The following is a 56,722-nucleotide window of genomic DNA, read 5'->3' as shown; positions in this document are numbered from 1 at the left end:
GGGCGCGATCACGAAGGCCAGCACACCGGCGATCAGCACCGAGCCGTAGATCACCGACAGCGGATTTCCCTGGCCCTGCTGCGCGACGATGGCCAGCATCGGCGCGACGGAGCCGAACGTGACGCCGTTGACGAAGGGCAGCCGGGCGCCGATCTTCCACACGCCCAGCGACTGCAACATGGTGGCCAGACCCGCGGTGAACAGGCTCGCGCCGATCAGCAGGGTCATGTCCAGCGGCGCCAGGCCCATGGCCTCGCCGATGATCAGCGGCGGCGCCACCACGCCGGCGTACATCGCGGCGATGTGCTGGATGCCGTACGCCAGCATGCGCGCTGGCGGCATTACCTCGTCCACCGGGTGGACATCGGTGGGTTTTCCGTTTCTGGTGCCGCGGTTGCGACGGGTCTTGAAGAGGGCCATAGGGGACTCCTGGGCCGCAGGGGCTGGTCAGATCAAGTCACTATCAGCGCCGGGTTTGTTCGCTGTTTCTCTTCATTGCCGGGAAATCAACCTTCGATCCACAAAGGACCGATGGTTTTTCGGGCGACTGCCGGGCGCCCGAAGCTCGGGTAGCAGAAGGGGCCACCAGGGAATCTCCGGTGGCCCCAACTGCAGGATCAACGGTGATCCTCGATTGCCGGTTCTCCTCGCGCGTGGGGGAGGTCCGGCGGTCGAAAACTGCGAGAACTGCTGTGCAGGATCAGAACTGCGGCAGGCTGAACCAGGCCTGCGGTGCTTCCTCGACGTCGTCGCGGGTGACGACGCCCTCGATCAGGCCGTACGGCCGGTCCGCGGCGAAGAACACCTCGTTGTTGTTCTCCAGCCCGCAGTAGTCGAGGTCGACCAGGAAGTGGTGCTTGTTCGGCAGCGACAGCCGGACCTCGGCCACCTCCGGGTGCTTCTCCATTGCGGCCTTGCCCATCTCGTACAGGCTCTGCTGCAGCGCCAGGCTGTGCGTGGTGGCGAAGGCCTCCAGCATCGTCGCCCGGATCGACTCGAAGCTCTTGCCCCAGTCCACGTCGGTGTGGAGGTAGCGCCAGCGGGCGGTCACCGCGGTGGCCAGGATCCGGTCGTTGGTCTCGGCCAGCGTCGTGTACTTGTCCTTGGGGTAGCCCCAGAACTCGGAGCCGGTGGACTTGAGGACGATCAGGTCCTTCAGCCCGGACACCACGTGCGCCTGGTCGCCGTCGATGGTGACCGCGGTGGTGCGCTTCTCGTCGGTGGAGCGGTTGAAGGAGTGGTCGTGGCCGGCGCCGCCGACCGGGATCCGCTCCCAGCTGTACTCGTCGATGAGGATGCGCGCGCCGGTGATGCCGTCGGCCGTGCCGACGAAGTGCCGGCCGAGCCGCAGCGCGAAGTCCTCGATCTCGCCGATCGGCGCTTCCTTGGCGAAGGCGTAGACCGTGTTCTTCTGCGTGTCGGTCGGCAGCACGTTGCCGTTGTCGCCCGTGAGGTGGGCGGAGTCGAGGTCGCCGCGCAGCGAGGAGCTGACGTTGAGGTCCTTGATGGTGTGCCGCGCGTTGTCCCGGTTCACCGAGACGATGCGGACCTCGGCCTTGCCGTACTGGTTGGGGCCCATGACGATGCCCATGCGGTGATCAGCTCCCTCGGTAGGTGGAATAGGCGAACGGGCTCAGCAGCAGTGGAACGTGGTAGTGCTGCGCGGGGTCGGTGATCCGGAAGGCGATCTGCACCTGCGGGTAGAACGTCGCGACGCCCTGGCTGTCGAAGTACTCGCCGGTCTCGAAGGTGAGCCGGTAGTCCCCGGCGTCCAGCCGGTCCGGGCCCAGGTCCTTGATCCGGCCGTCGTCGTCGGTGCGGCCGGAGGCAATCGAAGCCCACGCAGTGTCGATGCTCGACCCCGCAAGCGGGTCTTCGCCGCCCTTGGCGGCCTCCAGCCGGATCGCGACCCCGGCGGCGGGGGCGCCCCGCGCGGCGTCGAGCACGTGGGTGGTGACGGCACTCATCCTTCGATCACCTTTGCCAATCTCAGACGTGCGATCTTGCGGAGTTCGTCGGCGACGATCCGCAGCTCTGCTCCCGGCTCGTTGTCCAGCCGCGAGTGCAGGATCTCCAGCAGCTCCGCGCCGCTGCGACCGCTGGCGCAGACCAGGTACACGCGCCCGAACCGCTGTTCGTAGGCCTCGTTGCCCTCGCGCAGCGCGCGGGCCAGCTCGGCGTCGCCGCCGTCGACCCCAGACTGCTCGTTGCGGGAGAACTTGGCCGAGGTGTTCTCGCCGGTGGCGCGCTCGCCGATTCGGGGGTGTGCGGCGAGCGCGCCGTCGATCTCCTCGGGGGTCAGCTCCGGCGCGGCGGCGTCGGCGGCCTGGTAGGCGGCGTCCACGTCGGCGAACGGGCGCCGGTCGGCGATGTCGGCGGCCCAGCGGGGGACGTCCAGGCAGGCGAGGAGCTGCTGGACGAGTTCCGCTCGGGGGAGGCCGTTGAGCCGGTCCGTTTCGGTGGTTCTTGACATCGCAAACTCTCACAGGATGTGCGGCCCCGAAGAGGTTTTCGGGATTGGCGGAGGCGGCGGACGAGAGTCCGAGCATGCCTGGGCTGTGCTGCGGTTGCCGGTCACGAGCTCCGGTGCGGCAAAAGCTACGACTGTGCTCCGCCAAGTGTCAACACTTTGTTGAAAAATCCTGGTCGCGCGTTGTGCGGTTGGCACAAACCCGGGCGAAACGCCCGGTGCCCGCGGGGGTGCGCCGACGCCTCGGCGGAGGGGGTGGTTCGGGAGCCGCTGTGGCCCGTGTGCACTTCGTGTCGCTATGGCAGCAAGAAGTGTGCACGGGTGTGACCAGCGGGAACGGAGCGCTGCGAGGTGCGGCCCGGGTCAGTGCCGGTTGGCCTGCTCGCGGTTCAGGTAGTTGTAGACCGTGAAGCGGCTGACGCCGAGCGCCTTGGCCACCGTCTCGACGGATTTGCGCAGGGTGAACGCGCCGCGCTCCTCCAGCAGCCGGACGGCGCGCTGCTTGTCCGGGCGCGGCAGGTCCGGCAGGCGGCCGCCGAGCTCGCCCTCGACCTCCCGGATCATCCGGTCGAGGGCGCTGGTCAGCTCCTGGCCGGGCAGTCGGACGGCGATCGCCGGCGCGTCCTCCCAGTACAGGACGATGTCGCCGGGCTCGCGCTCGTCCGCGGGCACGGCGGTACCGCCGATGTGCTCCAGTAGCGGAGCGATCGCGTTGGCGAGCGGATGCACGCCGACCAGCCTAAACCTGCTCGTCGTCGGCATCGCCGACGGTCACCTGCAGGGTGATCCGGTTCGCACCGGTGCTCAGCACGGTGTCCATCACGGCGGCGAGCGCGGGCAGCAGCTGCTCGCGTTCGCCGCTGATCGAGGTGCCCAGCGGGCCGAATTCGGGCTCCAGCCCGGCGGCGAGCAGGCAGTCTCGGGCGGCCACGGCGTGGGCCGGCGGCTCGCCCTCCCCTTCGAAGGGTTCGGTCGTGAACTCAGCTCGCAAGATCATTGGTGTGACCTCCCGACTGAACCGTATCCGCCCAGGTGGGGCCGCCGCGCGCGACTGGCTCTCCGTGGCTTCTCCGCTGGTGGGGCGGCCGTGGGTGACCGGTGGGTAACCGGGGGTGGGGCGTTGACCGCCGACTCCCTAGTCGCTAATCTATCGTTGTACGAAATAAGACTTCCGCATAACGAAACTTCTCCCGAGGGGGTGCCGATGAATCCGAACCGCTACGACGTCAACCTCTCGATCCTGTTCACCGAGCTGGACGTGCTGGACCGTCCCGCCGCGGCGAAGGCCGCCGGATTCGACAAGGTGGAGTTCTGGTGGCCGTTCCCGGTCGCGGTACCCACCGACCGCGAGGTGGACCGGTTCGTCCAGGCGATCTCCGACGCCGGGGTTTCGCTGGTGGGCCTGAACTTCTTCGCCGGTGACATGCCCGCGGGAGATCGCGGCGTGCTGTCGAACCCGGACCGCGCCGGCGAATTCGCCGACAACGTCGACGTCGCGGTCGGCATCGGCGAGCGGCTGGGCTGCCGGGCCTTCAACGCCCTGTACGGCAACCGGATCGACGGGGTCGAGGCGGCGGCGCAGGACAACGTGGCCGTCGAGAGCCTGGTCCGCGCGGCGAAGGGCACCGAGCGCATCGGCGGTGTGGTGCTGATCGAGCCGGTCAGCGGCACGCCCGCGTACCCGTTGAAGACCGCCGCCGACGCGCTCGCGGTGATCGACCGGGTGCACGCCGACGGTGGCGTCGACAACCTGCGGCTGCTGTTCGACCTCTACCACCTGACGGTCAACGGCGACGACCCGAACGCGGTGATCGACCAGCACGCGAACGCCATCGGGCACGTGCAGATCGCCGACGCCCTGGGCCGCAACGAGCCGGGCACCGGCGAGATCGACTTCGAGCACTACTTCGACAAGCTCGACGCGGCGGGCTACACCGGCCACATCGGACTGGAGTACAAGCCGAGCGGCGCCAGCGCCGACAGCTTCGGTTGGATCAAGCGCTGACCGCTCGTGAGTGAGTTTTCCGGTGCATACCAGAAGATTCGCTCGCGATCGGCGACAACCACGGAGGTACCACAACCATGAGCAAGGTCGGATTCATCGGGCTGGGCATCATGGGCGGCCCGATGGCGGCCAACCTGGTCAAGGCCGGCCACGAGGTCACCGGCTACAACCGCAGCCAGGCCAAGGTCGACCAGCTGGTCGCCGACGGCGGCAAGGCCGCGGCGAGCGTGGCCGAGGCCGTCCGCGACGCCGAGATCATCTTCATCATGCTGCCGGACTCGCCGGACGTCGAGGTCGTCGTGCTCGGCGAGGACGGCGTGCTGGCCAACGCCAAGCAGGGCGCGCTGCTCATCGACTGCAGCACCATCCGCCCCGACGTGTCGCGCCGCGTCGCCGAAGCCGCTGCTGAGAAGGGCGTGCAGGCGATCGACGCGCCGGTCAGCGGCGGCGAGCCGAAGGCGATCGACGGCACGCTGTCGATCATGGTCGGCGGCGAGGCGGACGCGTTCGCCGCGGCCGAAGGCGCGCTGGGCGCGGTCGGCACCACGATCGTCCACGTTGGACCCGCCGGAGCCGGGCAGACCGTCAAGGCGGCCAATCAGCTCATCGTCGCGGGCAACATCGGGCTGGTAGCCGAGGCCCTGGTGTTCCTGGAGGCGCACGGCGTGGACACCGAGGCGGGGCTGAAGGTGCTCGGCGGCGGACTCGCCGGCAGCACCGTGCTCGACGCCAAGGGCGGCAAGATGCGCAACCGCGAGTTCGCTCCGGGATTCCGGCTCGAGCTGCACCACAAGGACATGGGCATCGTGCAGGCCGCCGCGCGCGACGCGGGCCTGTCGATCCCGATCGGTTCGCTGGTGAGCCAGCTCGTCGCCGCGGCCGTCGCGCAGGGCGACGGCAAGCTCGACCACTCCGGTCTGCTCAAGCAGATCACGCAGCTCAACGGTCGGGACTGAGACCGCGGTGTCGCGCGGGGAGTTCCTCGTCTCCTGCGGCCACGGCCCCGCGTGACACCGCCACCCACCTCGCGGGTTCGCAACTTCAATGAGGTTTTTCCATCGTCGTTCTGCGTGGTGGTGCGGGTGGCGGAACCTCAGCGTCCGCCTGGACTGTGGGTGCCCAACCTGATGTATGTCCGATGCACGGCGGTTGGGCCGTCCTCGCCAGGCGAACGCTGAGAACCCGCGGCGGTGCGAGCTGCGTGGGTGGGCTATGCGCCTGCGGCGCATGCGACCGCTTCCGGGATTCGATCCGTTAGCTGTCGCGGCTACGGTCACCAGCCAGGACGAAAAACGCTCAATGGAAATCAGAGCTTCGACTTCCGTTGAAATTGCGGAAGATCGCGCCACAACTCGCCTCACCGGGCGATCTCGAAGCAACACGGTCACGGGTCAGCGGTTCCAGCGCCGCCAAGCAACCAAAACCACTGACCCGTTCCCAACAAGGTGCGCGTCGAAAGCGCGGCACCCGAGAGGAAGTCTTACACCATGCCCAAAGTTCCTGTCATGCAGGCCGTCGTCGACGTGCTGAAGTCCGAGGGCGTCGACGTCACCTTCGGCTGCCCCGGTGCGGCGATCCTCCCGCTGTACGCGGCGATGGAGGACAGCGGAATCAAGCACCTGATCGTCCGCCACGAAGAGGGCGCGACCCACATGGCCGACGGCTGGGCGCGCACCAACGGCAACGTGGGTGTCGCCATCGGCACCTCCGGCCCCGCGGGCACCAACATGATCACCGGTCTCTACACCGCGCAGGCGGACTCGATCCCGATCCTGTGCATCACCGGCCAGGCGGTGTCCACCAAGCTGCACCAGGAGGCGTTCCAGGCGGTCGACATCGTCGACATCGCCAAGCCCGTGACGAAGTGGGCGGTGCAGGTCAAGGAGGCCGCGCAGGCGCCGTGGATCTTCCGCGAGGCGTTCCGCATCGCGCGCTCCGGCCGTCCCGGCCCGGTGCTGATCGACCTGCCGCTGGACGTGCAGAAGCAGGAGATCGAGTGGGACCCGACGCTGGACGCCCCGCTGCCGATCCCGGCCGTCGAGCCGCACCTGCCGCGGGTCGAGCGCGCGCTGGACTTGCTGCTGGAGGCCGACCGGCCGCTGATCCTCGCCGGTGGCGGTGTCATCCTCGGTGACGCCCACGAGCAGGTCCGCGAACTGGCCGAGCTGCTCGGCGTCCCGGTGCAGATCACGCTGATGGGCAAGGGTTCCTTCCCGGAGGACCACGAGCTGTTCGCCGGCATGACCGGTATCCAGACCAGCCAGCGCTACGGCAACCAGTCGTTCCTGGAGGCCGACCTGGTGCTGGCGCTGGGCGCCCGCTTCGGCGACCGGCACACCGGTGCCCTGGACACCTACCGCGGTGAGCGCAAGTTCATCCACGTCGACATCGAGCCCACCCAGATCGGCAAGGTCTTCGGGCCGGACCTGGGCATCGTCTCGGACACCCGACTGTTCCTGGACGCGCTGATCGACGCCGCGCGCAAGCGCAACGCCAAGAAGGACTACTCCGAGTGGGTCTCCCGGGTCGGCGTGCTCAAGCAGACCCTTACCCGGCCGGACGACTACGACACCGTGCCGATCAAGGCGCCGCGCGTGTACCGGGAGATCAACCAGATCTTCCCGCCGGAGGCGTACTTCGTCACCGCGATCGGCCTGTACCAGATCTGGGGCGGGCAGTTCCAGACCGCGCACCTGCCGCGGCACTACCAGGTGTGCGGCCAGGCCGGTCCGCTCGGCTGGGAGATCCCGGCGGCGATCGGCGTGAAGTCCGCCGAGCCGGACGCAGAGGTCGTCGCGGTCGTCGGTGACTACGGCTTCCAGTTCCTGGTCGAGGAGCTGGCGGTGGCCGCCCAGTACAACGTCCCGTTCGTGATCATCATGCTGAACAACGAGTACCTGGGCCTGATCCGCCAGGCCGAGGGCGACGCGTTCGGCATGAAGACCGAGGTGGACATCCACTACGACGAGTACGGCACGGACAACGTCAAGATCATGGAGGCCTACGGCTGCTCGGGCCGCCGGGTGTTCGAGCCCGGCGACCTGGCCGAGACCATCGAATGGGCCCGCAAGGAGGCTGTCGCCACCAGCCGCCCGGTCCTGGTCGAGGTGATGATCGAGCGCGAGGCCAACACGGCCCGGGGCATCCGGATCGACGCCATGATCGAGCCGGAGCCGGTGCCCAACGCGTAATGGTCCTCGGGGTGCGGAGGCTGGCCGACGCGTACGGGAACCGCGTCGGTTGGTCCTGTCACACACTCCCGCACCCCAGGCGGGGCTTCAGGGCAGCCCTGCGCGAGGTGCGCTCGCCGGCGACGCGCGGTGGCGTGGTCGGCGAGCGTGCCCCGCATTTCCCACAGACGGGGTCCTCGGGTGGAATATCCGTAAGACCCCTTGGTGTCCTCCGCCGGGCTCGTGCCGGGCGTCCCGGCGGAGGATGCCGCCCTAGCGATCGGAGTTGGTTGTGCCTGGACCCGTCCTCATCGCGCCGGACAAGTTCAAGGGTTCGCTGACGGCGCCGGAAGTCGCCGAGGCGGTGGCCGCCGGATTGCGCCGAGCCCGCCCCGACGCGCAGGTGCGGCTGGCGCCGGTGGCCGACGGCGGGGACGGCACCGTGCAGGCCGCGCTGGCCAGCGGATACATGTCGATCCCGGTGCGGGTCGCGGGCCCGGTCGGCGAGCCGGTGGACACCGAGATCGCGATCAGCGGCGACACCGCCGTGGTCGAGCTGGCCTCGGCCTCCGGGCTGGCGCTGCTCGATCCCGAAGAACTCGCCCCGCTGGCGGCCTCCAGCGAGGGCACCGGCGAGGCGATCCTGATGGCTTTGGACGCGGGAGCGCGAACCGTGGTGCTGGGCGTCGGTGGCAGTGCGTGCACCGACGGCGGCGCCGGAATGCTCACCGTCCTGGGGGCGCGGGTCTTGGACGCTGCGGATAACCCGTTGCCCCCAGGCGGTGGACCACTGGTGCGAGTGACCACAGTGGACCTATCTGGCCTGGATCCCCGGCTGGCCGAAACCGAATTCATCCTCGCATCCGATGTGGACAACCCGTTGCTCGGCGAGCGCGGTGCGGCGCACGTGTACGGGCCGCAGAAGGGTGCGGACCCGGAGCAGGTCCGCCTCCTGGACGAGGCGCTGGGCAACTGGTCGCGCGCGGTGCTCGCCGCGGGCGGCCGCGACGTCGCCGAACAGCCGGGCGCCGGGGCGGCCGGCGGCGTCGGCTACGGGGCGCTCGCGGTGCTGGGTGCGCGGATGCGGCCGGGCGTGGACGTGATCCTGGAGCTGATCGACTTCGATCGGCAGCTGGAAGGCGCGGGCCTGGTGATCATCGGCGAGGGCGCCATCGACGAGCAGACCCTGCACGGCAAGGGCCCGGCCGGAGTCGCCGCCCGCGCCCGCGAAGCGGGCGTGCCGGTGGTGGCGATCGCGGGACGCTGCGACCTGACGCCGGAGCGCCTCCGCGAAGCGGGCGTCGAAGCGGCGTACGCGCTGACCGACATCGAGCCGGACCCGCAGCGCAGCATCCGCGAAGCGGCGACGCTCCTGGTCGACCTCGGCGAGCGCGTCGCCCAGGACCACCTGTAGGAACGCCCCGATTTCAGGCAGAAGCGGAAACCCCACCGGGCACCACGCCAGGTGGGGTTTCCGCTTTCACGGGTGGATGCAGAACGGCCCCACCCGGCTCATCCCGAAGGCGCCCGGCGCCCGACGCCGGTGGCGATTTCGCGCGAAATCGCCGCGCAGCCCTCACGCGGAGCGCCGTTTTCGCGCGAAATCGACGGAGACGGCCACGTCCCACGCGGGCCGGCGCGCCATGCTGAAACGACCCCAAGGCAAGAGCGGGACCACCGCCGACGCGACGAGAGCCTCCCGATTTCAGGTGAAATCGAGGCTCTCGGCAGCGCGGCCTTGCGGCGTCAGGCGCCGAAGAGGAGGCGGAGGGCCGTGTCCCTGTTGTGGTGGATGTGGCGGATCGCTTCGTCGGCCGCTCGGTCCGGGTCGCCGGAGGCGATCGCCTCGTAGAGGTTCGTGTGCTCCAGGCAGAGCTCTTCGGGGTCGTCGACCTGCCGGAACAGCCAGTGCAGGCGGCCCTGCAGCGGGTCCAGCATGCCCGCCAGCAGGTGGTGGTCCGCCAGCCGCACGATCTCGTCGTGGAAGTCCCCGTTCGCCTTGCCGACCGCATGCAGGTCCTCGCCCTGCAACGCCTTGTCCGCCCGGGCGAGGTGCCGCTGCAGGGCGCGCAGGCTGCGCGCGTCGGCCTTGCTCGCCGCCAGCCGGCACGCCAGGCTCTCCAGCGCTTCACGCACGTCGAAGAGCTCCTCGACGTCGCGGCGCTCCAGGCGTCGCACGATGACGCCGCGCCGCGCGACGTCTTCGACGAACCCCTCGACCCGCAGCGTGCGCAGCGCTTCGCGCACCGGCACCCGCGAGACCGCCAGCTCCGCGGCGAGCTCGCGCTCGACGATCCGGTCGCCCGGCGCGAACCGGCCGTCGATGATGCGATTGCGGATCTCCTCGCAGACCTGGTCGCGCAGCGGCCGGTCGCGGGAACCCAACGGGACCGGCTGGGCCACGTCCGCTCCTTTCCCCTCAGCACTCGCTCAAAGAGTAGTCACTCGCCCCCCTTGGGGTGATCCGCAGTTTCAATTGAAACTGCCACCCCGGGTGGGCGGGGGCGCAGTTTCAATGAGCGTTTTTCATCCTGGTCAACCCGCAGTCGCGGGTCGCAAAGGTGCACGTCGATGGGGTGTCGTATGCGCCGCAGGCGCATAGCCCACCTACGACACTTGCACCGCCGCGGGTTCACGGTGCTCACCCCTTCGGGGTTCCCTCGGCGAGGACGGCCCCTCCGCCGTGTATCGGACATACATCAGGAGGGGCACCCACAGACCAGGGAGCCTCTGAGGTTCCGCTACCCGCACCGCCACGCAAACTGAGGTTGGAAAAACCTCAATTGAAACTGCGCCCCCACCCGTCACGGACCGGTGGGGGACGGCCGGCCGGGTTCGGCGAACGGGTAGCGGGTGCGGAAGTCGGCCGCGGCCTCTTCGAAGGTGACGAAGCGGACCCCGTCCAGGGAACGCCAGTAGTCGATGAGCCGCTCCAGCATCAGCAGCACCTGCGGCCGCCCGGAGACGTCCGGGTGCAGGGTGACCGGGAAGACGCCGTAGTCGAACTCGCGGTACACCCACTCGAACTGGTCCCGCCACAGCTGCTCGACGTCGCGCGGGCTGACGAAGCCGTGCGAGTTGGCCGCGTGCTTGTTGAACATCATCGGGGGCAGGTCGTCGACGTACCAGTTGCCGCAGAACTCCACGAGGTCCACCTCGTGGCCGTGCTGCAGCGGCTTCATCCACGATTCGGCGGGACCGTCGAAGTCGATCTTCGTCCAGGAGTCGCCGACCCGCGCGTAGAACGGGTGGAAGTCGTTGTAGTTCTGGCTGTGGTCGTAGCTGAAGCCGTTCTCCATCAGCAGCGCGGCGGTGTGCTCGGACATCTCCCACCACGGCGCGACGTAGCCGCGCGGGCGGCGGCCGCTGGCCTTCTCCACCAGCTCGATGCACCTCAGCAGCACGTCGCGTTCCTGCTGCTCGGTCATCTGCACGGGGTTCTCGTGCGAGTAGCCGTGCGCGCCGATCTCGTGCCCGGCGTCGACCACCGCCCGCACCTGGTCCGGGAAGGTCTCGATGGAGTGACCGGGGATGAACCAGGTCGTGGGGATCTCGTAGCGCTCGAAGAGCTTCAGCATCCGGGGCGTGCCGACCTCGCCGGCGAACACGCCGCGCTGGATGTCGTTGGGCGAGTCCTCGCCGCCGTAGGAGCCGAGCCACCCGGCGACGGCGTCGACGTCCACCCCGAGGCAGATCTGGATGTCCTTGCTCATTTACCTCTCCTCGCAATCGTTCGGTTCGAGTCGTGAGCGGCCGTTGCCACTCACGACGTCAGCAGGTCCCTGACCTCGGCTGACGCGGTCTCGATGGCCTCGATGTCCGTCGGGCGCCAGTCGCGCTCGGCGAGGCTGTGCACCGACAGCCAGCCCGCCATGGCGCCGTCGACCTCGACGGGGGCGAGCATCTGGGCCTGCACGCCGTAGGTCTCGATCAGCGCCTGCGGCGGCTGCGGGTCCGCCCGGAAGTGCGGCTGCACCAGCGTGCGGCGGTGTTCTTCCAGCCACTGCACGGTGTTCAGCTTCCGCTGGTCCAGACCGGGGTCGTGCTGGATCGCGCGCACCCCGGGCCCGGTGTCCTCCGCCGCGGCGAGGTCGACGCCGAGCCGCTGGGACGGCAGGTCGAGCCGCATCGTCGTCCGGTCGGCGCCGGTCGCCTCCCGCAGCGAGGCGCAGATCCGCTTCAGCGCAGCGCGCGTCGAGCCCGAGAGCAGCACGCTGCCGCGGTCGATCGGGACGCCGGCGCCGAGCACGTCCAGCGCCTTCCACAGCGTCGCGGAAACGCTGTCCAGCACCGGGACTCCGACCTTCGCCTCCAGGTCGGCCGCGACGAAGGCGCCGCGCAGGTTCGTGCACACCAGCGACACGGCGTGCACATCGACGGCGGCCGCTTCGATCATCGAGGCCAACCGCTGTTCGGGCACGGAGCCGAAGCTGAAGTTGTCGGTGATGTCCAGCCGCTCGTCGTTGACGACCTCGATGCCTTCCGCGGCGTAGGTCTCGGCGATCTTCGCGGTCACGTCGCCGGTGTACGGCGTGACCAGGCCGAGCCGCGTGACGCCGAAGGCGCGGAAGGCGTCCAGCAGCGCCAGCGTCGACGTGGTGGCCGGCACCCCGCACGCCGCCGAGATCGCCGCGCTGACCTGCCGGTCGTAGTCGAACCCGAGCCACGAACCCGCGGTCCCGTTCCACACCACCACGTCCACGGCGGCGTCCCGGAGCAGCTCGGCGGCGGCCGACATCCGCTCCAGCGAGAACTGGCTGTTCTCCTTGTCGGACAGGGAGATCGCGGTGACCGGCAACCTGCTGAAGTGGACGCTCACGTCCTCGACGCCGGACAGCAGCCGGTAGGTGACGGGTTCCAGCACGGTGTTGGACGACGGCGTCAGCATTCCGATGCGTGGCATGTCATTCCTTTCAGCACTGTTTTGGTCTTGTCTTCAAGCGGCGCAGCCGCTTGGCCCACCTGCTCGACTCGCACCGCCGCGGGTTCTCAGGAGGCTTCTCGCAAGGACAGCCCCAGGCCATACGCAAGTCGGGGATCCCGGAGTGAGAAGGCTTCTGAGGTTCCGCTACCCGCGCCGCTGCGCAAACCGAGTCCGGAGACCGTAGTCACGCGGGGAGGCGCTTGGTGTAGTCGAGGGTGAGCACCGCGGCCGTCATGATCAATCCGGCGCCGACGAAGTAGAGCAGCGCCCAGGTGTAGCTGCCGGTCGCGCCGACGATGAAGCCCACCAGCATCGGGGTGAGGATGCCCGCGATGTTGCCGCTGAGGTTCATCGCGCCGCCGAGCGCACCGGCGTTCTCCCGGCCGCCGAGCAGCGACGGCACGCTCCACATGAGGCCCACCCAGCGCAGGAAGAACAGCACGATGGACAGCAGCGTCACGGCCGCGATCGGGCCGGGCACCAGCGTCACGCCGAGCAGCCCGAGCACGACCGCCACGCCGGCGATGCCGAGCAGCGTGCGCATCACGACGTTGCCGTTGCGGCCGCGGGCCCGCCAGCCGTCGGCGAGCCAGCCGCCGATCAGCTCGCCCACGAAACCGGCGCCGAAGATGACGAAGGTGGACCAGCCGATCGTCTTGATGTCGAAGCCCTTGGACTCCGACAGGTACAGCGGGCCCCAGGTCAGCAGCCCGTAGAACACGCCGTTGAAGCCCAGCCACGCGGCGCACATCGCCCAGAACGACCGGAACTTCAGGTAGCGGCGCAGGGGTCGCCGACCGCTGGCGGCGCCCGCGGCGCGGTCCTCGGCGGCGTGCGAGGTCTCGATGTCGGTCGCCTCGGCGTCGTTCACGCGCGGGTGGCTACGCGGGTTGTCCCGGAGGTACCACCAGGCCCACACGCCCATCAGCACGGTGACCGCGCCGGCGACGATGAACGCGGGCCGCCAGCCGCCGGTCGTCGCGATCAGCCAGGAGATCGCGATGCCGCCGACGCCCGCGCCCAGCGGCGCACCGGCGTCGAGGATGACCGCGCCGCGGCCGCGTTCCCGCAGCGGCATCCAGATGGCGTTGAGCTTGCCACCGGCCGGCATCACCGGCGCTTCGGTGGCGCCGAGCAGCGCCCGCATCCCGAGCAGCGCGCCCGGGCCGGGGGCGGTCGCGGTGAGCGCGGTGGCCGCGCCCCAGGCGATGCACGAGCTGCCGACCATCCGGCGCGGGCCGAAGCGGTCGATCAGCCAGCCGCTGGGCAGCTGCATCAGGGCGTAGGTCCAGAAGAAGGCGGCCAGCAGGATGCCGGTGAGCTCATCGGAGAGCCCGAATTCCTTCTTGATCAGCGGCAGTGCCACCGAGATGGAGCCGCGGTCGACGTAGTTGATGGTCACGATCGCCAGGAGCAGCAGGAAGATCTTCCATCGGACCCGGGTCGGTCTGGTTCCGGTGTCCGCGAGGGTTCCCGATGTCTGTGTCACGTCTGGTCTCCAAGGGAGAGGGAGGAGCCGGGCGATTTGGGATGCGGTATACCAAACATCGTGCCGGGACCTGTGTCAATACCTGGGAAAACATGAATCGATGACCTGTGCGAAGAAAGATTTTCAGGTCCGTCCGGAACGGTCGCGCTGAATCGATGCTCCGTCGCCGCCCCTTGACGGCCGCGCGGCGCGTGCCGTTAACTTTCCAGAAAACGATAAGTATACTTCGCGATACGGAAAGACATGGTTCAGTGCGGCGAACGCTCGCGCCCAGCGGGCACCGCGCCGTTCTCCTGGCCGATCGGCGTGCTTCTCGCGCACGGTGCCGCCGAACCGCTCGGCGCGCTGCGTCGGCCCGGTGCTCGCACCATGGGAACCGCGAGCGGCTCACCGCGGGTCAGGTCCGGAGTCAACGGTCCGTTCGCTCCGATTGAAGTGGCGAACGGTCTGTTCGCTCCAGCCCCTTGACCGGAACCGCACCATGGTTCAACACTTTGTTGAATCACTGTCAGGAGGAGGTAACCGCGTTGCCCGAACCAGCCAACGGAGCGTTCGACGTCGTGTTCCGCGCGCGACGGCTCATCGGCCCGAACGGTGAGACGTCCGGCAGCGTCGGCGTCCGCGACGGCCGCATCGTCGCCGTCGAGCCGCTGGACGCCCCGCTCGAAGCCGCCCGCACCATCGAGCTCGCCGCCGACGAGGTCCTGCTGCCCGGGCTGGTCGACACCCACGTGCACGTCAACGACCCGGGCCGCACCGAGTGGGAGGGCTTCGACACCGCCACCCGCGCCGCGGCGGCCGGCGGCGTCACGACCATCCTCGACATGCCGCTGAACAGCCTGCCGCCGACGATCGACACCGGCGCGCTGGAGGTCAAGCGCAAGACCGCGCGCGAGAAGGCCTACATCGACGTGGGCTTCTGGGGCGGCGCCGTGCACGGCAACCTCGCCGAGCTGCGCGGGCTGCACGAGGCCGGGGTGTTCGGCTTCAAGTGCTTCCTGCTGCACTCCGGGGTCGACGAGTTCCCGCCGCTGAACCCGACCGAGCTCGACGAGGCGCTGCGCGAGCTGACCCGCTACGACGGTCTGATGATCGTGCACGCCGAGGACTCCGACGCCATCGAGCACGCCCCCACGGCGCACGGCGAGACCTACGGCGACTTCCTGAACTCCCGCCCGCGCGGCGCCGAGAACGTCGCGATCGCGCAGGTCATCGAGCTGGCGCGGCGCATCGGCGCGCGGGTGCACATCCTGCACCTGTCGTCGTCGGATGCGCTGCCGATGATCGCCTCCGCGCGCGCCGACGGCGTCAAGGTCACGGTCGAGACCTGCCCGCACTACCTGAGCTTCAGCGCCGAAGAGGTCCCCGACGGCGCCACCCAGTTCAAGTGCTGCCCGCCGATCCGCGAGGCCCGCAACCGGGAACTGCTGTGGCAGGGGCTGGCCGACGGGATCATCGACTGCGTGGTCAGCGACCACTCGCCGTGCACGCCGGAGCTCAAGCGCTTCGACATCGGCGACTTCGGCGTGGCCTGGGGCGGGGTTTCCAGCCTCCAGCTGGGCCTTTCGGCGGTGTGGACGCAGGCGCGGGTGCGCGGCCACAGCCTCGCCGACGTCGTGCAGTGGATGTCCCGGAAGCCCGCCGAGCTCGCCGCGGTGCGCGGCAAGGGATCCATCGCGGTCGGCAACGACGCGGACTTCTGCGTGTTCGCGCCGGACGACGCGTTCGTCGTGGACGTGGGCAAGCTGCACCACCGCAACCCGGTCTCGCCGTACCACGGGCGCCCGCTGTCGGGCGTGGTGCGCGAAACCTGGCTGCGCGGCACGCAGATCGTCGGCCCGGGCGTGGAAATGACCGCGCCGCAGGGCAATCTGCTCACCCGCCAGGGCTCGTAGCGAGTTCCGCTCCGGGGGCCGTGAATCCGCTGCGGGTTCACGGCCCCCGGAGCGCGTTCAGCCCTTGAGCCGGCGGACCAGGTCGGCGGCGCTGGCCAGGGACAGGCCCGGCAGCTTCCGGCGGACTTCCCGGACCGCCGCGATCTCGTGGGTGCGCGGGTCGACGCCCGCGTCGGTCAGCACCTGGCGGGTCCAGCGGAGCTCTTGCGGCTCGCCGTCGCCGGCCTCGTCCAGGATCTGCAGCGCGCGCTGCAGGCCGGGCAGCTCTTCGGGGCTCGCGTCGTGGACGGCGCGCCGCACCGCCTCCCGGGCCTCGTCGAGGTCGTTGAGCACCAACAGGTGCGCTTCGCGTTTGCCGAACATCTCAACCTTCCTGCAGGGGACTCCGGGCGGGTATCCGAATCATTCTCCAGCGCCGTGTCGGTGATCATCACTACCCTTCGCCGCCATGAGCGACGAGGCGCACTCTTTCACCTACCGGCGGCCCTCGGTGCTCGACGGCGATCGGCTCGGGCTGGAGACGGCGGGCGGGACCGCGTTGGCCGGTCCGGTGGGAAATCCCCGGTTCTTCACCGGTTTCCTCACCGATGCCGCGCCCGCCGCGGGCGGGCTCCAGGCGGTCGCTCGGGTCGCGCGATCCCGGTACCCGGAGCTCACCGGCCGGCCGGCGTTCCGCGATCCGGTCGTCACGTGCAACGGCGACCGGCTGCGCTTCGAGTCCTTCTCCCGCTGCTGCGGCGTCTACGCGCGGCTGGACGTCCTCTCCGACGGCCTCGACGGCGAGGTGCACGACCGCGGAACGACCAATGTGGACATCAACGAGCCGCTGCGCCGCATGCTGGCGCGCGTCGGCGGCCGCGATCCGCTGCACCTGTCGGTCGGCCCGGACGACCTGACCGCCACCACCCCGGACGGCTCGGTGGTGGAGAAGAAGGTGCCGCTGCCGCGGCGGTGGCTCCGCGGGTTCGCCGAGGTCCAGGTGATCACCGCCGGATTCGAGCCGCGCGCCGAGCTGTCCGCCGTCGAAGCCGCGCGCCTGCTCCGCTCGCTGCCGTCCCGTTCGAGCGGCGCGCTCTGGGCCGTGCCCGCCGGACGTTCGCTGCGCCTGACCGGCTCGCCGACGCCCGGCGCGGTCTGGGTGACGAGCCCCGACCGGCTCGAATCGCTCGTCCTGCTCCTGCGCTTCGCCCGGGCGCTGCGCGTCTACGGCCCGCCGGTCCGTGCCGGAAGCCATCCCGTCGCGAGCGCCTGGGAGCTGGACCTGCCGGGAATGCGGCTGGTCCTGGCGCTGTCGCCGGGCCGCAACCGCGGGTTCTCCGGCGAAGGAGCGGTGCTCGACGCGCTGGCCTCGGACGACACCGAAACCGATGCCGAGTTGATCGGCGCGCTGCTCTCCTTCGAGCCGCGGGTGGAGGTCGATCTACTCGCGGAGCGGTCCGGCCTGCCGCAACCGAGGGTCCGCGACGCCCTCACCCAGCTCGGGACCGCGGGGGCCGGGTCGGCTACGACCTCGCCGAGGCGGCCTACTTCCACCGCGAACTGCCCTACGACGCGACGGCCGCGGCGGCGATGAACCCCCGCCTCCGCAACGCGAGAGCGCTCGTCGAAGCGGGCGCGGTGCACCTCGACGGCGACACCGCGACGGTGATCGTCGGAGACCACACGCACCGGGTGCGGGCCGACGGCTGCACCTGCCGGTGGTGGACGGAATTCGGTGGCACCAGGGGGAAGTGCAAGCACGCGCTCGCCGTGGACGTGATGCGCAACGGAGCACGCGGATGAACTGGGACGACCTGAAGGAACTCATCGACAAGGGCGACCCGGACGTCCTCGCGGCGGCGGTCGGCGATATCGGTCCGGCGGACGGCGGCGCCCTCACCAAGCCGCTGACGGACTTCGAACGCTCGGCGCGGCGGGCGGACTTCTACACGGCACAGCAGTACTCGTCCATGCTCTCGATCGCAGGCGCTGCCGTGCTGCCGATGTCGACGCTCGCGCCGTGGCTGGCGCGCAACAGCCTCGACCGGCCGATGCGGCCGGACCACCACGGCGTGCTGAGGCCTTACGGCACTCCGGTGTTCGACCACGTCCTGGCCGTCCTGCGCCGGCGGGACGTGCCGTGGCTGCCGCAGCTCGCCGAGAAGCTCGCGCAACGGCTCCGTCCGAGAGGACGGATATCGAGACATTACTGGCGGCTCATCGTTGCCATCGCCGGGGACGTCCTGCCCGACAGCGACGGATTCGTGTACCACTGGCCGGAGATGACCGGGCGCGGCGCCGCGACGATCGTCGGGGAAGTACGTGGAGATCGACGTTTCCTGGCCCTGGTTCCCCGACTGTTCGAAGTGGACGGTGTGGCGCGGCGACTCGCGGACTCCTGGGCGCAGGATGGCTGGCCGAGCGCGCTGGCGGACCTCGCCGCCGCCCGTGAGGTCGATCGGCTGGTGCTGCTGGACGGGCTGTTGGCGCGCCTGCAGCGCGGCGGCAAGCAAGCGGACGTCGTGGCGCTGATCGCTTTGCACGACAAGCTCTCCCCGTCCCTCGACGAGCTCGCGCCGCGCGGCGGCGACTACGCGGCTCTGGTGCCCGACAGTCACTCGACGGTCGTCGGGATGGCGCAACGGGAACTCCGGCGCTTGGACGAGGCGGACCGGCTGGCAGCCGACGTCCTGCTCGACGTCAGCCGGGCGATGTTCCTCCGTCCGGAGAAGAAGCTGGTCCGGGCCCAGATCTCGTGGCTGGACAAGGCGATCCGGCACGGCCGGGCTGAGGCGCTGGCGGTGCTCGGCGGCGCGTTCGGCCACGAATCGGCCGACGTGCAGGAACGCGCGCTCAAGCTGGTGCTCAAGCACGTCGGCAAGCTCGACGCGGACGTGCGCGATGAGCTCGCCGAAGCCGCGGCGGCGCTGCCGCAGGATCTCCGGGCGCGTGCGGCCGATGTGCTCGGCATGTCCGAGGAGGCCGAGCCGGAACCGGCGCCGGTTCCGGTGGCCGCACCACGTCCGGAGATGCCGCCGCCCATCACATCGGTGGACGAACTGGTCGCGGTCTTCGCCGAGCAGGTGCAGCGGGGAGATCTGCTCGTCCGGGAGCGGATCCTTGCCGCGATGGTCGAGTTCGCGTTCACCGACCGGGAGGCCCTGCACAGCGCTTTCGCCCCGCTGCGGGAGCAGAGCCCGTGGTACGCACCGGGGCTGCCGGATTGGAGCCAGCAGCGGAATTGGAGCGCTTCGCCGTCGGAACCCGGTGAGTTCGTCGCCGTCCTGCGCGCCGCGACGGGTGACTGCCGCGGCGACGTCACCAGCCCGATCCCGCGCATCGACGAGATCCCGGGCGAGGCGGACTGGGCGGAACTCGTGACGCGCGGCGTGGATTACGGCACCGTGCAGACGCGCCGCCTGCACGAGATCGGGATCGGGCTCGCCTACGCACCCCGCCCGTTCCTGATGTCCACCCCTACCGGTGCGTCCGGGCTCATCGCCCCCGAAGCGCTGGCGGAACGCCTGGAGCGCGCGGCGGCGCAGGGATTCGAGCCGTGGCAGCACGACCTGGTCGTGGCCATGCTCCGGCTGCCCCGGGACGCCGCGATCGCAGACCGGGTGCGGGGGCTCGGCGACGCGGGCGCGCAGGTCGCGCGGTGGATCGACGGCGGCGGGCTCGGCACCCCGGAGATCCGGCGCGAGGTGGTGCCGGTCAAGAAGTACGACTGGCGTGGCATGCACTACGAAGACCGCACCCGCGTCACCGTCACGTTCCCGGACTCGGCGGATCCGGTCCGCAAGTCCTTCGACAGCACGGCGACCGGCCGGTACTCGGCGTCCTACCGCGAGCAGAACGCCACCCCGGATCTCGTGCCCGCCTACCGGGATCTCAGCGCAGCGCACCAAGTGGCGGTGTTCGCGGACCGGGCGCGGGGGAACGCGACGCTGCTGGGTCGCCTGGTCGACGCCCACGGCCCGATCGGCGACGGGATGCACACAGTGCTGGCCTTCGCGCTCGGCGCCCGAGAACCGGCGGACCGCGTCGGCGTGGTGGACGCGCTGATCACCCTGACCGCCCGGGACGGGCTGCGCGGCGCGAGCGTCGCACATGCCGTGGTGGAGCTGGTGCAGCGCGACGAGGTGGTGCTGGGACGCGTGGTGCAGACGGTGCACGATGCGGCGCGGGCCGGTCTCGTCGGGTTGGCGTGGGAGGTCGTCGCGGTGCTGGTCGAGGGCTTGCTGCCGGCCGAAGGGGAACGCCCCCGAGCGGCGCTCGCGGACCTGCTCGCCCTTGGCGTGGAGCTGGCCGCCCAGGTCCGCCCCGCAGACCCGCTGCCAGGCGTGGCGGCGGCCGCGGCCCGGGGCGGTTCGAGCCGCTTCGCCAAGGAGGCCCGCAGGCTGCACCAGGCGCTGAGCGCCACCTGATGTCCCTGTTTCCCCTGGCCAATGCTCGTGCGCGTTTTGGAGCGCAATAGCACTCCAAAACGCGCACGACCTATGAGCAGCCGAAACGGCCCGCCCGGCGAGCTCGGCCGGTGCTCCCCGCGTAACCCCGATGACCAGGGCTGACGTACGCTGAGTAACCGTGCTCGTCATTGCGCTGGACACCTCGACCCCCGCGGTCACGGCGGGGCTGGTCGCCCTGGACGACGGTCCGCCGCGCGCCCTCGCCGAGCGCGTCACGGTCAACCCGCGTGCGCACGGCGAACTCCTCATGCCGCAGCTGCTGGACGTCATGACCGAGGCCGGACGCGAACTCGCCGAGGCCGACGCGATCGTCGTAGGCGCGGGCCCGGGCCCGTTCACCGGCCTCCGCGTCGGCATGGTCACCGCCGCGGCGCTCGGCCAGGCCTGCGGCCGCCCCGTGCACCCGGTCTGCAGCCTCGACGCGATCGCCGCGCAGGCCACCGCCGAAGGCCCCCTGCTGGTCGCCACCGACGCGCGCCGCAAGGAGGTCTACTGGGCCGCCTACGACGCCGCCCGGACCCGGATCGACGGGCCCCACGTCCAGCGCCCGGCGGAGGTCCCGACCGACGGTTTCGCCGCGGCGGCCGGGGAAATGGCCGAGGCGCTGGGCATCGCCGCCGTCGAGCCGCGCTACCCGACGCCGGTTGGGCTGGTCACGGCGGCGCGCGCCGCGCTGCAGGGCGAACCGGCGCCGCTGGTGCCGCTCTACCTGCGGCGGCCGGACGCCGCAGAGCCGGGCAAGCGGAAGTCCGTGTTGACCAGGGGTGCGAAGTGACCGACCGCGCCACCACCGCGCTGCAGGTGCTGAAGCTGCGCCGCAGCGACCTGAAGCGCTGCGCGGAGCTGGAGCAGGTGCTCTTCCCCGGCGACGACCCGTGGTCCTGGTCCGCCTTCGCCGCGGAGCTCGACCAGGGCCACTTCTACGTCGGCGCCTACCTCGACGAACGCCTGATCGGCTACGCCGGGCTCGCCGTCGTCGGCCGCGCCCCGCACGCCGAAGCCGAGGTGCACACCATCGGCGTCGACCCGGCGCACCAGGGCCGCGGCGTGGGCAAGGCGCTGCTGGGCGCGCTGCTGGGCAGGGCGGACGAGCAGCAGGCGACGACGTTCCTGGAAGTGCGCACCGACAACGACGCCGCGGTCGCGATGTACGAGAAGCACGGCTTCGAGATCGTCGGGCTGCGCAAGCGCTACTACCAGCCGTCCGGGGCGGACGCGCACACCATGCGGCGGCCCCCGGCGGAAACTGCGGAGGCTGGGTAATGACTGCGGATCGAGTGGTGCTCGGCATCGAGAGCTCCTGCGACGAGACCGGCGTGGGCCTGGTCCGGCTGGCGGCCGACGGCACGGTCGAGCTGCTCGCCGACGCGGTGGCGTCCAGCGTCGACGAGCACGCCCGCTTCGGCGGCGTGGTGCCGGAGATCGCCAGCCGCGCGCACCTGGCGGCGATGGCCCCGACGATGCGCCGCGCGCTCGACGAATCCGGCCTCGAACTGTCCGATGTGGACGCGATCGCGGTGACGGCCGGGCCGGGCCTGGCGGGCGCGCTGATGGTCGGCGTCGCGGCGGCCAAGGCCTACGCGGCCGCGCTGGACGTGCCGCTGTTCGGCGTCAACCACCTCGGCGGGCACGTCGCCGTCGACACCCTCGAACACGGGCCGCTGCCGGAGCGCTGCCTGGCGCTGCTCGTCTCCGGCGGGCACACGCAGCTGCTGCTGGTGGAGGGCATCGGGGAGCAGATCACCGAGATCGGCTCCACGATCGACGACGCCGCGGGCGAGGCCTACGACAAGGTGGCGCGCATCCTCGACCTGCCGTACCCGGGCGGCCCGCCCATCGACAAGCAGGCCAAGCTGGGCGACCCGAAGGCCATCGCGTTCCCGCGCGGGCTGACCGGGCCGCGCGACGCCAAGTACGACTTCTCCTTCTCCGGGCTGAAGACGGCGGTCGCGCGCTGGGTCGAGACCGAGCAGCGCGAGGGCCGGGAGATCCCGGTGGCGGACGTGTGCGCGTCGTTCCAGGAGGCCGTGGCGGACGTGCTGACGGCGAAGGCCGTGCGCGCGGCGCGGGACCTGGACGTGGACACGCTGGTGATCTCCGGAGGCGTGGCGGCGAACTCCCGCCTGTCGGAGCTGGCGGCGCAGCGCTGCGCGGAAGCGGGCATCACGCTCCGGGTGCCGCGCCCCCGCCTGTGCACCGACAACGGCGCGATGATCGCGGCCCTCGGCGCCCACGTCCTCGCGGCGGGCGCCAAGCCGTCGCCCCTGGACATGCCGGCCAACCCGGGCCTCCCGGTCGGCACCATCGTCGTCCAGTAACCCGACGGTGTAGTTTTCCCGCAATTTCAATGGAAATCAGAGCTCTGATTTCCATTGAAATTGCGGACTCCACGATCCGGACTCCACGATCCGGACCCCGGTGCCCGGTCGGCATCGTCGTCGTCCAGGGGGTCACAGTTTCAATTGAAACTGTGACCCCCTGAGGCGGCGCGCATCGTCCGGTCTGGCCGCAGTTTCAGTGAGCGTTTTTCATCCTGGTCGGCCCGCAGCCGCGGGTCGCAAAGCTGCACGTCGATGGGGTTCCGCATGCGCCGCAGGCGCATAACCCACCTACGACACTTGCACCGCCGCGGGTTCACGGTGCCCACCCCTTCGGGGTTCCCTCGGCGAGGACGGCCCTGACGCCGTGTATTGGACATACATAAGTCAGGGCACCCACAGACCAGGGAGCCTCTGAGGTTCCGCTACCCGCACCGTCACGCAAACTGAGGTTGGAAAAACCTCAATGGAAACTGCGGCCAGACCGACGGTTCAGTACCTCCGGTCGATCGTCGTGTCGGTGGCCGCTCGCCACTCGACGTAGCCGTGCTCGAAGTCGTTGCGGCGACCGCCGGAGACCGCGAACTCCCCGGTCTTCGGGTAGCCCAGGTACGAGCGCTCCCAACCGAGCGCGGACCAGCGTTCGCGGATCCGGCCGTACACCTCGTGCGCTCCGGTGCCCGACGTCCAGTAGATCGACGCCGCCTTGGAGAAGTGGTTGTACCGCCCCACTCCGTCCGGCGTGGTGAGCTCGTCGGTCGTCGGGTAGCCGAGCGGCCCGAGCTCCCAGCCCAGCTGCGACCAGGTCACCCGGATCGCGCCCCAGATCGCATGCGCCCCGGAGCCCGGCGACCAGTAGACCGAGCCCGCCTTCGAGAAGTGATTGTACCGCCCCACTCCGTCCGGCGTGGTCACCTCGTCGGTCGTCGGGTAGCCGAGCGGGCCCTGCTCCCAGCCGTTCGCCGCCCAGCTCTGCCGGATCGCGCCCCACACCGCGTGCGATCCGGTGTCCGGGCTCCAGTAGATCGAGGCCGGGAAGCCCGCGGTCGCCCCGACGAAGTGGTTGTACCGACCGATTCCGTCCGGTGTGGACAGTTCATCCGTGGTCGGCGGGCCGAACATGCCGTGCCCGCCGAGTTGCAGGTACTTCGCGAGGTTCCCGCCGTAGACGTAGTGCACGCCGGTCTGCGCGGTCCAGTACAGCCGCCCGCGCTCGTAGCTGCGGTAGCGGATGCCGCCCTCGGCGATCTCCGGCCCGGTGGGCTGCCCGAGCAGGTTCCGCAGCTGCGGTTCGGCTTCGTAGCGCCGGTCGATCGGCGTGGCGTACCGCGCCGAGAGCGTCAGGTCGCCGGCGCCCATGGTCAGCACCCGCGACCGGTCGCCGACCCCGTCGGTCCAGCCGGCGAAGGTCGCCACGCCGTCGGTCGCGGTGGCCGCCGCGATCACGTCGAAGGTGGCGCCTTCGGTGACCATCGCCGAGCTCCGCCCACCCTCTGCGGGGATCTGCAGCACGGCGGGCACGTTGCTGGTCAGCGTGAGCAGGTGTTCGCGCGGCATGGCCGCGTAGGTCTCGCTGCTGCGCACGCCGGCACTGTCGGTCGTGGTGGCGGTGATCTCCATCCGCGAGTCCGGGTGATCGGTGAACGCGACCTGGAAGGACTCGCCGGTGCCGCCGGCCCCCGGGTGCCGGTGGCAGGTCGCCTCCTCCGGGCAGTGCACCTCGGCGCTGGTCCAGGAGATCGGCGTCGTGCCGTCCTCGGCGTCGGTGGCCCGCGCGGTGAGGGACACGGTCTCGCCGACGGCGAAGGTCTGCGCGCCGGGCGTCGTCAGCGCCAGCTGGGGTGAGTGGTTCGCCGGCGCGATCAGCAGGTCGACGCTGCCGGACGCGCCGAGCGGATCGGTCACGGTCAGCCGCGCGGTGAACCGGTCGCCGTCCGGGTAGGTGTGGCTGGTGCGCGCGCCGGAGCCGGTCGCGCCGTCGCCGAAGTCCCAGGCGTAGGTCAGCGGATCGCCGTCGAAGTCCTGCGATCTCGACCCGTCGAAGGTGACGGTCCGGGTCGCCGGATCGGTGCTGATCTCGGCCTCGGCCACCGGCGCGGAGTTGCCCTGCGGGTAGCTGAGCCGCCGCAGCGTGCCGGAGTAGATGTCGGCGAAGACGACGTCGCCGTTGGGCGCGGCCGCGAACTTCACCGGCCCGCCGATGTCACCGGCGAACGGCGGGCTCTCCGGCGCCCGCACCAGCTTTCCCTGCGCGTCGAAGCGCAGCATCCACAGCTTCTTCGTGGTGTAGTCGCCGAAGAAGTACGCGCCGCGGTAGGCCTCCGGGTAGCTCTCGCCCCGGTAGATGATGCCGCCGGTGACGCTGTTGCCCTGGTCGACGCCGCCGCCGTGGCGGTATCCCACAGCGGCGGGGTGTTCACCTCGGACGCGCATTCGGGCAGGTCGGCGTAGCCCGGGGTCCGGTGGTTCCCCTCCCAGCAGGGCCACTTGTAGTTCTGGCCGGGCCGGACGAGGTCGATCTCCTCCCAGGTGTTGTAGCCGACGTCGCCGACGATCGGCGTGCCGGTGCCGGGGTCCAGCGACAGCCGGAACGGGCTGCGGAACCCGCTGGCGTACACCCGGCTGCGCCACGACGAGGGGTTCGACGCCTGGTAGTACGGGTTGCCGGGCACGCCGTCGCCGGTGGCGGTGACGTGCAGGACCTTGCCGTTGGGCGTGTCGAGGCCCATGGTGCGCAACGCGTTCCGGTCGGTGCGGGTGAAGTCGGAGAGGTCGCCGATGGACACCCACAGGGTGCCGTCGTCGGCCGCGACGATCCCGGTCATGCCGTGCACCGCGTAGGGGCTTCGGAACTCGAAGAGCACCTGCTCGTCGGCCAGGCCGGTCGGTTCCGGCGCGCCGGTGACGGTCCAGCGCGCGAGCCGCAACAGGTAGCCGCCGGTGCCGCCGGGGACCGAGCGGGCCAGGTAGACGTGCCGCGAGGTGGCGTAGTCGGCGGCCACCGCGAGCCCGGTCAGTCCCAGGTCCTGGGCCGGTTCGACGGGCAGGGCGGCGATGGTCCTGGTGCGGCCGTCGGCGGCCGCCCACGCCACGGTGCCCTTCTTCCCGGTGGTCAGGATGCCGCCGTCGGGCAGCTACGCGAAGTCGGTCAGGTCGAAGGCGGCCTGCCCGCTGGGTTGGCTGCGGAGGACGAAACCGGTCGGCACGGCGGCATTCGCGGTGCCGACCGGTAACGCCACCAGCAACCCGATGGACAACAGTGCCACGCAGCACGCGCTCAACCAGCTGCGGAGTCTTCGAGCGAACACGGTGATCACACCCCTATTCGGCAAGGATGTGCTGATATCGCCCGAAGTTTCGCCCAGGTTGCCCGCCGCCCGGAATCTTGCCCACCGTCACGGACGATCACCGATTGTGATCAGCGGCGCCACCAGAACGCCTTGGCGGTGGCGAGGAACTCGCGGCGGGCGCCGCGGGCGGAGACCCGGCGCAGGCCGTCGGCCGCCGCGTCGTGGCCGACGCCGTGGGCGTCGATGCCCGCCCGGCGGCACAGCGCGACCGCGCGGCGCAGGTGGAACCGGGTGGTCACCACGGTGACCTCGCGCAGCCCGAAGTCCTCGGCCGCCCGCCGGCAGGACGCCCAGGTGTCCACACCGGACTCGTCCAGCACCACCGCGGCGGCGGGAATCCCGTGCGACACGAGGTGGTGCCGCATCACGACGGGTTCGCTGTGCCCGCGGGATTCCGGGCTGCCGCTGACGATGATGCGCCGGACCCGGCCCGCCTCGAACAGCTCCCGCGCCACGTTCAGCCGCCCCTGCAGGATGCGGCTCGGCAGGCCGTCCCAGCGCACTCCCGCACCGAGCACCAGCGCGTACTCGGTCGCGGGCGCGTCCTGGACCGTGCTGATGCGGCGGGCGCTGCGCGCCAGCGCCCATGCCGAGGGCAGCGCCGCCGCGATCCCGAGTCCGGCCAGCGCGGCGAGTCCCTTCCGAAGTCCACGCACCGGACAAGTGTGCCATCGAGTGCACCAGGCGATCGTCCTCGTGAGTGTTTTGGAGTGTCACAGCGCTCCAAAACACTCACGAGCGATCGACCGCCTGACGGCATTCGCCCAGTTATCCACAGTGGACGATCAAGTGTCAGGCCGGGTTGAGCACTGGGTTGCCGTCCTCGACGACGAACGACTTCGCGGTCTCCGCCGGAGCGTCCTTCTTCGACGCGTACGGCAGTCGATGATCCACTTCTCCTGCTCGGCGCCGGTGATCGACCGGTCCGGGTCCTGCGGGAGTCGTCCGGGGCTCGACTGTGGCGCGATCGAGCGCACGAAAGTACCGACACCAGAAGAGAGTTTGGTGAATTCCCGACGAAATGGGACAGCCGAAGCAAGTCGTGAAACCCGTTCGGCCCAGCCGCTGCCGGATCGATCGGCTCAGCGTCAACCGGCGTCGAGGGCGCGCCGGGTCGCCGCGATCACCTTGCTCAGCGCGCCGTGGAGCTGCTCCAGCTCGACGACCTCCATGCCGAGGAGCTCGACCACGCGGTACGGGATCTTCTCGGCCTCCGCGCGGAGTTCCCGGCCCTTCCCGGTCAGCTCGACGGCGAGCAACCGCTCGTCCTCGGTGCTGCGGCGCCGTTCCAGGTAGCCGATCGATTCGAGGCGCTTGAGCAGCGGCGACAACGTCGCGGGGTCGGCGTGGAGGGCGCCGCAGAGGTCCTTCACCGATCTCGGCGACTGCTCCCACAGCGCGAGCATCACGAGGTACTGCGGGTGCGTCAGGCCGAGCGGCGCGAGCAGCGGCCGGTAGACGGAGATGACGTTGCGCGAGGCGACGGACAGCGCGAAGCACACCTGGCGATCGAGGGCGAGCGGGTCCTCGCCGAGGTCGATCTGGTTCATCGAGGTCTCCTTCTGGCCGGGGTGCCCGCAATCACGCTAATCATTAGCGTGCTAATGATTAGCATATAGGTTGTTCTCGGGAGCTTCGGCGAAGGAGGGGACGTGGCCGCTGACGGACGAATCCGGCCCAACCCGGTGCAGTGGATCTGGTACGCCTTCGGCGGCCGGCTGCCGGCCAAGTGCCGGGAGTGGGTCCTGTACGACATCACGTGCCGGACCTGGGTGCTGCGGCACATCGCCCGCAGCCTGGTCCAGATCTCCCCGGGACTGCTCTTCCTGCTGCTGCCCGGGCCGTTCTGGATCCGGGCGATGTCGGTGCTCGGCGGGGTCATCCTGGCGCTCTGGTACTCGCTGTCGTACATGGAGCACACCAGCGAGTACCGGCTCACGAAGCACGGTTACCCGATGGGCACGGGAAGAGCAGTGCGCGAGGAGGGGCAGGCCGCGATCCGCGCCCAGCGGGCGGATCGGTACGCCGAGCTCTACCGCAACCAGCCGGAGCGGTGAGCTCGCGACGTCATTTCGGCCGCCACCCGGCTCGGGTCGGCGGGCCGGGCGGGCCGGGCGGGCGCGCGGGCCGGGGGCGGCGCTCCCAGGGGCGGTTCGCGGGCTTGGAGAGGGCGGGCATGCCTGGCAACCTAGGGCACCGAACCGCCTTGGTGTGAACCACCTCGTGGCATTGGTGACATTTCCCGCATGGCGATCTACCAGCGAAGATCACGCACAGCTGATCGTCCGTGACAACTTCCCAGGTGGCGGCCCCGCAGGTCCGGTTCGCTACGGTCCGAACCGAATCGAATCCGTCGGGTAGCCGGAGCGCGCCGATGATCGACCTGCCATTCGTCCCCAGCCTGCCGGCCGTCGATGACTACATCGCGCTCGGTGAGGCCTCGGGGCGCCGTCGACTCTGCTTGACTGTCATCTGACGGAGACTTCCGGCTGTCAGGACGGCGGCTGCATCGCTGGTCGATTCGTTGCGGCTGAGCCCTTCCCGGTCTCGCTCCGGCTCGACGATCTGGGGCGGTCGACACGCCGGGAGGTCGGAGAAGAGGGTTGTTGTTGAGCGTTGGCACTCTCATGGGTAGAGTGCTAGCAGAACGGCGCCGCAGCGCCCCGGCACCCGCGACGACGGGGAGCCACGGAGCCGTCTTAACCCAGACAACGCTTCGAAGGCCCCAGAAGGTGGAGGTCACACCGTGGCGAGCATTAAGCCGCTTGAGGACAAGATCGTGGTCCAGGCGAGCGAGGCCGAGACGACGACTGCGTCCGGCATCGTGATCCCGGACACCGCCAAGGAAAAGCCCCAGGAGGGCAAGGTTCTGGCCGTCGGCCCGGGTCGCGTCGACGACAAGGGCAACCGCATCCCGGTGGATGTCAAGGAAGGCGACGTCGTCATCTACTCCAAGTACGGCGGCACCGAGGTCAAGTACAACGGCGAGGAGTACCTGATCCTCTCCGCCCGCGACGTGCTGGCCGTCGTCAACTGACGCTGCACTACGCGAGCAATGCCGCCCCGGCGGTCCCGACCGGGACCCCGGGGCGGTCGCATATCCGGGGCAAGAGTCTTTCGCTGGGCTCGTTCTGCGTGGCGGCGGTGCCGGTTGCGCAGGTGGGCTGAGCGGCTTCGCCGCTTCAAGGACAAGAGCGAAGACCCCAAAGGCATCCATGAAGGGCTGTTGTAACCATGGCTAAGCAGATCGCCTTCGACGAGCAGGCCCGGCGCGCGCTGGAGCGCGGCGTCAACCAGCTCGCCGACGCGGTGAAGGTCACCCTCGGGCCGCGTGGTCGGCACGTCGTGCTGGACAAGCAGTTCGGCGGACCGCAGATCACCAACGACGGCGTGACCATCGCCCGCGAGATCGAGCTGAGCGACCCGTTCGAGAACCTGGGCGCCCAGCTCGCCAAGAACGTCGCGACGAAGACCAACGACGTCGCCGGCGACGGCACCACCACCGCCACCGTGCTCGCCCAGTCGCTGGTTCGCGAGGGCCTGCGCAACCTGGCCGCGGGCGCCAACCCGGCGTCGCTGAACAAGGGCGTCCAGGCGGCCACCGACGCCGTCGTCGAGGCGCTCAAGGCCAAGGCCACGCCGGTCAAGGGCCGCGACAACATCGCCCAGATCGCGACCGTGTCCTCCCGGGACGAGTCCATCGGCGCGCTGATCGGCGAGGCGATGGAGAAGGTCGGCGAGGACGGTGTGATCAGCATCGAGGAGTCCTCGACGCTGGCCACCGAGCTGGAGATCACCGAGGGCCTCCAGTTCGACAAGGGCTTCATCTCCCCGCACTTCGTCACCGACGCCGAGCGTCAGGAAGCGGTGCTGGAAGACACGCAGATCCTGCTGCACCGCGACAAGATCGCCGGCCTGCAGGACCTGCTGCCGCTGCTGGAGAAGATCGCGCAGGGCGGCAAGCCGCTGCTGATCATCGCCGAGGACGTCGAGGGCGAGGCGCTGTCCACCCTGGCCGTCAACGCGATCCGCAAGACCCTGAAGGTCGTCGCGGTCAAGGCCCCGTTCTTCGGCGACCGCCGCAAGGCGTTCCTGGACGACCTGGCGGTCGCCACCGGCGCCCAGGTCATCGCGCCGGAGGTCGGGCTGAAGCTGTCCGAGTCCGGTCCGGAGGTGCTCGGCTCGGCCCGCCGGGTCACCGTGACCAAGGACACCACGACCATTGTGGACGGCCGCGGCAGCGCCGAGGGCGTCCAGGACCGCGTGGACCAGATCCGCAAGGAGATCGAGGCCACCGACTCCGACTGGGACCGCGAGAAGCTGCAGGAGCGGCTGGCCAAGCTGTCCGGCGGCGTCGCGGTGATCAAGGTCGGCGCGGCCACCGAGACGGAGCTCAAGGAGCGCAAGTCCCGCATCGAGGACGCCGTCGCCGCCGCCAAGGCCGCGGCCGAGGAGGGCAGCGTCCCCGGCGGTGGGTCGAGCCTGATCCACGCCGCCAAGGCGCTGGCCGACAACCTCGGCCTCACCGGTGACGAGGCCACCGGCGTGCAGCTGGTGCGCCGCGCGCTGGACGCCCCGCTGTACTGGATCGCCGCCAACGCCGGTCAGGAAGGCGCCGTCGTGGTGTCCAAGGTCCGCGACCTGGACTGGGGCGCCGGCTACAACGCGGCGACCGATGAGTACGGCGACCTGGTGCAGGCCGGCATCGTCGACCCGCTGAAGGTGACCCGCTCCGCGGTCGCCAACGCGGCCTCCATCGCCCGCATGGTGATCACCACCGAGAGTGCGGTCGTGGAGAAGCCGGAGGAGCAGCCGGAGGCCGCCGGGCACGGCCACGGCCACGGGCACGGCCACTGAGCCGGCGCACGTGAGCCGGGCGCGGCCCGGCTGAACGCCATGAAGATCGGGGCGGTACCCACGGCGTGGGTACCGCCCCGATCTCTTCGTCCTACCCGGAGCCGAATGACGCCCCTCGTAGCCATCCGACTCCGGCGGCCGCCCGCGATCCGCGACGCGGCGGCCGGCACAAGCGCGTCAGCTGGCCGCGACCGCCAGCTGCTGGCGCTTGCGCGCCTTGATGATCACTTCCCGCTCCGATTCCGACAGCCCGCCCCAGATGCCGTACGGCTCCTGAACGGCTAGCGCGTGCGTCCGGCACTGCGCGATCACCGGACAGTGCTGGCATACCTCTTTCGCCTTCGCCTCGCGCCGGGCTCGCGCCGGGCCGCGCTCGCCGTCGGGATGAAAGAAGTACGCGCTGTCCATGCCTCGACAGGATCCCCGTATCTGCCAATCCCAGATATCGGCGTTCGGTCCTGGAAGACGTCGAGTGTCTGCCATTGCGCAAACCACCTCCTAAGCGGTGGGTCCCCTCCCCGCTACGGCCGGCGGCCGCAGCCTCGCATGATCCGACCGTAGAACCGCGCCAAAACTTGTTCAACCCTTATCGAGCCAAAAGCTGTTCATCGTTGGAGTGATCTTTGGCCGACCAAGATCGACGCCCAACGGCTTGCCCTCCACGGGCCGGAACCGGAACATGTCCCGCGTGACGACGCGGCCGGAACCTGTGCAGGGGCAGGACGCCCCCATCCCGAGCGACGATCCGGAGCTGGTCGAAGGTCCGGATGGCGCCGCGTCGGCCGATCAGCCGCGCCTGAGCGTCGCCGCGGTGGCCCGCCGGCTCGGTGTGGCACCCGCCACGCTGCGCACCTGGGACCGCCGGTACGGACTCGGGCCCAGCGATCACACCAGCGGTCGGCACCGCCGCTACGGCCCGGACGACATCGCTCGCCTGGAGCAGATGCAACGCGCGCTGCTGCGCGGTGCCTCGCCGATGGAGGCCGCCCGCTACGCCCGCACCGTCGCCGCGCCGCTGCCGCAGCGATACCCCGACGCGACCGAGCGGCAAACGCAGCCGGACGGATCCGGCGACGGGCCGATGATGCTGTCCGGCGTGCTCGGCGGCGCGGGCGACATCGAATTGGCCGGCGGCTCGAACACCGGCGGGCGCGGGCTCAAGCTCACCGGGGCCGGGCCGAGTGCCCGCGGCCTGGGGCGCGCGGCGCTCGCGCTGGACTCCTGGTCCGTGCAGCGGCTGCTGATCGAGTCGATGGGCAGCGACGGCGTCGTGGAGACCTGGCGGGGCATGCTGCAGCCGGTGCTGCGCGCGGTCAGCGAGCGGCGGCAGCGGTCCGGCTCCGGCATCGAGGTCCTGCAGCTGCTGGTCGACTGCGCGTCCACCGCGCTGCGCTCGGTGATCGCGACCGCGCCGGCCCCGGTCAACCCGCGCCCGGTGGTGCTCGCCCCGGTGCCCGGCGAAGTGCAGGAGCTCGAACTCGTGGCGCTGGCCGCGGCGCTCGCGGCCAACCGCGTCGGTCACCGGCTGTTCGGCGCCGCGCTGCCGCGCGAAGGGCTCGCCGCCGCGGTGCGCCGCTCCGCTCCGGCCGCCGTGGTGCTCTGGGCCGACCAGTCGCACTACGCCTCTTCGCGGGTGCTCGACGACATCCCGATCACCCGTCAGCGCGCCCGTGCGTTCGTGGCGGGCGCCGGGTGGGCGCAGCAGACGCTGCCCGCACACGTGGAGCTCCTCGATTCGCTGGAGACGGCTGTTGCGCGTGTTTCCGAGACCGTGCTGGGCTGAGTTAAGCTCTCTGTGTCATAAATCACACACTCGGTGTGCGGGTGGGGTTACGGTGTTCGTGCGGACGGGCGAAACTGCGGTCACGACTGGGTGCGATCGGGTGAATACTGCAGGTACGGCGCGTGGCCGGCGGCTTCCCGGAGTAGTGGGTGGGCTGGTCCCGACGGCCTGCTCCGTTCCAGTGAACCGACCCCAGATCGGGGCGATACAAAATTTCTTAACGGATTAAGCACCGGATCGTGTCAAGGTTTTGGCCCCTGCGTCCGATAGGGGAGTTGGAACGTCACTCGCCTGCAGGAAGGAGTTCCCGTGACGACGGTCCTGATCTGCGATGACCGACGTAGCGTCCGGGAAGGGCTCACTCGTGTGATGTCTGCTGTCCCCGGAGTGAGTCGAATTGATTGCGTAGCGCACGGTGACGAGCTGCTGGCCCGCTTCTCGAGGCAGGCCGTCGACGTCGTCCTGGTAGGCACCCAGCGCGCGGTGCCGAACGGCGTCGAGGCCACCCGCAGGCTCGTCTCTGCCCATCCGCAAGCAAACGTGATCGTGTTCGGTGCTCCGGACGACGCGGCCAGCATCGCCGCCGCGATCGCCGGTGGTGCCCGCGGCTACCTCCGCTGGGATGCGTCCCGGCCGGAGTTGGTGGCGGCACTGGCGCACACGTTGGCGAGCACCTCGGTGCCCGCACCCCGGCAACCGTCCGACCCGGGCGTGCAGCTGACGGAGCGCGAGCTCCAGGTGCTGCGCGGCATGAGCCAGGGCAAGAGTAACGGCCAGATCGGCCGGGAGCTCTACCTCTCGGAGGACACGGTCAAGACCCATGCTCGCCGGCTTTTCCGGAAGCTCGGCGTGCGCGACCGCGCGCAGGCAGTTGCGCACGGTTTCCGCCGCGGCCTCGTCGCCTGATCGTCGCGCGCGGTGATCACCGCGCGCCTGCCGATCGGAGCGCACCGGCAGATCCAGTCCGAGCTGCCGGTGCTCGGCGAGGACGTTGGCTTGGAGCGAGCTGACGTTACGAGTGCGCCTGTGGCTCGCGTCACTTCGGATGAGACCCCGTTTCGGGGTGCGACACCCGAAGTGACGCGAGCCACAGTCATTTCGATCGGGACATTTCGGGACGAAACCGGCTTTCGCGGCAATCGGTGCAGATACTCCGAAAGTGGCGCGATCACCCGGTCGTGCGACCCCTGTGAAGATCCTCTCGAATCTTCTTCGGCGGTCCACCATGATCCCGATGGCCTGGGCAAACGCCGCCGGGTGTGCCGTCTGGTATCTCTGAATGTGTGACGACGACGGCCCCCTCCATCCACTCCCTGTTCAACGATCGCCCCTTGGCCGGTACGGTGAGCTCGGCGCGGCGTGCGGCGCACGCGATCTCCGCCGGACAAATCCGAATCGCTTGAACGCGTAACACCAGGGCTGCTGTCTGCGATGACCAACGTGGGGGACGGGCTGGACGCTCTTGTAGGCGCCGCCGTCGACGGCGATCGTCAGTCGATCGAGCGCTTGCTGGCCGAAATCCGTCCTTTGGTGGTGCGGTACTGCCGCGCCAGAGTCGGACGAAACGAGAGGTCGTTCGCTTCGGCGGACGACGTGGCCCAGGAAGTGTGCCTCGCGGTGCTGACCGCGCTGCCCACTTACAAGGACCAGGGTCGTCCGTTCCTGGCGTTCGTGTACGGCATCGCCGCGCACAAGGTTGCTGATGCGCACCGCGCGTTGGCCCGCAACCGCTCCGAACCGGTGGCCGATGTTCCGGACACCCCGGAATCCGAGGCCGGACCGGAGCAGCGGGCCATGCAGGGTGAGCTTTCGGGCAGGATGGCGCAGCTACTTCGCGTCCTCCCGGCCAAGCAGCGGGAAATCCTGCTGCTCCGGGTGGTCGTCGGGTTGTCGGCGGAGGAAACCGCCGAAGCGGTCGGTTCGACGCCGGGCGCGGTACGCGTGGCTCAACACCGCGCGTTGGCCCGGCTGCGAAAGACGCTGTCCGCGGAGGAGGTGGTCTGAATGGCGGAGCGGAAGGGACCCGAGGGGGAGCAGGCGGGACACGACCCTGTCGAGTCCGGCCGGCACGAGGACCGTTCGCGCGGGGCAGACGAGCGGGACCAGATTCCCGCAGAGGGGTCCGCAGACGAGGGAACGGAACTGAGCGACAACCAGCGGGATTCCGGCTCGGCCGAGTCTGAAACCACCGAACCCGACGCCGTGCCGGGCGACGCCGACGTGCTCTCCTTCCGGCCGCGACCGGCCGAGGAGTCCGACGAGCTGGTCGACTTCGACGACTTCGGCGAAGAACCGATCGACCTGGGCGCGCTGCAGGCCGACGACGCATTGCTCGACGCGCTCGGCGGGACCAACCCCGACGTGGTCGCGTCGACCGACGACGAGCGCCCCAGCTTGGAAGCGCTGCTGGTCGCGTGGCGGCAGGACATCGACGCCGCGCCGATCGGCGATCTCGTGGACGTGGAGACCGCGACCGCGGCCATCGCGGCGGGCAGCCGTCCGCGCCGCAGGCTCAAGCGCCGGCACCTGGTGCCGGTCGCCACCGCCGCCGCGGTCCTGATGATCACGTTCACCGGGGTGGGTGTGGCCGCCCGCGACGCGCAGCCCGGCGACATGCTGTGGGGCGTCGCACAGGTCCTCTACTCCGACCGCACGCGCGCGATCGTCGCGGCGAGCTCGGCCCGCGAGGACCTGAACACCGCCGAGGGCGCGATCGAGCGGGGCAACCGCACCGCCGCCGAGGCCGCGCTGCGCTCCGCGCAGGAGCAGATGCGGGGCGTCGACGACGAGCACGGGCTGTCCGACCTGAAGGCCGCGCACGCTTCGCTGACCGCGCGGATGGGCCAGGGCGAGAATCAGCAGACCCCGCAGCCCTCGACGCCGACCACGCCGTCGACGCCGACCACGTCGCCGTCGCAGCCGTTGCCACCGGTGCCGCCGACGGACAGCTCGTCGGTGCCGCCGACGTCGTCCACGTCGCCATCGGAGTCGTCCACGTCGCCGAGCGAGACCAGCGGCAGCTCAGCGCACCCGTCCAGCGGCTGGGGATCGGACCTGTTCCCCCAGAAGAGCAGCAGCAACCCGTGACGATGCGGCCGGTCTGACACCTGCCGACGAGAAGAGGGGCTCCCGACCGGGAGCCCCTCTTCTCGTTCCGCGTGGTGGGAGTCGTCAGTGGGTGGTTTCGGTCTCGGTCACGCCGTCCGCGTAGCCGCGGCAGTACTCCCAGGTGACGTAGTCGCCCGGGTTCGGGTCGAACGCCGGCTCGTGCGGGCGCATCCGGCCGTCCTGCAGCAGCTGTTCCAGGCTGGAGCGCAGCAGCTCCCAGTCGTGGTAGTGGCATTCGCCGCAGTCCGCGCAGTCCACCACGATGCCGCGGAGCCCGCGGGGCTCCAGCAGGGCTTGGTAGACGGCGAGGTCGGTCAGGTCGGCGAGCAGTTCGGCCCGTTCCTCATCGCCGAGTGGTGGGCCGTCGTCGGCGTCGTGATCGCCGAGTGCCATGCTCGGATCTTCCGGGTCGCCCGCGAACGGGTCTGGTGGCATCGGATCGTGCGGCACGGCCCGCACGGTACCGGCTGCGTCCACCTCGTGGGGCTGTCGGGGCGGGTTTGGCCACCCGCCGTGGCGTGGCCCACCCCTCGGCCCACGGGGCAAACACGCCTGACCTGTGGTCTCTATCATTGAGGGAATCCCCGATGCCGATGCCACGTTCCACGACGTAATCGCCGAGGAAATCCAAGCCGCACCCGCGTTTGCGGACCATAGCGTGAAGGAAGGCACATCCCTCGCCATGAGCAGCGAACTCTCCGCACCCGGCCTCCCCTCGAAGTTCGCGACACTGGGTCTGACCTTTGATGACGTGCTCCTCCTGCCGGACGAGTCCGACGTCATCCCCAGCGGCGTCGACACGTCCACCCAGCTGTCCCGCAACATTCGCCTGCGGGTGCCGCTGCTGTCCGCCGCGATGGACACCGTCACCGAGGCGCGGATGGCGATCGCCATGGCCCGCCAGGGCGGCGTCGGCATCCTGCAGCGCAACCTGTCCGTCGAGGAGCAGGCCTCCCAGGTCGAGGTGGTCAAGCGCTCCGAGGCGGGCATGGTCACCGACCCGGTGACCTGCTCGCCGGACGACACCCTCGCCGAGGTGGACGCGCTGTGCGCCCGCTTCCGCATCTCCGGCGTGCCGGTGACCGACCCGGACGGCACGCTCGTCGGCATCATCACCAACCGCGACATGCGGTTCGAGGTGGACTTCACCCGGCGGGTCCGCGAGGTGATGACGGCGACGCCGCTGATCACCGCGCAGGTCGGCGTCACCGCCGAGGCCGCGCTCGGGCTGCTGCGGCGCAACAAGATCGAGAAGCTGCCGATCGTGGACAACGCCGGCAAGCTCCGCGGGCTGATCACCGTCAAGGACTTCGTCAAGACCGAGCAGTACCCGCGCGCCACCAAGGACCCGGACGGCCGGCTGCTGTGCGGCGCGGCGGTCGGCGTCGGCGCGGACTCGCACGAGCGCGCGATGGCACTGGTGGACGCCGGTGTCGACGTGCTGATCGTGGACACCGCGCACGGGCACTCGCGCGCGGTGCTGGACACCGTGGCGACGCTGAAGAAGGAGCTCGGCAACTCCGTCGACGTCATCGGCGGCAACGTGGCGACCCGCGCGGGCGCGCAGGCGCTGGTCGACGCCGGGGCGGACGCGGTGAAGGTCGGCGTCGGGCCGGGCTCGATCTGCACCACCCGCGTCGTCGCCGGGGTCGGCGTGCCGCAGATCAGCGCGATCTACGAGGCGAGCATGGCCTGCCGCCCGGCGGGCGTGCCGCTGATCGGCGACGGCGGCATCCAGTACTCCGGGGACATCCCGAAGGCCATCGCGGCCGGCGCGAGCAGCGTCATGCTGGGCAGCCTGCTGGCCGGCACCGCCGAGTCGCCGGGCCAGCTGGTGCTGGTCAACGGCAAGCAGTTCAAGGTGTACCGGGGCATGGGCTCGCTGGGCGCCATGCAGTCGCGGGGCCAGGCCAAGTCGTACTCCAAGGACCGCTACTTCCAGGACGACGTGCTGTCCGAGGACAAGCTGGTGCCGGAGGGCATCGAGGGCCGGGTGCCGTTCCGCGGGCCGCTGGCGCAGGTGGTCGACCAGCTGATCGGCGGGCTGCGTTCGGGCATGGGCTACACGGGCTCCAACACGATTCCGGAGCTGCAGGACGCGAAGCTGGTGCGCATCACCGCGGCCGGCCTCAAGGAGAGCCACCCGCACGACATCCAGATGACCGTCGAGGCGCCGAACTACACCACGCGCTGATCATCACCGTCCCGGCCGCCGCATCCCCGCGATGCGGCGGCCGCGTCGTTTCTCCGGGGGCCGGAGGGGCCGTTTCGGGCGGTCGCGGCGGGCTAAGGAGCCCCCGTTGCACGTCACACGGGCAGCGAAGAGAGAATGCTTCGTCGGACAGCGGTGCCGCGAGGAGGGACTTCAACGGTGCGGGATCAGGTTGAGATCGGCATGGGCCGCACGGCCATGCGCGGCTACGACTTGGACGACGTGGAGATCGTGCCGTCGCGGCGGACCCGGTCGTCGAAGGATGTTTCCCTGGCGTGGCAGATCGACGCCTACCGCTTCGACATCCCGCTGGTCACGCACCCGACGGACGCGGTCGTCTCGCCCGCCACCGCGGTGCGGATCGGCGAGCTCGGCGGCCTGGGCGTGCTGAACGCCGAGGGGCTGTGGGCGCGCCACGAGAACGTCGAGGAGAAGCTGTTCGAGGTGGTTCGCGCCGCCGAGGAGAACAGCGACCCCGAGGCCGCGATCCGGCTGCTGCAGGAGCTGCACGCCGCGCCGATCCGGGCGGACCTGCTGGCCACCGCGCTGAAGCAGGTGAAGGACTCCGGTGTCACGGTGGCGGCGCGGGTCAGCCCGCAGCACGCCGAGGAGCTGACCCCGGACCTGCTCGCGGCCGGCGTCGAGCTGCTGGTCGTGCAGGGCACCATCATCTCCGCCGAGCACGTCGCCCGGGACGGCGAGCCGCTGAACCTGAAGCGGTTCATCGCCGAGCTCGACGTGCCGGTGATCGCCGGCGGGGTCGGAGACTACCGCACCGCGATGCACCTGATGCGCACCGGCGCGGCCGGCGTGATCGTCGGCTTCGGCCAGTCGCGCGCGGCGACCACGACCCAGGTGCTGGGCATCGGGGTGCCGATGGCGACCGCGATCGCCGACGCCGCCGCGGCCCGCCGCGACTACCTGGACGAGACCGGCGGCCGCTACGTGCACGTGCTCGCCGACGGCGGCCTGTCGTACTCCGGGGACATCGCGAAGGCGATCGCCTGCGGCGCCGACGCCGTGATGCTCGGCGAGGCGCTGACCGAGTCGGCGGAGTCGCCGGCGCAGGGCTACTACTGGACTTCCGCCGCCGCGCACCCGAGCCTGCCGCGCAGCGAGATCGTCGGCTTCGCCGGTTCGGGCGCGGACCTGGAGCAGCTGCTGTTCGGGCCGAGCAGCGACCCGTACGGCACGCTGAACCTCTTCGGCGGCCTGCGCCGCGCGATGGCGAAGACCGGCTACCGGGACCTCAAGGAGTTCCAGAAGGTCGGCTTGGTGCTCCGCGGCTGACGCGCATCCATCCGGGCTCGTGGGCGTTCGAAACGCCCACGAGCCTTGGTGTTCCGGCGACGGCTTCAGCGGAGCCCGCGGTAGAAGGCCCGCAGGTCCCCGGTCAGCGGGCCGGGCGCCTGGAGGGCGGGGAAGTGGCCGCCCTCGTCGAACTCCGACCAGTGCACGACGTTGTTCTCCCGCTCCGCGAAGCGGCGGATCGCGCGGTCGCCGCCGAACACCGCTACGCCGGTCGGGACCACGGACTTCTCCTGCACGCCCCAGGTGCCTTCCTCCGCTTCGCGGTACAGGCGCGCCGACGAGCCCGCGGTGCCGGTGAACCAGGTGATCGACGCCTGCGTGAGGATGTCGTCCCGGTCGGGCGCGGCCGGTCCGCAGTCGCCGAACCACTCGTAGATCTCGGCGATCCAGGCGAGCTGCCCGGCCGGCGAATCCAGCAGGGCGTAGGCCAGGGTTTGCGGGCGGGTGCCCTGGATCCAGGCGTAGCCCATGCGCTCGTTCATGAACTGCACCAGCGAGTCCACGCGCGCCTGCTCGGCGGCGGTGAGGCCGTCGAGCTCCGCCGGATCCCCGGACGGTGATCCCAGCAGCCCGCACACGTGGACCCCGGCGATCCGGTCCGCGGCGACGACCCCGAGGTCGCGGGAGATCTTCGCGCCCCAGTCGCTGCCGTGCGCGCCGTACCGGTGGTAGCCGAGCCGCCGCATCAGCTCGTCCCAGGCCCGCGTGATCCTCCTGATGTTCCAACCGGTTTCGCGCGTCGGACCGGAGAAGCCGAAGCCCGGGATCGACGGCGCGACCAGGTGGAAGGCGTCGGCCGGGTCGCCGCCGTGCGCCCGCGGGTCGGTCAGCGGGCCGATCACGTCGCGGAACTCCGCCGACGAGCTCGGCCAGCCGCTGGTGACGAGCAGCGGCAGCGCGTCGGGCTCGGGCGAGCGGACGTGCAGGAAGTGCACGTCCTGCCCGTCGATCTCGGTGATGAACTGGGGGAAGGCGTTGAGCCGCGCCTCCTGGGCGCGCCAGTCGAAGCCGGTGCGCCAGTGCTCGGCCAGGTCTCGCGCGTAGCCGAGCGGGACGCCGTAGTCCCAGCCGACGCCGGGGAGTTCGTCGGGCCAGCGGGTGCGGGCCAGCCGGTCCCGCAGGTCTGTCACGGCCGCCTGCGGGATGGCGATTCGGAAGGGCCGGATTTCGGTCATGCGGCGAACGTATTCGCAGGTTAGGCCGATCGCCGTCCTAACCGGACGGGCAGAATCGGCGGCATGCTGGACACCTCGGCGCGCCTGCTCAAGCTGCTGTCGCTGCTGCAGACGCCGCGCGACTGGGCGGGCTCGGAGCTCGCCGAGCGGCTCGGCGTGAGCGCGCGGACCGTGCGCCGCGACATCGAGCGGCTGCGCGAGCTCGGGTATCCGGTGCGCGCCACCCAGGGCACGGCCGGTTACCGGCTCGGCGCCGGGGCGGCGGTTCCGCCGCTGCTGCTGGACGACGACGAAGCGGTCGCGGTCGCCGTCGGGCTGCGCACGGCCGCCGGGGTCGCCGGGGTGGAGGAGACCTCGGTCCGGGCGCTGGCGAAGCTCGAGCAGGTCCTGCCGTCCCGGCTGCGGCACCGGGTGCAGACCCTGCAGAGCGCCATGATCGCGATGCCGGGGGACGGCCCGACGGTGGACGCGAGCGTGCTGACCGCGGTCGCCGCCGCCTGCCGGGGCCGCGAGCGGCTCCGCTTCGACTACTCCGCCCACGACGGCACGACCAGCCGGCGGATCACCGAGCCACACCGGCTGGTCGGCTGGGGCCGCCGCTGGTACCTCGTGGCGTGGGACGTGGAGCGCGACGACTGGCGGACGTTCCGGGCCGACCGGATCGAGCCCAGGACCCCGACCGGGCCTCGGTTCGCGCCGCGCGAGCTGCCGGGCGGCGATGTCGTCGCCTACCTCGGCGAACGGCTGAACGTCGCGCTCTGGCACTTCCAGGCGACGCTGCGGTTCCGGCTGCCCGCGGCGCGCGTCGCGGAGCTGATCACGCCGACCGGCGCGCTGATCGAGCCGGTGGACGAGAACACCTGCACGGTGACCATGGGCGCGGACTCGATGCACTTCCTGGCGGTCTTCGCGGGGCTGATCGAGGCGGACTTCGAGGTCGTCGATCCGCCCGAGCTCCGCGATCGCCTGGCCAGGCTCGGCGCCCGGTACCTCCGCGCCGCCGAGCACTGACGGCCGAGTCCGCAGGGTCCCGATTTTGCCTAAAATTGGGGTCCCACACGCCCGGGCGGGATTCCGATTTTGCCTAAAATTGGAGACTTTCGAACCGGGCGAATCGGGCTTTGGGGTCTGGGGATGGACGCCCCGGCCGGCCCGGTCGCGGCATCTCCGATCCCGCCCACGGCTCCGCCGGACGGCTGGTCTTTGCTTCGCGAAAAGCGGGCGCAGAACCTGGTCCACCTCTGGCTACTGGTGAGTAGTTACGTCTAGTCTGTCGCGCATGGCTGGACGTGACGAGAGCGAAACCGATTTCGACGTGGTCGTCATCGGTTCCGGGTTCGGCGGCAGCGTGGCCGCGCTGCGCCTGACCGAGAAGGGCTACCGCGTCGCGGTGCTCGAAGCCGGTCGGCGGTTCGCCGACGACGAGCTGCCCAAGACGTCCTGGGACCTGCGGAAGTTCCTATGGGCGCCGCAGCTCGGGTGCTACGGCATCCAGCGCATCCACCTGCTGCGCAACGTGCTGATCCTCGCGGGCGCGGGCGTCGGCGGCGGCTCGCTGAACTACGCCAACACGCTCTACCGGCCGCTCGAACCGTTCTACAACGACCCGCAGTGGGCGCACATCACCGACTGGGAAGCCGAACTCGCCCCGCACTACGACCAGGCCACCCGGATGCTCGGCGTCGTCCAGAACCCGACCGAAACCCCCTCCGACGTGGTGATCAAGCAGGTCGCCGGGGAGATGGGCGTCGGCGACACCTACCACCACACGCCGGTCGGCGTGTACTTCCGCAAGCCCGGCCAGACCGACTCCGACCCGTTCTTCGGCGGGGCCGGGCCCGCGCGCACCGGCTGCACCGAATGCGGCGCCTGCATGACCGGCTGCCGCGTCGGCGCGAAGAACACGCTGGTCAAGAACTACCTGTACCTGGCGGAAGCGGGCGGCGCCCAGGTCTTCCCGCTGACCACCGTGACTCGGCTCGGGCAGGGCGCCGACGGCCGGTGGCGCATCGCGACCGCGCGCACCGGGGCGAAGGCGTCCCGGCGGCCCCGGATCTTCCGCGCCGACCAGGTCGTGGTCGCGGCGGGCACCTGGGGCACCCAGAACCTGCTGCACCGCGGCCGCGAGAACGGCGACCTGCCGCGGCTTTCGACGCGGCTCGGGCGGCTCACCCGGACCAACTCCGAGGCGATCATCGGCGCGCAGATGAAGAAGCGCGACCCCGAGCGCGACTTCTCCACCGGCGTGGCCATCACCTCCTCGTTCCACCCGGACACCGACACGCACATCGAGCCGGTGCGCTACACCAAGGGCGCCAACGCGATGGGGCTGCTGCAGACCCTGGCGACCAAGGGCGGCCAGGGGTCGCGGTGGAAGCAGTGGGCGAAGTACGTGTGGCAGCACCCGAACCTGGCGCTGCGCACGCTGTCGGTCAAGAACTGGAGCGAGCGCACCGTGATCCTGCTGGTCATGCAGAGCCTCGACAACTCGCTGACCACGCGGCTCAAGCGGGTCTTCGGCAAGAAGCTGCTGACCTCGGAGCAGGGGCACGGCGCCCCCAACCCGACCTACATCCCGGCCGGTGAGCAGGCCAACGAACTGGTCGCCGAGCGCATCGGCGGCGTCGCGGGCGGCACCTGGGGCGAGCTGTTCGACATCCCGTTGACCGCGCACTTCCTCGGCGGCTGCGCGATCGGCGAGGACGCCGAGCACGGCGTGATCGACCCGTACCACCGGGCGCACGGCTACCCGACGATGTCCATCGTGGACGGTTCGGCGGTGTCGGCGAACCTGGGCGTGAACCCGTCGCTGACGATCACCGCCCAGGCGGAGCGGGCGTTCTCGATGTGGCCGAACAAGGGCGAGCAGGACACCCGCCCGGACCAGGGAACCGGCTACCGCCGGGTGGCGCCGGTCGTCCCGAAGTCCCCGGCGGTCCCGGCCACCGCGCCCGCGGCGCTGCGCCTGCCCGTCGTCTGACCGCCGCCGAACCGGCTGCGCAGCGCGAGCACGCAGAGGAGACCGGCCATCGCCAGCCAGCCCGGCCACGCCGTCAGGCCCGCGGTCAGCGGGCTCGGCGGCTGGTCGGCGGAGCCCAACACCCACGGCAGCTGAACCGCGGCCGTGCTGGTGAAGGTGTGCGCGACGACCGCGGGCACCACCGAGGCGGACCGCATCCGCAGCCAGGTGAAGACCGGCACGATCAGCACGCAGGAGACCAGGAACGAGCCGATCGAGACCGGCCACGACGCGCCGGGGTACTGACCGCCGAGCAGCAGCGTCGGCAGGTGCCAGAGCGCGAACACCACGCCGGTGCCGACCATCGCGAACACAGGGCCGCGCGGAAGCAACCGCGGCAGCAGGAAGCCCTGCCAGCCCAGTTCCTCGCCGAAGAACATCGGCAGGAAGATCAGCATGTTGAGCAGCAGTCCGGCCGCCCAGATCGCCAGCTCCGGCCACGGAACACCGGTCTGCCCAAGGGTTTCCGGGGCGAACTGGCTGCGGAACCCGGAGAAGTTCCCGAGATCCGGGTGGTAGATCCCGGCCACCGCGCCCACCGACAGCGAAACCAGGCTGAGCATCAGCGGCACCGCGAAGGCGAGCGCGCATTCCACCGCCGTGCCCTTGGGCCAGGTCAGGGCCAGCGTGGCGCGAACGTTCCGGCGGCGCTCAACGCGGAGCAGGACGAACACGGCGGCCAGCGCCGGGGTGAGCATCGCGGCCGCGATGCAGAGCTGTTCGATCAGGCCCATCGAGACGTCGTTGCCGGTGCGGCGGAAACCGGTCAGCCACAGCGGCGCCATCGCGAGCCACATGCCCGCGTAGGCGAGTCCGATGAATGCCAGGACCGAGCGGGTTTTCGGTTGGAACATGGCGGCGAAGCTATGGCGGCGACGGCGTGCCGCGACAGGCCGCGGGCACCCGGCCCGATGGTGTCGTGCACTCCACTGTTCCGCGGGCCCGGCTCCGGCAGACTCTTGCCTGAAATCCCCGATTGCCGGGGATTCGAGGGGAGAGGTGGACGATGCGGCTGCGCGAGGTGGTTCGCGATACCGGGTTCTTGCTGCTCGGCCTGGCAACGGGAATCGCCGCGCTGGTCGCGATTCCGCTGATCCTGACCAGCGGGATCCTGGTCGCGCTCGGCGTCGGCGTGGTCCTGCTGCCCGCCGCCCTGGGGGTGCTGCACCGGTGGGCGGAATGGGAACGGCGGCGGGCCGGGCGGCTGCTCGGCGTCGCGGTCCACCCGACGCGGGCGGTGACCGGATTGGGCGCGGTGCTCCGGTCGCCGGGCACGTGGCGGGATCTGCGCTGGCTGCCGGTGCACGCGCTGGCGGGCACGATCACCTCGCTCATCTGCCTCGTCGCGGCCGCCGGGCCGTTGGCCACCGTGGCGACGATGCTGATCTGGCCGGTGGTGCCGAACATGTCGTTGCTGGGCCTCCGGATCACGAGCTGGCAGCTCGCGCTGACCGCCGGCCCGGTGCAGCTCGCGATCCTGCTCGCACTGCTGCTGTGGGGAGTCCCGGCGCTGGCGAAGTGGCAGGCGAAGCTGAGCCTCGCGCTGCTCTCCCCGTCGGCCGCGCGGCTGAAGGCCGACGAACTGGCCGAACGGGTCGACGAACTGGCCGAAACCCGGACGGGCGCGCTGGAGGCGCACGGCGCCGAACTGCGGCGGATCGAGCGCGACCTGCACGACGGCACGCAGGCCCAGCTGGTCGCGCTCGCCATCCGGCTCGGGATCGCGGAGAAGGCGGCGCACCAGGACCCGGATATGGCGGTCCGCATGCTGCAGGAGGCCCGCGAAGGTGCGGAGGAGGCGATGACCGGGCTGCGCAACGTCGTCCGCACCCTCTACCCGCCGATCCTCGCCGACCGCGGGCTCGCCGGGGCGGTCTCGGCGCTCGGCGCCCGGTGCGCCGTGCCGACCACGGTCACCGTCGCGGAGCTCGGCGAGGTTCCGGCCGCGGTCGAGTCCGCTGCGTACTTCGTCGTCGCCGAGGCGCTGAACAACGTGACCAAGCACGCCCGCGCGACGCGCGCCGCCGCGGCGATCGACCGGGTCGGCGACGAGCTCCGGATCGAGGTCGGCGACGACGGCATCGGCGGGGTCGACGAGTCGAAGGGCACCGGCGTGGCCGGGATCCGGCACCGCGTCGCGGCCCTGGACGGGCGGGCGGAGGTGGTCAGCCCGGTGGGCGGGCCGACCGGGATCCGGGTGGTGCTGCCGTGCGGGTCGTGATCGTCGAGGACAACGTGATCCTCGCGGAGGGGCTCAAGTTGCTGCTGAGCACCGTGGGCATCGAGGTGACCGCCGTGGTCGCCGAGGCGGAGCCGTTCCTCGACCTGATCGAGGCGGAAGCGCCGGACGCCGCCGTGGTGGACGTCCGGCTGCCGCCGTCGTTCCGCGACGAAGGCGTGCGGGCGGCCCTGCGGGCGCGCCGGATCCGGCCGGGCCTGCCGGTGTTGGTGTTCTCCCAGTACGTGGAGGAGACCTACGCGCGCGAGCTGCTCTCCGACGGCCGGGGCGCGGTGGGTTACCTGCTCAAGGACCGGGTTTCGCGGGTGGACGAGTTCGTCGACGCGCTCCGCCGGATCGCCGACGGCGGCACCGTGATGGACCAGGAGGTCGTCGCGCAGCTGCTGACCCGGCGGCACGACCCGCTCGCCGCGCTCACGCCGCGCGAGCGGGAGGTGCTGGCGCTGATGGCGGCGGGCTACGCGAACGCCGAGATCGCCGCGCGGCTGTTCGTCACGGAGCGGGCCGTGCTCAAGCACGTCGGGAACATCTTCGCCAAGCTCGACCTGCCGGTCGGGGACTCGGGCCACCGCCGGGTGCTCGCGGTGCTCGCCTACCTCGGCGGCTGACGAGACGGGCATCACATCCTGGGCGGTCACATCTCGCCGAGTCGACTCGTCATAGGTGTGCAGGCACCGAAAACGGCAGAGGAGCCCACCATGGACGCGCGTTTGAACCTCTTCGGAAACCCGGTCGCGGGCAAGTTCGTGAAGCACCTCGTCTCGGCGAATAAGGCGGTCTCGGAGTCGGAGCTGCCCGCCGCGACGCAGGAGCTCGTGAAGATCCGCGCGAGCCAGATCAACGGCTGCGGGTTCTGCACCGACATGCACACCAAGGAGGCCACCGCCGCCGGCGAGTCGTCGCTGCGGCTCAACCTCGTCGCGGCCTGGCGGGAGGCCACGGTCTTCACCGAGGCCGAGCGCGCTGCGCTGGAGCTGACGGAGCAGGGCACCCGCATCGCGGATGCGGCCGGCGGTGTCACGGATGAGGCCTGGGAGAACGCCGCGAAGCACTACGACGAGGACCAGCTCGCCGCGCTGGTGTCGCTGATCGCGCTCATCAACGCCTTCAACCGGGTGAACGTGATCGTCCGGCAGCCCGCCGGCGACTACCAGCCCGGCCAGTTCTGATCTCCCGGACCGGGGAGCCGGGTCCGGTGCCGTCGCGCACCGGTCCCGGCTCCCCGCCGGTCCGCCGGGCAAGGGCGGGGTCGGTGCCGCTGTGGCCTTGATTACCTGGGACAATGGGCGCCACCGCTCTCGCCAGGAGGTTTCGACGACGTGTCCGGTACCGCAAGCAGCCAGGGGCAGGGGCCTGTCCTCGTTGTCGACTACGGCGCCCAGTACGCGCAGCTGATCGCGCGACGGGTGCGGGAGGCGCAGGTCTACTCGGAGGTCGTCCCGCACGACACCTCGGTGGCGGACATCGCGCGCCGCGACCCGGCCGCCATCGTGCTCTCCGGCGGCCCTTCCAGCGTCTACGCCGACGGCGCGCCGCAGGTCGACCCGGAGCTGTTCAACGCGGGCATCCCGGTCTTCGGCATCTGCTACGGCTTCCAGGCGATGACCTCCGCCCTCGGCGGCACGGTCGAGCACACCGGCATCCGCGAGTACGGCCGCACCGAGCTGGACATCACCGGCGACGGCGGCACGCTGCACGCGGAGCTGCCCGGTCACCACCCGGTGTGGATGAGCCACGGCGACTCGGTGAGCAAGGCCCCCGAGGGCTTCGCCGTCACCGCAGGCACCAAGGACACCCCGGTGGCCGCCTTCGAGAGCGTCGAGCGGCGGCTGGCAGGCGTGCAGTACCACCCCGAGGTGGTGCACTCGCCGCACGGCCAGGAGGTGCTGCGCCGCTTCCTGCACGAGATCGCCGGGGTCCGCCCGCAATGGACCACCGCGTCCATCGTGGACGACACGGTGGCCGCGATCCGCGAGCAGATCGGCGACCGGCGGGCGATCTGCGCGCTGTCCGGCGGGGTCGACTCCGCGGTGGCCGCCGCGCTGGTGCACCGCGCCATCGGCGACCAGCTGACCTGCGTCTTCGTCGACCACGGCCTGCTGCGCTCCGGCGAGCGCGCCCAGGTGGAGCGCGACTTCGTCGCGGCGACCGGCGTCCGGCTGGTCACCATCGACGCGGTGGGCCGGTTCCTCGACGCGCTGTCCGGCGTCACCGACCCCGAGGAGAAGCGCAAGATCATCGGCCGCGAGTTCATCCGCGTCTTCGAGCAGGCCGCCCGCGACCTGCAGGCCGAGGCGGGCGCGGCCGGCGAGCAGATCGACTTCCTGGTGCAGGGCACCCTGTACCCGGACGTGGTGGAGTCCGGCGGCGGCACCGGCGCGGCCAACATCAAGAGCCACCACAACGTCGGCGGGCTGCCCGACGACCTGCAGTTCGAGCTGGTCGAGCCGCTGCGCGCGCTGTTCAAGGACGAGGTGCGCCGGGTCGGGCTGGAGCTGGGCCTGCCGGAGACGATCGTGCACCGGCAGCCGTTCCCGGGTCCGGGTCTGGGCATCCGGATCATCGGTGAGGTGACCGCGGAGCGGCTCGCGACGCTGCGCGCGGCCGACTCGATCGCCCGCGAGGAGCTGACCGCGGCGGGCCTGGACCGCGACATCTGGCAGTGCCCGGTGGTGCTGCTGGCCGACGTCCGGTCGGTCGGCGTCCAGGGCGACGGCCGCACCTACGGCCACCCGGTGGTGCTGCGCCCGGTGTCCAGCGAGGACGCGATGACCGCGGACTGGACCCGGCTGCCCTACGACGTGCTGGAGCGGATCTCCACCCGGATCACCAACGAGGTCTCCGACGTCAACCGCGTGACCCTCGACGTCACGTCCAAGCCGCCGGGCACCATCGAGTGGGAGTGATCCCAGCCGCCTGAAGCGAAAAGGGGCGGCCCCCGACCGGTCGGGGGCCGCCCCTTTTTTTCGCGCGAAAGCGGTCAGGACTGCTCGACGCGAACCCAGTCGATCAGGTACCGGGCGTTGCCGGCGGCCACCTTGTCCACTGAGGACTGCGGCAGGCCGAAGTACGGCTCCGTGACGCCGTTGACGCCGTTGGGGTACACGCCGCCGAGGGCGAAGTTCAGGATCAGGAACTGCGGGTCGTCGTACGCCCACGTCCAGCCCTTGGACTGGATCTCCTGCTTGGTGACCCGGTACGTCTCGACGTCGTCTACGAAGAAGGCCAGCCCGTCCGGCGTCCAGTCGACCTTGTAGACGTGCCAGTCGGCGGGGTCCTTGCCCTCGAAGTTCTGGCGCTTCGTGAACGGGGTGTCGCCGTGGTACTCCGGGCCGTGCAGCGCGGAGCTCGTCCACGGCTCGCCGACGTGCTCCATCACGTCGATCTCGCCGCATTCCGGCCACGGCTTGCCGGCGTCGATGTTCGCGCCCAGCGACCACCACGCGGGCCACAGCCCGGACGCGGTGGCGCCTTCGGGGAGCTTGAGCCGCGCCGAGTAGGTGCCGTAGGTGAACTCGACCTTGTCCTGGGTCTTGATCCGGCCGGAGACGAAGTCGTAGGTCTGCCCGTCCGGCGCCTGGTGGCCGGGCTGGTACCGGGGGTGCAGCACCAGCGCGCCGTTGCTCGCCCCGGTCGACGGGTCCTGGTCGAGGTAGATGGTCTCCGGTGAGTCGATGTAGGCCTGCTGCTCCTGGTTGACGGTGCCGAAGTTCTCGCCGGTCACCTCGACCGTCCACTTCGAACGGTCCAGTTCCGAGCCGGAGAAGTCGTCGAAGAACACCTCGGCACGGGGCGCCGCACCGGCTTCCAACAGCGGCGCGGAAGCCAGCACGGCGAGCGCGGCACCGGCCGCGAGCAGTCGTCTCGGGGCCATGTCGGCTCCTTCCGAGTAGTGGGAGCGCCCCACTCCCGCGCGCCCAGGGTCCGAAAATGGATCGATCGAGTATGCCCACCGGTTCGGCGCCGGATCCCGCTCGTGTCGTGTTTTGGACCCGCGTTCAGATCCCGCGCCCGGCCGGGGACCGGCGCTTTCTCCGATGCCGCAGTCGGTTCCGCGGTCGATAGGATCGACTCGTCCTCCGGTCGGCCTACGAGGAGTGCGGATGGTGAAGTCAGCCCGGCGCGGGCCCTACTTCTGCGGCATCGATGCCGCGATGGACGTGGTGTCCGGCAAGTGGAAGGCGCTGATCCTCTGGGAGCTGGACGCGCACGGCACCCGGCGGTTCGCCGAACTGCGGCGCGGCCTGCCGGGCGTGACCGAGAAGATGCTGACGCAGCACCTCAGGGAGATGGAGCAGGACGAGCTCGTGCACCGCGAGGTCTACCGGGAGGTGCCGCCGAAGGTGGAGTACTCCCTGACGGAGCACGGCGAATCCCTCAACCGGGCGCTGACGGCCCTCGGCATCTGGGGCAACGAACGCATCCGCCGCATCGGCGCCGAGAAGGTGCACGTCGCCGCGAGCTGAGCGGCTCGCGAAATCGTGGCGAGCATTGCAGATCTGCCGGAATCCCCGTCCCGCCCGGGCACGCGGAACTAGGGTCGGGCACGACTGATCAGAGGGGGATCGATGGTCATCTTCGGGATCGTGCTGTTCGTCGCCGCCGGGGTCGGGTTCTACTTCATGCGACGTGCCCGGGACCAGCTGCACGCGATGATCGGTGCCGAAACCCTGCCGGTCAACGAGCTGGAGGTGCTGCGCCGGGCCTCCGACGAGGTCGGGGCGCGGGGCGGGTTCCGCAAGCAGTGCGAGGTGGTCGGCGCGGCCCATCCGCGGCCGGAGGGCGTGCTCGTCTCCGAGCTCAGCAAGACCGAATGCGTCTGGTTCCGCTACGTCGTCAAGCGGCGCTTCGAGCGGGTGAGCTACCGGGACGGCCGCCGCCACACGGAGCGGCGCACCGAGACCGTCTCCCAGCACACGTCCTGGGAGGGCTACGCGCTGCGCGACGACCAGGGCGTGCTGATCGGCGTCGATCCCAACGGCACCGCCCCGGACCGGCCGGAGCAGGTCGTCAAGCGGTTCGAGCCGTACAACCCGCAGGGTCCGGTGGTGTTCGGCCTCCAGCTGCCGAACATCTTCGACAGCAGCGGCACGATCGGCTACGAGTACGAGGAGTGGGTGATCCGGCCCGGTCGGCGGCTGTACATCCTCGGCGAGGTGCACGACAAGATCGGTCCGCTCGTGATCGGCAAACCCGAGCGGGACGGCCACTTCATCGTCTCCACCCGCACCGAGCAGGAGGTCCGCGACAGCCGCCGGACCCAGCACCGGTGGCTGGCGATCGGAGTCCCGGTGGCCGCCCTGGCAGGAATCGTCCTCGTGGTCCTCGGCATCGTCCGCTGACCGCCCGCCGCCGGCCTCCCGACGGGTCAGGTGTCCCGGCGGGTCCGGAACGAGGCGATCAGCATGACGATGCCGATCGTGACCGCGGACGCCGCGAGCAGCCACTGCACGTCGCCGCCGAAGCCGAGCAGCAGGCCGACGGCGATGACGATCGCGAGCAGGCCGCCGACCAGCGTGAACATGTCCGGTCCGCCGCGGTCGGCACGGCGGATGATCTCTTCGTCAGCCACGGATGACCTCCACGTCTCCAGTGCCCACCACGAGGTCGAGCACGATGTGCCCACCGCCGGGGCCGTCCTCGCCCTGGTCCACAACCGAGCGCTCCGCCGACCGGCCGTCCGCCGAGTCGCCCAGGCATTGCACTCTGCCCAGCTCCGCCGTGCACCGCGCGGTCACGTCCACGTTCGGCGGCAACTGCACGATGATGTCGCCGAGCCCGACGTTGGCACCGGTGTGCAGCTCCTGGCCGTCGGCGATCTCCAGGTCCCGCAGGTCCAGGTCGACCGATCCGGCCGATCGCTTGTAGAACGGCTGGACGCTCTGGATCGCGGTGGGCCGGATCACGTCGGAGCCCAGCTCGCCGCTGAGATCGCCGAGCGGCAGCGCCGTCAGCAGCATGGCCAGCCCGCCGACCGGGATCGCGGCCCCGATCAGCCCGCGGCCGCCGCGCAGGAACGCGCCGACGACCATGCCCACGCCCAGCACGGCGAGCGCGATGGCCAGCGCGGTGCTCAGCGGCGAGCCCACCGCGGTGGCGAGCGCGGCGGCGAACGCCGCGAGCCCCAGGGTCACGAAGCTGATCCAGCGCCGCGTCGGCTGCTTCTGCTCGGGCTCGTCGGGTTCGCTCGGCTCGGGCAGGTCCCACGCGAACGGCGCGGCGCCGAGCGGATCCCAGGCCGGCGGAGTCTGCCGCGGCGTGTCGCCCGACGGCGGCGGGACCGATGCCGCACCGGGGTAGACCCAGGTGTTCTCGGCCACCGGAGCCGCCGGCTGCGGGGCAGGTTCGGGCGTCGCCCGGGTCGCCGCGGGCACGACACCGCGGTCGCCGTAGTTGTGGTGCAGCAGGTAGAGCAGGGCGAGGCCGATCGCCAGGCCGATGATCGACGGCGTGCTCACCAACCAGAGCACTCCCGGGATCAGCAGGAGCACGATCACCACGGCCAGCGTCGCGGACGTCGGCTCCCGGGTCGGCTCGGTCGAGCCCGGAACGGGATCGCCTTCCTTCGGGAACAGCAGCCATCCCAGCAGGTAGAGGACCAGCCCGGCGCCGCCGTAGAACGCGCCCAGCACGAAGGCGACGCGCACCAGGATCGGGTCGATGCCGTACCGCGCGCCGATCGCGGCGGACACGCCGCCCAGCTTGCGACCGGCGCGCGGCCGCACCGGGCGGGTCTCCCAGAAGTCCCGCAGGGTGTCCTCGAAACCGGCGATGCCGGACCGCTTCGTACTGGTCATGGCAACCACTATCCGAGTCCGGCGTCGTCGGCTGCATCAGGGTCGCCCCTGAGCTAGCCCGGAAAGTCAGGGGCCGTCCCCGATGCCCGCGTGCGCGCGTGCGTGTGACCATCGTTGTCGTGAAAGCCCGGTACAAGCGGAAGCGGACCAGCGCGGCGGAAGCGGCGGCCGAACCGCCGACGATCCCGGCGGCGCGCCTGACGGCGGAGCACCGGCAGCAGCCCGCACCGTTCGCGCAGCTGCACCGGCGGCGCACCGGGCGGCTGGTGGCCGGGGTGGCCGGTGGTGTCGCCGAGCACCTGAACCTGCCGGTGCTGTGGGTGCGCGGTGCCTTCGCCGCGCTCGCCGTGTGCGGTGGGGCGGGCATCATCGCTTACGCGATGCTCTGGGTGTTCGTCCCGCAGGGCACCAGTGCGGAGAAGCCGGTCTCGGCCAAGGAGCGCCAGCAGGGCTTCGGGCTGATCCTGCTCTGCATCGGCGCGATGGTGGCGGTCGGCTCGCTGGTGGCGATGCCGACGTGGATCGTCGCCCCGCTGCTGGTGGTGCTGATCGGCGCCGCCGTGGTCTGGCGGGAGGCCGACGAGTCGCAGCGCCGCCGGTGGCGGCAGGGCGCCAAGTCCGGGATGGTCGGCGTCGGCGGGCGGCCGGCGCTGGTGCGCATCCTCGCCGGCGCGGCCCTGGTGGTCGTGGGCATCGTGGTCTTCCTGGCCGGTACCTCGGAGCCCTCGGACGTCCGCACCGGGCTGCTCGCGATGGTCGCGACGCTGATCGGCGTCGCGGTGCTGACCGTGCCGTGGTGGCTGCGCCTGGTGCGCGACCTCAACGTCGAGCGGGCGAGCCGGATCCGGTCGCAGGAGCGTGCCGAGATAGCCGCGCACCTGCACGATTCCGTGCTGCAGACTCTCGCGTTGATCCAGAAACAAGCCGAATCCGAGCGCGAGGTGCGCCGCCTGGCGCGAGGTCAGGAACGCGAGCTGCGGAACTGGCTCTACGGCCCGGACGGCTACGGCTCCGACAGCAGGGCGGTGACCGAAGACGGGCCCGCCGCGCGGTTCGCCGCCGAGGTGGCCCGGATCTGCGGTGAGGTCGAGGACATCTTCGCGGTCAAGGTCCAGCAGGTCGTGGTCGGCGACTGCGACCTCGACGAGCGCCTGACCGCGCAGCTCGCCGCGGCCCGCGAGGCGATCGTGAACGCCGCCAAGCACGCGGGCGTGGGGGAGGTCAGCGTCTACGCGGAGGTGGAGCCCGAGCAGGTGTCGGTGTACGTGCGGGACCGCGGCGCCGGGTTCGACCCGGAGCAGGTGCCCGACGACCGGCACGGCCTCGCCGACTCGATCCACGGCCGCGTGCAGCGGCACGGCGGCCGGGTCAAGGTGCGGACCTCGCCCGGCTCGGGCACCGAGGTGCAGATGGAAATGCCCAGGACAGCGGCGTGAACTCGCGTACGCTGCGGGACGAACCCAGCGATGGAGGATGTTGTCGTGACCGGTGAAGCGACACCTGAGGTCAGCGAATCCCGGCCGGTCCGGGTGTTCCTGGTCGACGACCACGCGTTGTTCCGCGCCGGGGTGCGCGCCGAGCTGGCGTCGGCCGCCGACCAGGTCGAGGTGGTCGGGGAGGCCGGATCGGTCGCCGAGGCGGTCGCCGGGATCGGCCACTACGCGCCCGAGGTGGTGCTGCTCGACGTGCACATGCCCGACGGCGGCGGCGCCGAGGTGCTCCGGCAGGTGCGCAGCAAGAACACCAGCGTGGTGTTCCTGGCGCTGTCCGTGTCGGACGCGGCGGAGGACGTGATAGCGGTGATCCGCGGTGGCGCGCGGGGCTACGTCACCAAGACCATCTCCGGGCGGGAGCTCGCGGACGCGATCGAGCGGGTGCGGGCCGGCGACGCCGTTTTCTCGCCGCGGCTGGCGGGTTTCGTGCTGGACGCGTTCTCGGAGGGCCCGAACTCGGCGCCGGTCGGCGACCCGGAGCTGGACCTGCTGACGCCGCGCGAACGCGAGGTGCTGAGGCTGCTGGCGCGCGGCTACGCGTACAAGGAGATCGCCTCCGAGCTGTTCATCTCGGTCAAGACGGTGGAGACGCACGTGTCCAGCGTGCTGCGCAAGACCCAGCTGTCGAACCGCTACGAGCTCTCCCGCTGGGCCTCGGACCGCCGCCTGGTGTGACTCGGGCTATTGCGGCGTGGGACTCGGCCGTGGGTTCTCAGACGGTGCCCATCTCGCTGGGGTTCACAGCCCCGGCGCCTGGACTTGCACGAGTCGGGGACTCCACGGCGAGGCGGCGTCTGAATTCCGCTACGCACACCACTTTCGACACGTTCCTCACGCCGCGGACCAGGCGCGCATCGGCACGACGCCGGTGGCGCGCCCGGATTCCGCCAGCAGCCTGCCCATCCGCTTCACGGTCCGCAGGTTCACCAGCGTGTCGTGCACGACGAAGCTCGGGAAGTTCCGCGCCACCACCTGCTCGAACTGCTGGATCGCGCTGATCGATGGCAGCCACACCGTGGCGAGGAGGTTGTGCTCGCCGGTGACCGTGGCGCACATCCGGACCGGCGCCAGGCCGGCGAATCCGGCCGCCACGCGATCCACGTTCTCCGCGGCGACACGGCCCCGCACGGTCACGGTGACGGGCAGGCCGACCAGCGGCGCGGCCACCTCGCAGCGCAGGGAGAGCACGCGGGACCGCAGCATCGCGGTGGTGCGGCGGCGTGCCGTCGCCTGGCTGGTGCCTGCGTCGCGGGCCAGTTCCGCGTAGGTGGCGCGGCCGTTCTCCGACAGCAACCGCGCCAACCTCCGGTCGAGCGCGCTGAACGTGAACGCGGTGCCGGATTGCTGGCGGTCGATCCCCGGGTCCAGTGCCGCGTGCGCCGAAGCTCCCAGCGCGTGCAGCCGCCAGTTCGCCCCCTCGCTGTAGAAGCGGGTGACCAGCGCCGTCGTCGTCGCGGTCAGGCCGGGAATCCGCTCGACCCGCCGGAGCAGGTAGTGGTTGAGCGCTTCGAGGTCCTGCGCCGCCACGGTGAGCATCAGATCCTGCGCCCCGGCGGTGACCTCCACCGAGATGCAGCAAGAGTCCTGGGCCAGCGCCGCCGCGACCTCGTCCTTGGTGCCAGGCAGGCATCGGACGGTCACGAACGCGACGCAGTCGCCGTTGGCAGGCGCGGCGAAGTACGCGGTCGTCCAGGCGTCCCCACTGCCGGACAGCCGTTCCCAGCGGCGGGCCACCGCGTCGGCCGACCGGACGCCCAACGAGGCGGCCACGGCGGACCACGGGGCCCGCGGCCAGACCTGCAGGGCGTTCACGAGAGCCAGGTCCGACTCGCTGAGCATGACCGATTCCCCGCCACAGCCGGGAATCATGACGGATTCGCCAACTTTCGACAATGCTTGCGCCGCGTTCGCCGACCATGCCGCAAACCGCATGGAAGGAGTCGCGATGACACCCCCTGTGTCAACCTCTAGATCGAAGTCAGGCCGCGACCTGTTGTTCGGTGTCCGGTCGGGCGCCGCGGTGCAGGGCGGGGTCGTAGGGTGTGCTGTTCTGCCAGCAGCGCCACATGATGCGGATCCAGGCTCGGGCGAGGATGCGGGTGGCGTGGGGGTGGTCTTTGCCGGAGGCTCGTGCCCGGTTGTAGATACCGGCGGCCCAGGGGCTGGCGTGGCGGCTGTTGTCGGCGAAGGTCGTGATCGCCTGGCGCAGGCGTTTGTTGCAGGCCCAGCGGAACGACACGCCGCGTTGTTTGCCGGATGCCTTGGTGACCGGGGTGATCCCGGCCAGCGCGGCGATGGCGTCGGGGTGGCCGAACGCCTCGCGGGCGTCGCCCCATTCGGCCAGGATCTGGGCGGCGTTGACGGTGCCTGCACGGGGGAAGGACCGGAAGATCTCCCCGTCGGGGTGGGTGTCGATCTTCTCGGCGATGGCGCGGTCGAGGTCCTTGATCGCGGTGTTGAGCGCGGTGATCACGCCAACCTGGGCCAGCACTGCCACGCGCGCACCCTCGGACAGGTCGGGATCGGTCGTGCCGGCCGGCGCCGAGCGCAGCCGGGCCAGCAGGACGGCGGCGGGCTTCTTGCCGGAGTAGCCCTGCTTGGCGCAGAACGCGGCCAGCCGTTTCGGGCTCGAAGCGCAGATGATGGGCGGCATCATGGA

Annotated in this window: 52 protein-coding genes and 1 pseudogene (1 of these 53 cut by a window edge); 30 read left to right on the top strand and 23 right to left on the bottom strand. The window is 70.8% G+C overall.

Annotated features, from left to right (window positions below; translation table 11 throughout):
• From BLW84_RS13975 to BLW84_RS13950, 6 genes are all read right to left on the bottom strand, one after another.
• On the bottom strand, positions 1-420 hold the start of the coding sequence (locus tag BLW84_RS13975) for a nucleobase:cation symporter-2 family protein (protein WP_177226457.1). The gene continues 1,086 nt to the left of window position 1, outside the view; 420 of the gene's 1,506 nt are visible here — the first part of the coding sequence; its start codon is at positions 418-420; its stop codon lies off the left edge, out of view.
• A gap of 280 nt (positions 421-700) precedes the next feature.
• Positions 701-1,591, bottom strand: a complete 891-nt coding sequence (pucL, locus tag BLW84_RS13970) for a factor-independent urate hydroxylase (protein WP_093265555.1) — start codon at positions 1,589-1,591, stop codon at positions 701-703.
• Positions 1,592-1,598: 7 nt separating this feature from the next.
• Positions 1,599-1,967, bottom strand: coding sequence for a hydroxyisourate hydrolase (gene uraH, locus BLW84_RS13965; RefSeq protein ID WP_093265554.1), 369 nt, complete (start codon positions 1,965-1,967; stop codon positions 1,599-1,601).
• On the bottom strand, positions 1,964-2,473 hold the full coding sequence (gene uraD, locus BLW84_RS13960) for a 2-oxo-4-hydroxy-4-carboxy-5-ureidoimidazoline decarboxylase (RefSeq protein ID WP_093265552.1): 510 nt from the start codon (positions 2,471-2,473) through the stop codon (positions 1,964-1,966). Before uraD ends, uraH begins: the two co-directional genes overlap by 4 nt.
• 360 nt (positions 2,474-2,833) lie before the next feature.
• Complete coding sequence (locus BLW84_RS13955; RefSeq protein ID WP_093265551.1) at positions 2,834-3,199, bottom strand: helix-turn-helix domain-containing protein; 366 nt, start codon at positions 3,197-3,199, stop codon at positions 2,834-2,836.
• 10 nt (positions 3,200-3,209) lie between these two features.
• Positions 3,210-3,467, bottom strand: a complete 258-nt coding sequence (locus tag BLW84_RS13950; protein ID WP_093265549.1) for a thiamine-binding protein — start codon at positions 3,465-3,467, stop codon at positions 3,210-3,212.
• Between the two features lie 207 nt (positions 3,468-3,674).
• Between BLW84_RS13950 and BLW84_RS13945 the strand changes: the two genes are divergently transcribed.
• The 4 genes from BLW84_RS13945 (at position 3,675) to BLW84_RS13930 (ending at position 9,059) form a co-directional block, all read left to right on the top strand.
• The gene (locus BLW84_RS13945) at positions 3,675-4,475 is read left to right on the top strand and encodes a hydroxypyruvate isomerase family protein (RefSeq protein ID WP_093265548.1); all 801 of its coding nucleotides are present in this window, start codon (positions 3,675-3,677) and stop codon (positions 4,473-4,475) included.
• 77 nt (positions 4,476-4,552) lie between these two features.
• Positions 4,553-5,431: a 2-hydroxy-3-oxopropionate reductase gene (locus BLW84_RS13940; protein WP_093265546.1), complete on the top strand. Its 879-nt coding sequence runs from the start codon at positions 4,553-4,555 to the stop codon at positions 5,429-5,431.
• Between the two features lie 531 nt (positions 5,432-5,962).
• A complete protein-coding gene (gcl, locus tag BLW84_RS13935) occupies positions 5,963-7,666 on the top strand; it encodes a glyoxylate carboligase (protein ID WP_093265545.1) in 1,704 nt (567 codons plus the stop codon).
• A 265-nt stretch (positions 7,667-7,931) separates the two neighbouring features.
• On the top strand, positions 7,932-9,059 hold the full coding sequence (locus BLW84_RS13930) for a glycerate kinase (protein ID WP_093265543.1): 1,128 nt from the start codon (positions 7,932-7,934) through the stop codon (positions 9,057-9,059).
• A 332-nt stretch (positions 9,060-9,391) separates the two neighbouring features.
• Here the strand turns inward: BLW84_RS13930 and BLW84_RS13925 are convergent, their stop codons facing one another.
• The 4 genes from BLW84_RS13925 to BLW84_RS13910 form a co-directional block, all read right to left on the bottom strand.
• Complete coding sequence (locus BLW84_RS13925; protein ID WP_245761130.1) at positions 9,392-10,048, bottom strand: GntR family transcriptional regulator; 657 nt, start codon at positions 10,046-10,048, stop codon at positions 9,392-9,394.
• A 401-nt stretch (positions 10,049-10,449) separates the two neighbouring features.
• Positions 10,450-11,358, bottom strand: coding sequence for a polysaccharide deacetylase family protein (locus BLW84_RS13920; protein WP_093265542.1), 909 nt, complete (start codon positions 11,356-11,358; stop codon positions 10,450-10,452).
• 50 nt (positions 11,359-11,408) lie between these two features.
• Entirely contained in the window at positions 11,409-12,548 is a 1,140-nt protein-coding gene (locus BLW84_RS13915) for an aspartate racemase/maleate isomerase family protein (protein ID WP_093265540.1), read from the bottom strand.
• Positions 12,549-12,753: 205 nt separating this feature from the next.
• Complete coding sequence (locus BLW84_RS13910) at positions 12,754-14,058, bottom strand: MFS transporter (RefSeq protein WP_093265539.1); 1,305 nt, start codon at positions 14,056-14,058, stop codon at positions 12,754-12,756.
• 527 nt (positions 14,059-14,585) lie between these two features.
• Here BLW84_RS13910 and allB point away from each other — a divergent pair.
• The gene (allB, locus tag BLW84_RS13900) at positions 14,586-15,953 is read left to right on the top strand and encodes an allantoinase AllB (RefSeq protein WP_093265536.1); all 1,368 of its coding nucleotides are present in this window, start codon (positions 14,586-14,588) and stop codon (positions 15,951-15,953) included.
• 57 nt (positions 15,954-16,010) lie between these two features.
• Here allB and BLW84_RS13895 read toward each other — a convergent pair whose 3' ends face one another.
• On the bottom strand, positions 16,011-16,316 hold the full coding sequence (locus BLW84_RS13895) for a hypothetical protein (protein WP_093265534.1): 306 nt from the start codon (positions 16,314-16,316) through the stop codon (positions 16,011-16,013).
• 85 nt (positions 16,317-16,401) lie between these two features.
• Here BLW84_RS13895 and BLW84_RS13890 point away from each other — a divergent pair, with 85 nt between their 5' ends.
• The 6 genes from BLW84_RS13890 (at position 16,402) to tsaD (ending at position 22,719) form a co-directional block, all read left to right on the top strand.
• Positions 16,402-17,526, top strand: coding sequence for a helix-turn-helix domain-containing protein (locus tag BLW84_RS13890; protein ID WP_245761129.1), 1,125 nt, complete (start codon positions 16,402-16,404; stop codon positions 17,524-17,526).
• Entirely contained in the window at positions 17,523-17,735 is a 213-nt protein-coding gene (locus tag BLW84_RS49035) for an SWIM zinc finger family protein (RefSeq protein WP_245761128.1), read from the top strand. Before BLW84_RS13890 ends, BLW84_RS49035 begins: the two co-directional genes overlap by 4 nt.
• Complete coding sequence (locus BLW84_RS47435; RefSeq protein WP_177226455.1) at positions 17,732-20,359, top strand: DUF6493 family protein; 2,628 nt, start codon at positions 17,732-17,734, stop codon at positions 20,357-20,359. Before BLW84_RS49035 ends, BLW84_RS47435 begins: the two co-directional genes overlap by 4 nt.
• A gap of 160 nt (positions 20,360-20,519) precedes the next feature.
• The gene (tsaB, locus tag BLW84_RS13885; RefSeq protein ID WP_093265533.1) at positions 20,520-21,176 is read left to right on the top strand and encodes a tRNA (adenosine(37)-N6)-threonylcarbamoyltransferase complex dimerization subunit type 1 TsaB; all 657 of its coding nucleotides are present in this window, start codon (positions 20,520-20,522) and stop codon (positions 21,174-21,176) included.
• Between the two features lie 20 nt (positions 21,177-21,196).
• On the top strand, positions 21,197-21,664 hold the full coding sequence (rimI, locus tag BLW84_RS13880; protein WP_093265753.1) for a ribosomal protein S18-alanine N-acetyltransferase: 468 nt from the start codon (positions 21,197-21,199) through the stop codon (positions 21,662-21,664).
• Positions 21,664-22,719 (top strand): tRNA (adenosine(37)-N6)-threonylcarbamoyltransferase complex transferase subunit TsaD, encoded by a 1,056-nt coding sequence (tsaD, locus tag BLW84_RS13875; protein ID WP_093265531.1) that lies wholly within the window; start codon positions 21,664-21,666, stop codon positions 22,717-22,719. The genes rimI and tsaD overlap by 1 nt, the downstream gene beginning before the upstream one ends.
• A gap of 492 nt (positions 22,720-23,211) precedes the next feature.
• Here the strand turns inward: tsaD and BLW84_RS13870 are convergent.
• From BLW84_RS13870 to BLW84_RS13860, 3 genes and pseudogenes are all read right to left on the bottom strand, one after another.
• Positions 23,212-26,036: pseudogene (locus BLW84_RS13870) on the bottom strand (PQQ-dependent sugar dehydrogenase).
• A 101-nt stretch (positions 26,037-26,137) separates the two neighbouring features.
• Positions 26,138-26,725 carry a SanA/YdcF family protein gene (locus tag BLW84_RS13865; protein WP_093265529.1) on the bottom strand — a complete coding sequence of 196 codons (588 nt, stop codon included), beginning with the start codon at positions 26,723-26,725 and terminating at the stop codon, positions 26,138-26,140.
• A gap of 432 nt (positions 26,726-27,157) precedes the next feature.
• Entirely contained in the window at positions 27,158-27,619 is a 462-nt protein-coding gene (locus BLW84_RS13860) for a MarR family winged helix-turn-helix transcriptional regulator (protein WP_093265528.1), read from the bottom strand.
• A 102-nt stretch (positions 27,620-27,721) separates the two neighbouring features.
• Here BLW84_RS13860 and BLW84_RS13855 point away from each other — a divergent pair, with 102 nt between their 5' ends.
• The 3 genes from BLW84_RS13855 to groL all read left to right on the top strand — a co-directional run bounded on the left by BLW84_RS13855 (position 27,722) and on the right by groL (position 30,926).
• Positions 27,722-28,126 carry a DUF5313 family protein gene (locus tag BLW84_RS13855; protein ID WP_093265527.1) on the top strand — a complete coding sequence of 135 codons (405 nt, stop codon included), beginning with the start codon at positions 27,722-27,724 and terminating at the stop codon, positions 28,124-28,126.
• Positions 28,127-28,815: 689 nt separating this feature from the next.
• The gene (groES, locus tag BLW84_RS13850; protein ID WP_010316109.1) at positions 28,816-29,106 is read left to right on the top strand and encodes a co-chaperone GroES; all 291 of its coding nucleotides are present in this window, start codon (positions 28,816-28,818) and stop codon (positions 29,104-29,106) included.
• Between the two features lie 197 nt (positions 29,107-29,303).
• The gene (gene groL, locus BLW84_RS13845) at positions 29,304-30,926 is read left to right on the top strand and encodes a chaperonin GroEL (RefSeq protein ID WP_093265525.1); all 1,623 of its coding nucleotides are present in this window, start codon (positions 29,304-29,306) and stop codon (positions 30,924-30,926) included.
• Positions 30,927-31,103: 177 nt separating this feature from the next.
• Here groL and BLW84_RS13840 read toward each other — a convergent pair whose 3' ends face one another.
• Positions 31,104-31,409: a WhiB family transcriptional regulator gene (locus tag BLW84_RS13840; protein ID WP_029536210.1), complete on the bottom strand. Its 306-nt coding sequence runs from the start codon at positions 31,407-31,409 to the stop codon at positions 31,104-31,106.
• Positions 31,410-31,614: 205 nt separating this feature from the next.
• On the opposite strand from BLW84_RS13840, the gene BLW84_RS13835 reads away from it, so the two are divergent.
• The 4 genes from BLW84_RS13835 (at position 31,615) to BLW84_RS13820 (ending at position 35,796) form a co-directional block, all read left to right on the top strand.
• Positions 31,615-32,709, top strand: coding sequence for a MerR family transcriptional regulator (locus tag BLW84_RS13835; RefSeq protein WP_425441714.1), 1,095 nt, complete (start codon positions 31,615-31,617; stop codon positions 32,707-32,709).
• A gap of 309 nt (positions 32,710-33,018) precedes the next feature.
• Positions 33,019-33,615, top strand: a complete 597-nt coding sequence (locus BLW84_RS13830; RefSeq protein ID WP_029536209.1) for a response regulator transcription factor — start codon at positions 33,019-33,021, stop codon at positions 33,613-33,615.
• Between the two features lie 525 nt (positions 33,616-34,140).
• Positions 34,141-34,713, top strand: coding sequence for a sigma-70 family RNA polymerase sigma factor (locus BLW84_RS13825; protein ID WP_093265524.1), 573 nt, complete (start codon positions 34,141-34,143; stop codon positions 34,711-34,713).
• Positions 34,714-35,796 (top strand): anti-sigma-D factor RsdA, encoded by a 1,083-nt coding sequence (locus BLW84_RS13820; RefSeq protein WP_093265522.1) that lies wholly within the window; start codon positions 34,714-34,716, stop codon positions 35,794-35,796.
• Between the two features lie 84 nt (positions 35,797-35,880).
• Here the strand turns inward: BLW84_RS13820 and BLW84_RS13815 are convergent, their stop codons facing one another.
• The gene (locus tag BLW84_RS13815) at positions 35,881-36,252 is read right to left on the bottom strand and encodes a DUF5319 domain-containing protein (protein WP_093265750.1); all 372 of its coding nucleotides are present in this window, start codon (positions 36,250-36,252) and stop codon (positions 35,881-35,883) included.
• 247 nt (positions 36,253-36,499) lie between these two features.
• Between BLW84_RS13815 and guaB the strand changes: the two genes are divergently transcribed.
• Entirely contained in the window at positions 36,500-38,011 is a 1,512-nt protein-coding gene (gene guaB, locus BLW84_RS13810; RefSeq protein WP_093265521.1) for an IMP dehydrogenase, read from the top strand.
• A 177-nt stretch (positions 38,012-38,188) separates the two neighbouring features.
• Complete coding sequence (locus BLW84_RS13805; protein WP_093265519.1) at positions 38,189-39,319, top strand: GuaB3 family IMP dehydrogenase-related protein; 1,131 nt, start codon at positions 38,189-38,191, stop codon at positions 39,317-39,319.
• 65 nt (positions 39,320-39,384) lie between these two features.
• Here BLW84_RS13805 and BLW84_RS13800 read toward each other — a convergent pair whose 3' ends face one another.
• A complete protein-coding gene (locus tag BLW84_RS13800; protein ID WP_093265518.1) occupies positions 39,385-40,515 on the bottom strand; it encodes an epoxide hydrolase family protein in 1,131 nt (376 codons plus the stop codon).
• Between the two features lie 63 nt (positions 40,516-40,578).
• On the opposite strand from BLW84_RS13800, the gene BLW84_RS13795 reads away from it, so the two are divergent.
• Complete coding sequence (locus tag BLW84_RS13795) at positions 40,579-41,526, top strand: helix-turn-helix transcriptional regulator (RefSeq protein WP_093265517.1); 948 nt, start codon at positions 40,579-40,581, stop codon at positions 41,524-41,526.
• A gap of 268 nt (positions 41,527-41,794) precedes the next feature.
• Positions 41,795-43,495, top strand: a complete 1,701-nt coding sequence (locus BLW84_RS13790; protein ID WP_093265516.1) for a GMC oxidoreductase — start codon at positions 41,795-41,797, stop codon at positions 43,493-43,495.
• Here BLW84_RS13790 and BLW84_RS13785 read toward each other — a convergent pair.
• Positions 43,411-44,388 (bottom strand): CPBP family intramembrane glutamic endopeptidase, encoded by a 978-nt coding sequence (locus BLW84_RS13785; RefSeq protein WP_245761126.1) that lies wholly within the window; start codon positions 44,386-44,388, stop codon positions 43,411-43,413. The two genes, BLW84_RS13790 and BLW84_RS13785, sit on opposite strands and share 85 nt — an antisense overlap.
• Positions 44,389-44,540: 152 nt before the next feature.
• Here BLW84_RS13785 and BLW84_RS13780 point away from each other — a divergent pair, with 152 nt between their 5' ends.
• The 4 genes from BLW84_RS13780 (at position 44,541) to guaA (ending at position 48,679) form a co-directional block, all read left to right on the top strand.
• Positions 44,541-45,755, top strand: coding sequence for a sensor histidine kinase (locus BLW84_RS13780; RefSeq protein WP_093265515.1), 1,215 nt, complete (start codon positions 44,541-44,543; stop codon positions 45,753-45,755).
• Positions 45,743-46,381 (top strand): response regulator transcription factor, encoded by a 639-nt coding sequence (locus BLW84_RS13775; RefSeq protein ID WP_093265514.1) that lies wholly within the window; start codon positions 45,743-45,745, stop codon positions 46,379-46,381. The genes BLW84_RS13780 and BLW84_RS13775 overlap by 13 nt, the downstream gene beginning before the upstream one ends.
• A 90-nt stretch (positions 46,382-46,471) precedes the next feature.
• Positions 46,472-46,942: a carboxymuconolactone decarboxylase family protein gene (locus BLW84_RS13770; protein WP_093265513.1), complete on the top strand. Its 471-nt coding sequence runs from the start codon at positions 46,472-46,474 to the stop codon at positions 46,940-46,942.
• Positions 46,943-47,092: 150 nt separating this feature from the next.
• Positions 47,093-48,679 carry a glutamine-hydrolyzing GMP synthase gene (gene guaA, locus BLW84_RS13765; RefSeq protein WP_093265512.1) on the top strand — a complete coding sequence of 529 codons (1,587 nt, stop codon included), beginning with the start codon at positions 47,093-47,095 and terminating at the stop codon, positions 48,677-48,679.
• 74 nt (positions 48,680-48,753) lie between these two features.
• Here the strand turns inward: guaA and BLW84_RS13760 are convergent, their stop codons facing one another.
• The gene (locus BLW84_RS13760) at positions 48,754-49,647 is read right to left on the bottom strand and encodes a glycoside hydrolase family 16 protein (protein WP_093265511.1); all 894 of its coding nucleotides are present in this window, start codon (positions 49,645-49,647) and stop codon (positions 48,754-48,756) included.
• A 229-nt stretch (positions 49,648-49,876) separates the two neighbouring features.
• Between BLW84_RS13760 and BLW84_RS13755 the strand changes: the two genes are divergently transcribed.
• Positions 49,877-50,239: a winged helix-turn-helix transcriptional regulator gene (locus BLW84_RS13755; protein WP_093265510.1), complete on the top strand. Its 363-nt coding sequence runs from the start codon at positions 49,877-49,879 to the stop codon at positions 50,237-50,239.
• Between the two features lie 102 nt (positions 50,240-50,341).
• On the top strand, positions 50,342-51,115 hold the full coding sequence (locus BLW84_RS13750) for an E3 ubiquitin ligase family protein (RefSeq protein WP_093265509.1): 774 nt from the start codon (positions 50,342-50,344) through the stop codon (positions 51,113-51,115).
• Positions 51,116-51,141: 26 nt separating this feature from the next.
• Here the strand turns inward: BLW84_RS13750 and BLW84_RS13745 are convergent, their stop codons facing one another.
• Positions 51,142-51,345, bottom strand: a complete 204-nt coding sequence (locus BLW84_RS13745; protein ID WP_093265508.1) for a hypothetical protein — start codon at positions 51,343-51,345, stop codon at positions 51,142-51,144.
• Positions 51,338-52,570 carry a PspC domain-containing protein gene (locus BLW84_RS13740; RefSeq protein WP_093265506.1) on the bottom strand — a complete coding sequence of 411 codons (1,233 nt, stop codon included), beginning with the start codon at positions 52,568-52,570 and terminating at the stop codon, positions 51,338-51,340. Before BLW84_RS13740 ends, BLW84_RS13745 begins: the two co-directional genes overlap by 8 nt.
• A 119-nt stretch (positions 52,571-52,689) precedes the next feature.
• Here BLW84_RS13740 and BLW84_RS13735 point away from each other — a divergent pair, with 119 nt between their 5' ends.
• Together BLW84_RS13735 and BLW84_RS13730 are read left to right on the top strand one after the other, a co-directional pair.
• Positions 52,690-54,006, top strand: a complete 1,317-nt coding sequence (locus tag BLW84_RS13735; protein WP_093265747.1) for an ATP-binding protein — start codon at positions 52,690-52,692, stop codon at positions 54,004-54,006.
• 30 nt (positions 54,007-54,036) lie between these two features.
• On the top strand, positions 54,037-54,738 hold the full coding sequence (locus BLW84_RS13730) for a response regulator (RefSeq protein WP_093265505.1): 702 nt from the start codon (positions 54,037-54,039) through the stop codon (positions 54,736-54,738).
• A 156-nt stretch (positions 54,739-54,894) separates the two neighbouring features.
• Here the strand turns inward: BLW84_RS13730 and BLW84_RS13725 are convergent, their stop codons facing one another.
• Together BLW84_RS13725 and BLW84_RS13720 are read right to left on the bottom strand one after the other, a co-directional pair.
• Positions 54,895-55,902 carry an Lrp/AsnC family transcriptional regulator gene (locus BLW84_RS13725; protein ID WP_177226454.1) on the bottom strand — a complete coding sequence of 336 codons (1,008 nt, stop codon included), beginning with the start codon at positions 55,900-55,902 and terminating at the stop codon, positions 54,895-54,897.
• A 139-nt stretch (positions 55,903-56,041) separates the two neighbouring features.
• Positions 56,042-56,722: transposase (locus BLW84_RS13720; RefSeq protein WP_143060943.1), on the bottom strand; the 681-nt coding region annotated here is incomplete at its 5' end.

This window comes from Saccharopolyspora shandongensis (assembly GCF_900106995.1).
In the GTDB taxonomy this organism is placed as follows: Bacteria; Actinomycetota; Actinomycetes; order Mycobacteriales; family Pseudonocardiaceae; genus Saccharopolyspora; species Saccharopolyspora shandongensis.
Note: the sequence above shows the minus strand (reverse complement) of the source record. Positions and strands in the feature narration are given on the sequence as shown.

What these genes read in the sequence shown, in the direction of transcription:
- gcl (WP_093265545.1), top strand. Translation starts at nt 5,963, where the DNA reads ATGCCCAAAGTTCCTGTCATGCAGGCCGTCGTCGACGTGCTGAAGTCC.
- BLW84_RS47435 (WP_177226455.1), top strand. Translation starts at nt 17,732, where the DNA reads ATGAACTGGGACGACCTGAAGGAACTCATCGACAAGGGCGACCCGGAC.
- BLW84_RS13755 (WP_093265510.1), top strand. Translation starts at nt 49,877, where the DNA reads ATGGTGAAGTCAGCCCGGCGCGGGCCCTACTTCTGCGGCATCGATGCC.
- BLW84_RS13860 (WP_093265528.1), bottom strand. Translation starts at nt 27,619, where the DNA reads ATGAACCAGATCGACCTCGGCGAGGACCCGCTCGCCCTCGATCGCCAG.
- BLW84_RS13825 (WP_093265524.1), top strand. Translation starts at nt 34,141, where the DNA reads ATGACCAACGTGGGGGACGGGCTGGACGCTCTTGTAGGCGCCGCCGTC.
- BLW84_RS13840 (WP_029536210.1), bottom strand. Translation starts at nt 31,409, where the DNA reads ATGGCAGACACTCGACGTCTTCCAGGACCGAACGCCGATATCTGGGAT.
- BLW84_RS13940 (WP_093265546.1), top strand. Translation starts at nt 4,553, where the DNA reads ATGAGCAAGGTCGGATTCATCGGGCTGGGCATCATGGGCGGCCCGATG.
- BLW84_RS13795 (WP_093265517.1), top strand. Translation starts at nt 40,579, where the DNA reads ATGCTGGACACCTCGGCGCGCCTGCTCAAGCTGCTGTCGCTGCTGCAG.
- BLW84_RS13915 (WP_093265540.1), bottom strand. Translation starts at nt 12,548, where the DNA reads ATGCCACGCATCGGAATGCTGACGCCGTCGTCCAACACCGTGCTGGAA.
- pucL (WP_093265555.1), bottom strand. Translation starts at nt 1,591, where the DNA reads ATGGGCATCGTCATGGGCCCCAACCAGTACGGCAAGGCCGAGGTCCGC.
- BLW84_RS13785 (WP_245761126.1), bottom strand. Translation starts at nt 44,388, where the DNA reads ATGTTCCAACCGAAAACCCGCTCGGTCCTGGCATTCATCGGACTCGCC.
- BLW84_RS13740 (WP_093265506.1), bottom strand. Translation starts at nt 52,570, where the DNA reads ATGACCAGTACGAAGCGGTCCGGCATCGCCGGTTTCGAGGACACCCTG.
- tsaD (WP_093265531.1), top strand. Translation starts at nt 21,664, where the DNA reads ATGACTGCGGATCGAGTGGTGCTCGGCATCGAGAGCTCCTGCGACGAG.
- BLW84_RS13780 (WP_093265515.1), top strand. Translation starts at nt 44,541, where the DNA reads ATGCGGCTGCGCGAGGTGGTTCGCGATACCGGGTTCTTGCTGCTCGGC.
- BLW84_RS13770 (WP_093265513.1), top strand. Translation starts at nt 46,472, where the DNA reads ATGGACGCGCGTTTGAACCTCTTCGGAAACCCGGTCGCGGGCAAGTTC.
- BLW84_RS13945 (WP_093265548.1), top strand. Translation starts at nt 3,675, where the DNA reads ATGAATCCGAACCGCTACGACGTCAACCTCTCGATCCTGTTCACCGAG.
- BLW84_RS13790 (WP_093265516.1), top strand. Translation starts at nt 41,795, where the DNA reads ATGGCTGGACGTGACGAGAGCGAAACCGATTTCGACGTGGTCGTCATC.
- BLW84_RS13920 (WP_093265542.1), bottom strand. Translation starts at nt 11,358, where the DNA reads ATGAGCAAGGACATCCAGATCTGCCTCGGGGTGGACGTCGACGCCGTC.
- BLW84_RS13820 (WP_093265522.1), top strand. Translation starts at nt 34,714, where the DNA reads ATGGCGGAGCGGAAGGGACCCGAGGGGGAGCAGGCGGGACACGACCCT.
- BLW84_RS49035 (WP_245761128.1), top strand. Translation starts at nt 17,523, where the DNA reads ATGAACCCCCGCCTCCGCAACGCGAGAGCGCTCGTCGAAGCGGGCGCG.
- BLW84_RS13750 (WP_093265509.1), top strand. Translation starts at nt 50,342, where the DNA reads ATGGTCATCTTCGGGATCGTGCTGTTCGTCGCCGCCGGGGTCGGGTTC.
- BLW84_RS13730 (WP_093265505.1), top strand. Translation starts at nt 54,037, where the DNA reads ATGGAGGATGTTGTCGTGACCGGTGAAGCGACACCTGAGGTCAGCGAA.
- BLW84_RS13890 (WP_245761129.1), top strand. Translation starts at nt 16,402, where the DNA reads ATGAGCGACGAGGCGCACTCTTTCACCTACCGGCGGCCCTCGGTGCTC.
- BLW84_RS13725 (WP_177226454.1), bottom strand. Translation starts at nt 55,902, where the DNA reads ATGCTCAGCGAGTCGGACCTGGCTCTCGTGAACGCCCTGCAGGTCTGG.
- BLW84_RS13950 (WP_093265549.1), bottom strand. Translation starts at nt 3,467, where the DNA reads ATGATCTTGCGAGCTGAGTTCACGACCGAACCCTTCGAAGGGGAGGGC.
- groL (WP_093265525.1), top strand. Translation starts at nt 29,304, where the DNA reads ATGGCTAAGCAGATCGCCTTCGACGAGCAGGCCCGGCGCGCGCTGGAG.
- BLW84_RS13760 (WP_093265511.1), bottom strand. Translation starts at nt 49,647, where the DNA reads ATGGCCCCGAGACGACTGCTCGCGGCCGGTGCCGCGCTCGCCGTGCTG.
- uraH (WP_093265554.1), bottom strand. Translation starts at nt 1,967, where the DNA reads ATGAGTGCCGTCACCACCCACGTGCTCGACGCCGCGCGGGGCGCCCCC.
- BLW84_RS13895 (WP_093265534.1), bottom strand. Translation starts at nt 16,316, where the DNA reads ATGTTCGGCAAACGCGAAGCGCACCTGTTGGTGCTCAACGACCTCGAC.
- uraD (WP_093265552.1), bottom strand. Translation starts at nt 2,473, where the DNA reads ATGTCAAGAACCACCGAAACGGACCGGCTCAACGGCCTCCCCCGAGCG.
- BLW84_RS13815 (WP_093265750.1), bottom strand. Translation starts at nt 36,252, where the DNA reads ATGCCACCAGACCCGTTCGCGGGCGACCCGGAAGATCCGAGCATGGCA.
- BLW84_RS13800 (WP_093265518.1), bottom strand. Translation starts at nt 40,515, where the DNA reads ATGACCGAAATCCGGCCCTTCCGAATCGCCATCCCGCAGGCGGCCGTG.
- guaB (WP_093265521.1), top strand. Translation starts at nt 36,500, where the DNA reads ATGAGCAGCGAACTCTCCGCACCCGGCCTCCCCTCGAAGTTCGCGACA.